The organism is Spongiactinospora sp. TRM90649 (assembly GCF_029382225.1).
Taxonomy (GTDB): Bacteria; Actinomycetota; Actinomycetes; order Streptosporangiales; family Streptosporangiaceae; genus Spongiactinospora.
On sequence record NZ_JARLTC010000051.1, the window covers coordinates 1 to 48,754 of the forward strand.

A 48,754-nucleotide genomic window follows, 5' to 3' on the forward strand; every position below is an offset into this window, starting at 1 on the left:
CCGCGAGACCGGCCAGCCCATCACCCGGTCACTGATCGCTTATGACCACTGACTCGGATTAGGACTTACTCGTCTAGAGGGCGGCTGAGAGGATCCCGGTGCGGTGTGACGAACCGATGGACCCTGATGTGATTCCTTCGGGTCACATGGGCACGCGCGATTACGGCGAGGATCCTCGATAAGGAGAACGAAAGCGGCCGGAGTCACACTCGGTGGGTGGGAATCTTGCTGGCGGTCTTCGTCATGGGCATGTCCGTGCACGGGTTCGTGGTCCCGAGGAGGTTCGGGCGCGACCTGAACGGCATCCCCTACCGTCCGGGCGAGTCGAATGAGACGTGGTTCGGCGTGGGCATGCGGATCGTCTACGGCTGCACGTTCGCCCTGGGGGCCGCGCTGATGATCCTGTTCATCGTGTTCCCGTAGCCCGCCGGGTCCGGAGCGCCTGGATCGCCCAGGACAGGGACGGGCACAGCGGCCGAGGGGACGGCCAGGCGTTGATGACGGCGAGGAGCTCGAAGTAGCGGTCCCGGCGGGGGTCGTTCATGAATTCCAGCCCGGCGAGCAGGTCGTCGGCGTCGGCATTCGCCAGCAGGGCCGTCGCGGTCGCGTCGGCGGCGGGTGATGCGGGGTCGATTCCGGCCGCCAGGGCGGGGGCGACCCGCTCTCGTACGGTGGCGGCCAGGTCGGGGCGTGGGGGTGTCGTACGGGTGTGCCCGCCCGCCGTGAGCCGGGCGATGGTCGTCCGCAGCCGGGTGCGGAAGCCGGGGTCCGCGGTCAGCTCGGCGAGTTCCACCCAGGCGTCCATCTGCTCGGGCTCGGGATCGTCCGGCAGGTGGGGGGTCATGGTGGTGCGGATGCCCCTGACGACGTGCTCGGGGGCGTCGAAGACGCTGTCGAGGAAGTCGTCGATCAAACTCGTGCGTTCCCGCTTCGACATCGTGGCCAGGCGGTGCGTCAAATCCATCTCCTCAGGTGTGGTGCCGCGCCGGGCGACCGTCGTCAGGACGGCTCGCCGCAGCCGCAGGATCTCGATCTGGGCCGTGAGCGCCGCCGCGTGGGACGCCGCGACCTCCGGCAAGGACGCCTCGCGGGCGACGATCTCGCGGATGACGCGGAGGTCCAGGCCGAGGTCGCGCAGGGTTCGCACCAGCTCCAGGCGGGCCAGTGCCCCGGCGTCGTACAGGCGGTGGCCGGCGGCGTTGCGGGTGGTGGGCGGCACAATCCCGCGGTCGGCGTAGAAGCGGATGGTCTTGATCGTCAGCCCGGTGCGGCGGGCCAGGTCGCCGATGGTCAGGAATCTCTCGCCGTCCATGCGGCCAGCCTGGCCACTCCCCTTGGGGGAGGCGCAAGTCAGCGGGATCGTGATTATTGTCACTCTGTGCCAAAATGAGTGGCAGTCAAAGATCGGCAATCGCTCTCTCTCGGGATTTCACCAGGTCATAAGCCTGCGGTCACCGATGTCGATCAGACTTGAAAGTGGTCCAACGGGGGGACCGCCCCCTGGAATGCAGGGCCGGGCCGATGAGTTTTGTCGGTGGTACACGTCAGTCTTGGTGTTGAGCGCAAGCCCCTGTGAGATCCCCCGGCTTGGACGCCAGCCGTGAACGCGTATGTCCGTCAACCCCAGATCGAGGTGCCGTGTCCGTTTCACAGCTCGACTCTCCTGCCAAGTCCACGACCAAAGGTTCAGGTCGTCGAACACCAACCTTGATCCGGCTGATGGTGCTCGCCACGTTCGTGGTCATTCTCAATGAGACGATCATGATCAACGCGATCCCCCGGCTGATGGAAGCGCTGCACATCACCGAGCAGACCGCGCAGTGGCTGTCGACCGCCTTCATGCTGACCATGGCGGCCGTCATTCCGATCACCGGGTGGTTCCTGCAGCGGGTCACCACCCGCGGCGCGTACGCGACCGCGATGGGATTGTTCCTGATCGGCACGGCGCTGGCCGCCGTCGCGCCGACTTTCGAGGTGTTGCTGGCCGCGCGCATCGTGCAGGCGTCCGGGACGGCCGTGATGATGCCGCTGTTGATGACCACGCTGATGCAGGTGGTGCCCGAGGGCGACCGTGGCCGGGTGATGGGCAACGTCACCCTGGCGATCTCGGTCGCGCCCGCGATGGGGCCGACGGTGTCGGGCGTGATCCTGCAGTTCGGGGACTGGCGGTGGCTGTTCGGCGTGGTGCTGCCGATCGCGGGCCTGATCACGTACGGCGGGCTGCGCCAGCTCAAGAACATCGGGGAGCCCAAGTACAGCACCATCGACTGGCTGAGCGTGGTCACCGCCGCCGCCGGGTTCGGCGGCCTGGTGTACGGGCTGAGCCGCTTCGAGGGCGGTGACGCGCGCCTGGCGGGCGCGATCGTGGCGGCCGGGCTGCTGGCGATCGCCGTCTTCGTCCTGCGCCAGCTCTCGCTGCAGAAGCGCGGCGTGCCGCTGCTCGACCTGCGCACGCTGCGGCACCGCACGTACACCGTCGCGCTGATCATGATGTCCGTGGCGTTCATGTCGATGCTCGGCTCGATGATCCTGCTGCCGCTGTACCTGCAGAACATCCGCGGGCTCGACCCCCTGCAGACCGGGCTGCTGGTGATGCCCGGCGGGCTGGCGATGGGGCTGCTCGGCCCGACCGTCGGCCGCCTGTTCGACCGGTTCGGCGGCCGGGTGCTGGTCATTCCCGGCGCGATCGGGATCTCGCTCGCCCTCATCGGTTTCACCCAGGTCACCATGACCATGCCGTTCTGGCAGCTCCTCGGCCTGCACGCGCTGCTGATGGTGAGCCTGGCCGCGACCTTCACCCCGGTGTTCACCCTCGGGCTCGGGGCGGTTCCCCCGTCGCTCTACTCCCACGGCAGCTCGATCCTGAGCACGCTGCAGCAGGTCGCGGCGGCGATCGGCACCGCGCTCGTGATCACCGTGATGAGCGCGCGGGCCGAGGTCGTCAAGGCCACGGGGGCCGCCGACGCGGTCGCCACGCTCGACGGCATGCGGATGGCCTTCATCATCGGCGCGGCGCTGTCCGCGATCGTGATCATCACCGCCCTGCTCCTCCCGGCCCGCGCCACCCAGGCCGTAGAGGGAGGCGGTCACTGAGCGCGGTCACTGAGCGCGGTCACTGAGCGCGGGCACTGACCGGCTACCGGGCCGCGCTACCGACTGGCTACCGGTCGGCCACTTGAGAAGCCATTGATACGGTCACCCGGGTCCGGGTGACCGTACTCTGGCATATAGGGATCTTGCTGGAGGACGCGTGCCTGTGGGGGGATCGAGATATGAGCGAGCCGAACCCGCACGGGGGCAGAGGCAGGGACAGGACGATCGCCGCGGCCGTCATCGGGGCGACGGCGACCCTGGTGGCGGCCGTCATCACGGTCATGTTCACGACCAGGCAGTCCGAGCCTTCGGCGCAGTCCACGCCCGACGGGGGCGCCGCCACCGTGACGGCGAGCCAGATCGCGACCGGTGACGGCGGGAACACGCCGGCCGCCGATCAGGGGCTCGCCGCGCTTGAGGGCAAACCGGTCACCTTCGTCTCGGCCAACGGCTGGGCGATGGACCTCTACGACGGCCGGACGGGTGAGGGCACGCGAATCCAGGCCGCCAAGCCCAACGAGGGGAATCGGAACCAGCACTGGATCCTGCGGCAACGCGAGGCGGGCGCGTGGAGCGTCGAGACCTTCTTCAAGGGCGGCATGGTCGCGGACGTGATCGTCGCGGAGGGCGGCGTGGTCAACGGCGGCAACGACGACTGGAAGGTGCAGCTCGCGAGCTACCAGGGCCAGGACGACCAGTTGTGGCGGTTCGAACCGGACGGCGACGGCGGCTACCGCGTCCGGGGGATGCTGAACATGAGCCGCTTCCCGGACGGCGGCTGCCTGACCGCGAAGGAGGAGAGCGGCCAGATCTTCACCGCCGACTGCACCGGAGAGCCCGGCCAGCGGTGGACCGTCGCTCCAGGCTGACACCGATCAGCCCTCCAGGGATGAGATCCGGTGGCGGAGGTGGGCGCGTTCGGGGTCGGTGCCCGCGAGGGTGAGGGCGTGGCGGTAGGCGGCGGTGGCCTCGCCGGTCCTGCCGAGACGGGACAGCAGGTCGGCGCGCGCCACGTGGTAGGGGTGGTAGGACATCAGGCGGGGGTCGTCGGCGAGGTCGTCGAGGAGGGTCAGCCCGGCCTGGGGGCCGTCGCACAGGCCGATCGCGACCGCGCGGTTCAGCGCCACGATCGGGGACGGCGTGAGCGTGAACAGCACGTCGTAGAGGGCGACGATCTGGGGCCAGTCGGTGGTGGTGAGGTCGGCGGCCTCGTCGTGCAGGGCGGCGATCGCTGCCTGCACGCCGTACGGGCCGGGCGGACCGCCCGACAGCGCGGCCGGCACGAGGGCGAGACCCTCCTCGATCATCGGCCGGTCCCAGCGGTCGCGGTCCTGGTCGGCCAGGAGCACCAGCCGTCCGCCGGGCCCGGTGCGCGCGTCGCGGCGGGCGTGGATCAGCAGCATCAGCGCGAGCAGTCCGGTGACCTCGCGTTCGGCGGGCAGCAGGCGGCACAGGATGCGCGCCAGCCGGACGGCCTCCCCGGCGAGGCCGGGACGCTGGAGGTCGGGGCCGGCGCTGGCCGCGTAGCCCTCGGTGAAGATCGAGTAGATGACCTGGAGCACACCCGCCAGCCGTTCGGGCAGCTCGTCGGGTTCCGGCACGCGGAAGGGGATGCGCGCCTCGCGGATCTTCTTCTTGGCCCGCACGATCCGTTTGGCCATCGTCGCGACCGGCACGAGAAAGGCCCGTGCCACCTCGGGCGTGGACAACCCGGCCAGGCATCGCAGGCTGAGCGCGACGCGATCCTCCGGCGGCAGGGCCGGGTGGCCGCAGGTGAAGAACAGCAGGAGCCGTTCGTCGGGCAGGCCGCTCCGGTCGCCGGTGCCCGGGGCGGGGGCGGATCGCTCCGCCTCCGCGTGCAGCAGCGCCAGCCGGGCGGCGTACGCGGTGTCGCGCCGCAGACGATCGACGGCCTTGCGGCGGGCGGTCGTGGCCAGCCATGCTCCCGGGTTCGGCGGCACGCCGTCCACGGGCCAGCGCACCAGCGCCACCTCGATGGCCTCGGCCGTGACCTCCTCGGCCAGGTCGAGGTCACCGAAGCGGCGCACCAGCGTGGCCAGGAGACGGCCGCGCTCTTCGCGGAACACCGCTTCCACCGCCGTCGCGGCCTGCCCTGACACGGGTGATCAGCCCTCGAACTCGGCCACGGGGCGCACCACGATCGATCCGCCGTCGCGTGAGCCGGGGCAGCGGGCGGCCCAGTCCAGGGCCGCGTCGAGGTCGGGGACGTCGATCACGTAGTACCCGCCGAGGATCTCACGCGTCTCGGCGAACGGGCCGTCGGTGGTGATGGCCCGGCTGCCGTCCGACGCGACGCGGACGGTCGTCGCGGTGACCAGGTCCGCGAGGGAGTGTCCCGCGACGAAGATCCCCGCGTCGCGCACCGACTTGTCGTAAGCCATCCAGTCCTCGAACGAGGCCCCACCGGTCGCGCGCTCGGGGTCACTGTTGATCAGAAGCATGTACTTCATGCCGGGTCCGTTCTCTTGGTGTTCTCGCACATACGGCGTTGTTCAGCAGCACTACGGATGGGACAGGGCCGTATGGACACGATCCCGGAAGTTTCTTCACGCGATCCGGGAGACACCGTAAATGTCGTCAGGAGGGCGACTGCTCCAGGAGGCGGACGATCGCGGCGTGGGCGGTGTGCAGGAAGCGTTCGGAGCGGAGGGAGCCGTCGGGGGCGCGGGTCTCGACGGTGATCACGTTGGGCTCGTGGCGGACGGTGATGGAGGAGCCGGCGGGGGCCGCCGCCTCGGCGTCGTGGCGCAGGTCGGCGGCGAGGTCGCGGCCGGCGAGGGTGCGGGCCAGGTCGATCGGGGCGCGGCCCGCGTCGTCGGTGCGGTGCGGGTCCGCGCCGTGGGTGAGGAGGAGCCGCACGATCTCGGCGGTGCCGCGTTCGGCGGCGTGGGACAACGCGGTACGGCCCCGGCCGTCGGCGACGTCGGGGTCCGCGCCACGGGTGAGGAGGGCGGTCACGACGCCGGGGTGGACTCCGGAGGCGGCCCAGTGCAGCGCCGCCATCGCGCTGCGCCCGGCGTCCTCGCGCAGGTCGGGGTCGGCCCCCGCGCTGAGCAGGGCCTCCACCGTCTCGGTGTGCCCCCAGGACGCGGCGGCGCACAGCGGCAGGCCCTCATCATCGGCGCCGCTCTCCTGGTCGGGGTCGGCCCCTGCGCCGAGCAGGGCGCGGACGGACTGGGCGTCACCGCGCACGGAGGCCAGGTAGAGCGGCGTCGAGCCGGACGGCCCGGTTTCGTAGAGGTTCGTGGCTTCAGTGCCCATACGCACCAGTCTGCGTGGACGGCCGCGTCAGCCTCTACCGGTTATCAAGGTGGGGGACTCATGGGGATGGTCGTGGGTTTGCCCGGGGAACGCCCCGGAGGCGGATATTCGCAGTCGAGCTGGCTCACGTCGATGTCCCTGCCCGCTCCCCAGCCGACGCCCTCCGTGGAGGTATAGACGAACGTGCACACACGTCCGTGGTTGTCGGTGATGTTGGAGACGTAGATCTGCTCGTCAACGGCGCAGCCCGTGACGAGGAGGACTCCCGCGGCCAGGCCGACCGGCCACCAGCGTGCCAAGCGATCACCTCTCTTCCCAGCGCATAGTAAAGCGGCGGCGGGATCGTGTCGCCTGTCGTGCGCGACTTGGTCAGGTGCGCCAGATCAGGACCAGCGCGCAGTCGTCGCGCTTGCCGGCGAGGTTCTTGACGAGGTTGCCCGCCTCCTTGTAGCCCTTGGTGACGAGGATCTCGGCCTCGCCGAGCAGACGGTCGACTCCGCTGTCGGCGCCGAGGCGGGGGTCCCACATGCCGTCGGTGAAGAGCATGAGCGCGTCGCCCTTGGCCAGGGAGCCCTGTTCGGGGCCCCATTCGGCGTTCGGGACGACGCCGAGGGCGATGCCCCGGGCGTCGCTGAGACGCCAGGTGCCGCTGCCGGGGGCCAGCCGGGCGGCGGGAGGGTGTCCGGCGCACCGGATCGTGTAGCGGCCGCTTCCGAGGTCGAGGCTGAGGTGGACGGCGGTGACGATGCCCTCCAGCTCGGGCTGGTCGAGCAGGTAGCCGTTGCAGGCGGCGAGGAACCGGTCGGCGGGCACGGTGCCGAGCAGGCCGCCGAAGGCGCCCGCGATCATCAGGGCGCGGCTCGCGGCGTCGGTGCCCTTGCCGGAGACGTCGACCAGGGCGACCTCCAGGCGGTCGTCCACCTGATGGGAGAGGGTCAGGTCGGCGGAGAACAGCGAGCCGGGGGCCTGGCGGGCGACGGCCTTGCCGCCCCATCCCTTCGGCAGCGGGGTGAGACGGTTGATCGTCTTGAGGCGGTCGCGCAGGTCGGCGAGGAGCCGTCCGCCGCGCAGGCCCCGGATGCCGACGTTGTCGCGGTAGCTGGCCAGCCGGACGGCGAGCAGCGCCACCGCCGCGAGCACCAGCAGCGTGATCACGTGGAGGCCGCCCGCGGCGGTGCCGTAGACGACGGAGATCACGCTCGCGATCAGGAGGACCACCAGGCCGGGCGGGCGGAGCCGCAGCCCACCGAAGAGGATGACCGGGGCGAGCAACACCAGAGGGGCCCACATATCGCCGAAGGTGGCGGAGAGCGGCCCTATGCTCAGCGCTCCAACGACCAGGGCAATAAGGAGAAAGCGCTCACTAGCCGACCCGGGCCGCCAAATGGTGAAATGTCCGGAGCCGTTGATGCCTTCACCAGAATCGACGTAGAACGCCCTCTCGGGTGGCGTCCACACGCTCCGCAGGTGCTCGCTGACGGGCATCGGTCGTGATGTCCTTGCTGCCGTGGGGCTGCGCTCGGCCGGGGCCGCGGCCGAGCGGATGACTCGGCTCGGCGGCTCAGCCAGGTCGGCGCTTCGCGCTGGGCTGTGGCTCTGTGCGTCGAGTCTAGCCGTCCCGCCCGTACGTCACCCGGCACCGGACCGCGCCGACATCACGCCGGGCCCACGGCGGCGTCACACCGGGATCGAGGTCACCTTCGCGCAGGCGTCGAGGAGGCGGCGGATCTGAGGGGTGGGCGGACCTGGCGGAACGGCCAGGTAGGTGGTGACCCACACCCCGTCGAGCGGACGGTACGCCACGCTCTTCGCCGGAGGCGGGTCGCCCGTCGGGTAGAAGGCCGTCCACGACGGCGTGTTCACCGCGATGCACAGCAACGTGTCCGGCAGGTTGGTGAACGGCGGCCCCTCGGGCGGGGCGATGCCCGCCTTGCGGCAGGCGTCCTTGACGAAGTCGTGGAGGGCCGCGTCGTCCTCCCGGGTGGGCAGGCGCAGCGGCAGGTCCGCGAGCTTCGCCAGGCGCAGCACGGGCTCGGCGGCGAGGGGGTGGCCCCCGGGCAGCGCGGCGAGCATCGGTTCCGACCACAGCGGGATCAGTTCGAGTCCTTCCGCCGAGTCGATGATCTGCACGGTGGCGGCGTCGAGCTCGCCCGTGCGCACCCCGCGCAACCGCTCCTGCGGGCCGATCTTGGACAGCTTGACGCGCACCCCGGGCGCGGCGACGGCCAGTTCCTCCAGCATCGGGTAGAGCCGGTCGCCCGGTACGCGGCTGGTGCCCAGCCGAAGCGTGATCGCGGCCTCGTCGGCCACCGTCCGGGCCACCCTGCGGACCCGCTCCGCCGCCGCGAGCACGGCGCGGGCCTCGCCGAGCAGCCGTTCGCCCGCCTCGGTGAGCCGCACGTGCCGGGTCGAGCGGTCGAACAGGCGCACGCCGAGCTCGCGCTCCAGGCGGGCCACCTGCTGGCTGACGGCGGGCTGGACGATGCCGAGGCTCTCCGCCGCCCGCCCGAAGCCGCCAGTGTCGGCCACCATGACGAAATACGTGAGCTGGCGAATCTCCACGCATTCCCCCCGTTTCATCACCTCTTGTTATGACTCTACGTGCGATCTGCGTCTGGTTCGTGCCCCTTTCCGGGTGATCGGCTGAGCCGCATGACAACCATCGAGACCCATGGCCCGGTCCTACTACCGGGCCAGGACGGATATGTGGCGCACCTCGGCCGCGAGGACGGGCCCGCCGTGATCGAGCTGCGGCGGCCGTCGAGCTGAAGGGCGAATACGATCCGGGTCACCTGTTCCGGGTGAACCACAACATCCCCCCGGAAAATTGGAGTGCCACCGGAAACGACGGCAGGTAGCCTCCGCAGCGGGAACACCAGGCGCCGATGAAGGGATCAGCCGTGTCGCACGTCGAGGTCGGGCACCTCACATACGTCCTGCCCGACGGGCGCCCGCTGCTCGACGACGTCTCGTTCCGGGTGGGCGAGGGCGTCAAGGCCGCGCTGGTCGGGCCCAACGGCGCGGGCAAGACCACGCTGGTCCGGCTGATCGCCGGTGACCTGCAGCCGATCGAGGGGAGTGTGGCCTCCTCGGGCGGGCTGGGCGTGATGCGCCAGTTCATCGGCGGCATCCGCGATGACCGCACCGTCCACGACCTGCTGCTCGGCGTCGCGCCGCCCGGCGTAAGGCGGGCCGCCGAGCTGCTCGCCCAGGCCGAGCTGGCGATGATGGAGCGCGACGACGAGAAGACCCAGCTCCGGTACGCCCAGGCGATCACCGACTACACCGACGCGGGCGGCTACGACATCGAGGTGCTGTGGGACACCTGCACGGTCGCGGCGCTCGGCGTGCCGTACGACCGGGTGAAGTACCGCGAGGTGAACACGCTGTCCGGCGGAGAGCAGAAGCGCCTGGTCCTGGAGGCCCTGCTGCGCGGCCCCGACCAGGTGCTGCTGCTCGACGAGCCGGACAACTACCTCGACGTCCCCGGCAAGATCTGGCTCGAACAGGCGCTGCGCGAGACCCCGAAGACCGTCCTGCTGGTCAGCCACGACCGGCAGCTCCTGGCCGACGCGGTCGACCGGATCGTCACCGTCGAGTCGGGCAACGTCTGGATCCACGGCGGCGGGTTCGCCGGATACTCGGAGGCCCGCAGGGAGCGCAACGAGCGGCTTGAGGAACTGCGCAGGCGGTGGGACGAGGAGCACGCCAAGCTGCGGCGCCTGGTCGTGATGCTCAAGCAGAAGGCCACCTACAACGACGGCATGGCGGCGGCGTACCACGCCGCGCAGACCCGGCTGCGCAGGTTCGAGGAGGCGGGTCCGCCGGAGGTCCCGCCGAAGGACCAGCTCATCAGCATGCGCCTGCGCGGCGGCCGGACCGGCAAGCGCGCGGTCGTGTGCGAGGGCCTGGAGCTGACCGGCCTGATGCGGCCCTTCGACCAGGAGATCTGGTACGGCGAGCGGGTCGCGGTGCTCGGCTCCAACGGCTCGGGCAAGTCCCACTTCCTGCGCCTGCTGGGGGGCGAGCCGATCGCCCACACCGGGGTGGCGAAGCTGGGCGCGCGGGTCGTGCCCGGCCACTTCGCGCAGACCCACGCGCGTCCCGAGCTGACCGGCCGCACCCCGTGCGAGATCGTGATGGCCGAGCACGCCAGGCCGCGGAACGAGGCGATGAAGGCGCTGTCCCGCTACGAGCTGGCGGGCACGATCGGCGACCAGCGCTTCGAGACGCTGTCCGGCGGCCAGCAGGCCCGGTTGCAGATCCTGCTGCTGGAGCTGTCGGGGGCGACCCTGCTGCTGCTCGACGAGCCGACCGACAACCTCGACCTGGCCAGCGCCGAGGCGTTGCAGGCCGGGCTCGACGCCTTCGACGGCACGGTGCTGGCGGTCACCCACGACCGCTGGTTCGCCGCCGACTTCGACCGTTTCCTGATCTTCGGCGCCGACGGCCAGGTGTACGAGGCCCCCGAGCCGGTCTGGGACGAAGGCCGGGTCGTACGCCCGCGTTAAGGGGTCGTACGCCCGCGCCAGGGCTCGTACGCCCGCGCTAAGGGCCGCGCAAAGCTTTCGTAGCACCGCCGCGCGCCCGGGGGAACGCATCCGGGCGCGCGGATTATGACGGCACTGTGACGCAGCGTAGTCGTGTTTTCCGTGCCATGGCCCTCACCGGTCTGCTCGGCCTGGCCTCGACGGCCTCGCTGGCCGCCTGCGCGGCCGAGGAGAAGAAGGAGCGCCCGCTTCGGCCGCTCGCGGTGAAGGAGCAGGCGTCGTCCATCGTCAAGAGCGCCGACGGCTACATCGTGAACTGGGCGGCGGTGCTCGCCAACCAGAACCCGTGGCACTTCGGCGAGCAGGTCGTGGCCACGATCGTGGCCAGGGACGCCAAGGGCGCCGAGGTGGTCCGGATGGAGCAGCCGCTGGACGCGGTGCCGCCCGCGGGCACCCTGGCCTTCAGCGGGCAGGCCATCGCCGCGCAGCAGCCGGTCAAGGTGGACCTCTCCTACAAGCCCGCGCAGTGGAAGCCCGCCGGGCGCATCACCTCCGCCTTCCGGGCGTTCCCGGTCACCGACATCTTCGAGCGGCGGCAGAAGAACGGTGGCTACCTGGTGACCGGGCGGGTGGGCAACCCGTACCGGCTCGCCGCGAGCAGCCTCGTGGTGACCGCGCTGCTGCGTGACAAGGAGGGCAAGCTGCTGGGCGGGACCAGCACCTTCGTGGACGACGTGCGCGCGGACAACAAGCCGCGGTTCATCCTCACGGTGGACAAGCCCCCGGCGGGAGTGTCCAGGGCCGAGGTGGTGGCGCGGACGTGGGGGACGACGAGCCGTCCGTACGAGGACCTGGCGGCGGGCGGGGCGCTGCCGGTGCACACCACCAAGCCGAGCACGCCGCCGTTCCCGAAGGACCGGGGACGCCAGGAGACGCCGGGCACCGCCGCCGGGCAGTGAGCCGGGGCGCGGACGGCCTTGACGAACGGCCTTGACCAAACGCCGCAACAAGTGGTTACGAGGCGTTTACCATCCGTCACATGAGCGAACGCATCCTGGTGGAAGCACTGCGCGCCCGGGATCCGGGCGCGCTCGCGATGCTTTATGACACGTATGCCGAAGACATCTACCAGTTCTGTCACTTCGTCCTGGCGAGTTCCGACGGCGCGGAGGTCGCGCTGCGTGACACGCTGATCGCCGCCGAGGCCAACGTGCACGTGCTCGGCGATCCGGAGCGGCTGCGGCTGTGGCTGTTCGCGCTGGCGCGGGTGGAATGCGAACGGCGGGCGCGACCGGCCGAGCGCTCCGCGGCCGAGGGGCCGCCCGCCGTGCCGGGGCCGGTGAGCGGGCCGGGCGCGGTGGCCTGGCACGCCGCCCGGAGCCTGCCCGCGGGCGACCGGGGGCTGCTCGACCTGGCCGCCAGGCGCGGCCTCGGCCCCGACGAGATCGCCCTGGTCACCGGGGTCGCCGCGGGGGCCGCCCAGGAGGCGCACGACGCCGCCCGCGACCGGCTGCGCGACGCGGTGACGGCCGAGTTCCTGACCAGGGACGCCGCCGCCGACTGCCGGGGCCGGGCGCGCATCCTGGCCGGGCGCGCCGGCGAGCTTGGCGACACCGCGCGTGAGCGGCTGATCCGCCACATCCGCCGGTGCCGGACGTGCGGGCCGCACCGCGCCGGGCACATCTCCACGGCCAAGGTGTTCGACCTGCTGCCGGTCCTTCCGCTGCCCGCCACGCTGCGGGTCGGCGTGTTGAGCTGTTTCACCGATCCCGAACTGCTGCCCTACCGGCGTCACGTCGCGGGCCGGGTGGGGCTGCTGGACGCCCGGGGGTTTCCGGCGGGAGCCGTCAAAGGGGATCGGCGGCGTCCTGCGGCGGCTGCCGGGGCGGTTGCGGCGGTGGCCGCGCTGATCGGGGCGTTCTACGCGTCGGGGCTCGCGGCGCAGGCCCCCGGCGCGGACGTGGCGGCCACCACGCCCAACACCCCCGAGGCGGTCGAGCCGCCGGTGCCCCGGCCGTCGCCTCCGGCGGCCGGGGCACCGGCGGCCCATGAGGGGCGGGCGGGCCGGCCGTCCAGGGAGGGGCGGTCGCGCGCCTCGCTCCGGCCGCTCGCCGACACCCCGAGTCCCTTCCCACCGCCGCGCCGGTTCTTCACGCATCGGGCCGCGCCGCCGGACCGGCCCCGGTGGCGGGAACGCGTCCTGCCCGACCCCGTGCGCGACTCGCCGACGCCCATCGACGTCTCCCCGCGCCCGTCCAGGCGGGCCGAGCCGAGCCCGCGGCCGAGCCCCTGCCCGCCGTCTCGGCGTCCTATGCCGCCGCCCTCAGAGTCCGAGCCCACCCCGGACCCCGGGCCGAACGACGATTCGGGCCCACTGCCGGAAACGCCGCAGTTCACCGCGCCCAGCGGCGCTGAGCCAACACCCTCTGTGACATAGGTGTGCAGAGAGTTACAACGGGGAAGTCTGTGCATGTTGTTGTCCCTGGTGAGAGGGGGAGCCATGCATTCGGCCCCCGCCACGCCGTCCCGGCGTGCCCGCACGACCCGCGCCCTGGCGGCGCTGGTCCCCCTGCTGGCCGCCTCGATGGCGCTTCCGGCCGCCGCCGACCCGGGCCCGTCGGCCGACGAAGTCGCCGAGGCGCGGCGTGCCGTACGCGAGCGTGCCGGACGGCTCGGCACCGTCACCGCCGAACTGGCCACCGCCAGAGCCCGGCTCAAGTCGCTCGACGCCGACGCCGAACGCCTGGTGGAGGCGTACAACGGCGAGGTCGTACGGCTGGCCTCGGCCGAGCGTGACAGCTTGGCCGCCGCCGAGCGGCTGCGGGCCGCCGACGCGCGGTTCGCCGAGTCCAGGGCCGCGGTCGCCGCGCTGGCCGCGCAGAGCTACGGCGGGGTCGATCTGACCCGCCCGATGGCCGCCGTGATCGGCGCGGGCGGCGGGGGAGGGCTGCCCGGCTACCTGCACCAGGCGAGCGTTCTGCAGCATCTGAGCGGCGCGCAGGCCGAGGTCCTCGACCGGATGCGCGACGCGCAGGAGGTCGCCGCGATCATGCGCGGCCAGGCCGCGCAGGCGTACGACGAGCGGCAGCGGGCCGCCGGCCGGGCCGAGGCCGCCAAGGCCACGGCGCAGGCCGCGCTCACGCGGCAGCAGGAGGAGACCGAGGGCCTGCGGCAGCGGGTGGACGTCATCCAGACCCGGCTCGACGAGGCCAGGTCGGAGGCCGACCGGATGGCCCGCGCCCGCGCCGCCGCCCGTGAGCGGGCCGCGTTGCAGGCCGCCCAGGCCGCGGTCACCGGCACGGCGACCGTGAAGGCGGCGCGGGGAGGGGCGTCGGCCGAACGCGGCGACATCGCCGCGAACTGGGCGCTCACCCAGCTCGGCAAGCCGTACGTGTGGGCCGCGGACGGGCCCGACACCTACGACTGCTCGGGGCTCACCATGCGGGCCTGGGAGCGGGCGGGGGTACGGCTCGACCACTGGACCGGCACCCAGTGGACCTCCGGGCCGCACGTCCCGCTCGACTCGCTGCGGCGGGGCGACCTGCTGTTCTTCGGCCGCGTCACCGCCAACCCCGGCGACATCCACCACGTCGGCATGTACATCGGCAACGAGATGATGATCCACGCGCCGCAGACCGGCGACGTGGTGCGTGTGGCCCCGATGTGGCGCGACGACCTGGTCGGGGCCACCCGGCCCGCGTGAGCGGCTAGTGCACGCCGCCCTGCTCGGCCGCCCGCCGGATGGAGTTCTGGATCTCGGCCTCGGCCTCGACGCGCCCCACCCAGTTGGCGCCCTCGACCGACTTGCCGGGCTCCAGGTCCTTGTAGACCTCGAAGAAGTGCTGGATCTCCAGGCGGTCGAACTCCGCCACGTGGTGGATGTCCCTGATGTGCTCCATCCGGGGGTCGGTGGATGGCACGCACAGGACCTTGTCGTCGCCGCCCTTCTCGTCGGTCATCCGGAACATCCCGACGGCCCGGCAACTGATCAGGCACCCTGGGAAGGTCGGCTCCTGGAGCAGGACCAGCGCGTCGAGCGGGTCGCCGTCCTCGCCGAGGGTGTTCTCGATGAAGCCGTAGTCGGCGGGGTACTGGGTGGCGGTGAACAGCAGCCGGTCGAGCCGGATCCGCCCGGTCTTGTGATCGACCTCATACTTGTTCCGTTGTCCCTTTGGAATCTCAACGACAACGTCGAAGTCCACCGCGGTTCCTCCGCTCAAGCCCCCGGGGCACCCCGGACGGGCGTTAATGTCTCGTAGGCGTAACTGGTACTCGTAGGCGTAACTGGTAGGAGAGAGGACGGCGGCGTGATACGGCGTGAGCGATGGACGACCGTGGTCACTCTCGGCCTGCTCCAGGTTTTCGTGATCGTCGCCGGCGTCCATGTGGTCACCAATGACGTCAACCTGGGTGCGCTGACGAGCCCGCCACGTCCGGCGCCGCCGGCCGAGCCTCCGTTCGTTCCCGTTAAGACCGCGGGCCCGGTGCTGGCCGCGGGAGGGAACGGACCTCTCCCCGTCAAGGGTACTTTGGCAGGCAGGCTCACGGACGCGCTGGGTGACCCCGCGCTCGGCGACAGCGTCGGCGCCGTGGTGGTCGACGCCTCCACCGGAGCGGTGCTCTACGGCTCCCGCGCCGACATCGGCATCACCCCCGCCTCCACCACCAAGCTGGTCACCTCCGTCTCCGCGCTGGCCTCGCTCGGCCCCGACGAGCGCCTGGCGACCAAGGTCGTCGGCGGCCCGGCGAAGAACGCGATCGTGCTGGTCGGCGGCGGCGACCCGACGCTGCTCGGGCCGAAGGCGCCGAAGAGCCCGCCGTACCCGCGGCAGGCGTCGCTGGCGCAGCTCGCCCAGCGCACCGCCAAGGAGCTGAAGGCGGCGGGCGTCGCGAAGGTGAGCCTGGGCTACGACGACTCCCTGTTCACCGGCCCGCGCACCGCCCCCGGGTGGAAGCCCGGCTACATCCCGGAAGGCAGCGTCGCCCCGGTGACCGCGCTGGCCATTGACGAGGGCCGCAGCGCCCCCGAGAGCCGGGCGCGGGTCGCCGACCCGCCCCGTACGGCCGCGCTGGCCTTCGCCCGGCTGCTCAAGCGGTACGGCGTGACCGCCTCCCCGTCCGTCAAGCGGGTCAAGGCGTCCAAGGAGGCCCGCGAGCTGGCCAGGGTCGAGTCGGCGCCGGTCTACGCGCTGGTCGAGCGCGCGCTCACCACCAGCGACAACGACCTCTCCGAGGCGCTGGCCCGGCACGTGGCCATCAAGGAGGGGCGTCCGGCGTCGTTCGCCGGGGTGGCGCAGGCCGTCCCGGCCGTGCTGGCCCGGCTCAAGGCCGCCAAGGGCGTCAGCGTCCACGACGGCAGCGGCCTGTCCACCAAGAACCGCATCAGCCCGGCGGGCCTGGCCCGCCTGCTCGGCGTGGCCGCCTCCCCGGACAACCCGCACCTGCACGGGGTGGTCAGCGGCATGCCGGTCGCCGGGTTCTCCGGCACCCTGGGCGGGCGGTTCGCCAAGAAGGACAGCGAGCCGGGCGTGGGGCTCGTCCGGGCCAAGACCGGCACCCTCAACGGGGTGAACACCCTGGCCGGGCTGGTCACCACCACCGACGGCAGGCTCGTCGCCTTCGCCTTCATGGCCGACGACGTACCGGCCGGGTGGGGCAAGGCCGAGGCGGCGCTCGACCGCCTGGCCGCGATCGTCTCCCGGTGCGGCTGCTGACACTCTCGCCAGGCCCGGCGGGGGAGACTTGCGCGGTGACGTGAACGACCACGTACGGTGGACGTTATGCAGGTGATCGACTGGGATCTCGCCGTCTCCACCGGAACGCGCCTGGTGCGCCCTGGCCCGCAGGTGACCCGTGAGGAGGCCCGGCAGGCCGTGGCCGACCTGCGCAGGGCGTCCCGCGAGGCCGAGGGCCACGTGCGCGAGTTCACCCGGATCGACGGGGGAGCCGCGCCACAGGCGGCGACCATCGTCGACCGTCCCGGGTGGATCAAGGCCAACGTCGCGGGCTTCCGCGTCGTCCTCGAACCTCTCACGCGTCGCATGTCCGAGTCCGCGAACGGCCGTCCTCCCGCGATCGTGGCGGCGGTCGGCTCACGCGTCACCGGGGTGGAGGTCGGCGCCGTCCTGGCGTTCCTTGCCTCCCGGGTGCTCGGGCAGTACGAGCTGTTCCTGCCGCCCGACCCGTCGGGCAAGGCGCCCACCGGGCGGCTGACCCTCGTCGCCCCCAACATCGTCAACGCCGAGCGCGAGCTGGGCGTCGTGCCCGGCGACTTCCGGCTGTGGGTCTGCCTGCACGAGGAGACCCACCGGGTGCAGTTCACCGGCGTGCCCTGGCTGCGGGAGTACGTCCGGTCGCAGATGACCGAGTTCCTGCTCGCCGCCGACCTCGACCTGACCACCCTGCTCGACCGGCTGCGCTCCGCCGCCGACGCGGTGGCCGACGCCGTGCGCGGCGGCGAGGGCAACCTGATCGACGCCATCCAGACCCCCGAGCAGAAGCAGATCCTGGAGCGCCTGACCGCCGTGATGACCCTCGTCGAGGGCCACGGCGACTATGTGATGGACTCCGTGGGCCCGTCGGTGGTGCCCACCGTGGCCGACATCCGCGCCAAGTTCCAGCACCGCAGGGAGGGCGGCTCGCGGCTCGACCGCACGCTGCGCCGCCTGCTCGGCATCGACCTGAAGATGAAGCAGTACGCCGAAGGCGCGGCGTTCGTCCGCACCGTGGTCGCGCAGGTCGGGATGGACGGCTTCAACAAGGTCTGGGGCAGCCCCGAGACCCTGCCCACGCAGCAGGAGATCGCCGACCCCGCGCGCTGGATCGCCCGGGTGGCGACCACCCCGGCGCTCGGCTCGGAGGGCGGCAACGGCCACGTCAACGGCGCCGGGCGGGAGATCGACCCCTCTCCGCCCGCGGAGTAGGGGCCCGTTGGGGCCGCGTCCCGCCGTCGCCGACGTCCGCCGCGCGGTCCGCGCGGCGCTCGCGGACCTGCCGGCGGGATCCCTGGCGCTGGTCGCGGCCAGCGGAGGCGCCGACTCCCTGGCCCTGGCCGCCGCCACCGGCTTCGAGGCCCCGCGCGCCGGGCTGCGCGCGGGGCTGGTGACCGTCGACCACGGCCTCCAGGACGGCTCGGCGGCCCGCGCCGCCACCGTCGTGGAGCTGGCCGCCGGGCTGGGGCTCGATCCGGCCGAGGCGATCCGCGTAGAGGTGGGCCGGGCGGGCGGTCCGGAGGCCGCCGCGCGCCAGGCGCGCTACGCGGCGCTGGAAGGGGCCGCGAAGCGCCTGGGGGCCGCCGCCGTCCTGCTCGGGCACACCCTGGACGATCAGGCCGAGACGGTGCTGCTGGGGCTCGCGCGCGGCAGCGGGGTCCGGTCGCTGTCGGGGATGGCGGCCCGGTCGGGGCTGTACCTGCGCCCGCTGCTCGGCCTTTCCCGGAGCACCACGCGCGCGGCCTGCGCAGCCCTGGACCTGACGCCGTGGGACGACCCGCACAACGAGGACGCCAGGTTCACCCGGGTGCGCGTCCGCGGGCGGGTGCTGCCGGTGCTGGAGTCCGAACTGGGGCCGGGGATCGCCGACGCGCTCGCCCGTACGGCGGTGCTGTGCCGGGAGGACGCTGACGCGCTCGACGCCTGGGCCGGATCGGCCTACGCGAACGCCCGGGTGGATTTCGCTTGTAGCGATATCGCCGAGGGCCCTTCCGCCGCCCGGGAGGGCGGCGAGGGCGTGGCATTGGCCGTATCCGAGGTCGAGGGGCTGCCCGCCGCCGTGCGGCGGCGGGTTCTGCGGCGCGCGGCGATCGAGGCCGGGTCGCCGCCCGGTACGCTGTCGGCCGCCCACGTGCTGGAGATCGACAAACTGGTCGCCGGGTGGCGCGGGCAGCGCGGGATCGACCTACCCGGGGGCGTCGCCGCCGTTCGCCGGTGTGGCACCCTGATACTCGCCAGGAAGCCCGGCTGAGCCGGGCGAGCGCGCGACGCGAAGGAAACACCCCAGGTGGACGCAGCCGACATGGGCCGTGACCTGGAGCGGGTCCTCATCACCGAGGACGAGCTCCGGACGAAGATCAAGGAAATCGCCGGCAAGATCGACGCGGACTACGCGGGCAGGGACCTCCTCATCGTCGGAGTCCTCAAGGGCGCGGTCATGGTCATGGCCGACCTGGCCAGGGCGCTGCGCGTCCCGGTGGAGATGGACTGGATGGCCGTCTCCTCCTACGGGGCGGGCACCAAGACCTCCGGGGTGGTCCGGGTCCTGAAGGACCTCGACACCGACATCGCCGGGCGCGACGTGCTGGTGGTGGAGGACATCATCGACTCCGGCCTGACGCTGTCGTGGCTGGTCCGCAACCTGCGCTCGCGCAACCCCGCCTCGGTGGAGATCTGCGCGGCGGTCCGCAAGCCGGATGCCATCAAGGTGCCGATCGATGTGAAATATGTGGGTTTCGACATCCCCAACGAGTTCGTGATCGGCTACGGCCTCGACTATGCCGAGCGGTACCGAAACCTGCCCTTCATCGGCACCCTCGCACCCCACGTGTACGGCGGAGACGGAAAAACCACTGAAAAGCGGTAATCCGAAACCACCGTTAATACGCTCTGGGCGAAGTGAAGCCCGGCAAACCCTGACATTGGTGGCGGTCGCCGGGAACACTGCCACGCCTGACGTACGTTGGTAGGGCAGACGGTGAAGCCTGGGCAGTGTCCCTGCCCGGCGCACCGGTGTACCTTCTGACTGCCCGAAGGTGACGCGCCGTCCCCGGCGGGTAGTCAGTTGGAGCGGTTAGGGATGCCGCGACCTCGGTGCGACTTGCCGGGGTGCCAGGCCTTGGTCAGGAAGGGACGGGCCCGCCGGGGTTCCGCATCGGATGGATCTCAAGCGATTTACACGTGGGCCACTCCTGTGGATCCTGGGCATCGTCGTGCTGCTCCTGCTCGTCACCACCATGTGGAGCAGTGACGGCAATTTCGAGCGCACCGACACCTCGAAGGTCGTGAGCTGGATCAACGAGGGCAAGGTCAAGACGGCCAAGATCATCGACAAGGACCAGCGCATCGAGGTCACGCTGACCGACGGCAAGCGCTACTACTCCTCGTGGGTGTCCGGCCAGGGTGTGCAGCTCGCGACCCAGCTCCAGCAGGCGAGTGACGCCAAGAGGCTGCAGAACGGCTACACCGTCGAGGTGCCGAGGGAGAACTTCCTGCTCGGCCTGCTGGTGAGCCTGCTGCCGCTGGTCATCGTGGTGCTGATCTTCCTGTTCATCATGAACCAGATGCAGGGCGGCGGCAGCCGGGTGATGAACTTCGGCAAGTCCAAGGCCAAGCTCATCACCAAGGACACCCCCAAGACCACGTTCGCCGACGTCGCGGGCGCCGACGAGGCCATCGAGGAGCTCCAGGAGATCAAGGAGTTCCTTCAGGCCCCGGCCAAGTTCCAGGCGATCGGCGCGAAGATCCCCAAGGGCGTGCTGCTGTACGGCCCGCCCGGCACCGGTAAGACCCTGCTCGCCAGGGCCGTCGCCGGCGAGGCCGGGGTGCCGTTCTACTCGATCTCGGGTTCCGACTTCGTGGAGATGTTCGTCGGTGTCGGCGCCTCCCGGGTCCGCGACCTGTTCGAGCAGGCCAAGGCCAACGCTCCGGCGATCATCTTCATCGACGAGATCGACGCGGTGGGCCGGCACCGCGGCGCGGGTCTCGGCGGCGGGCACGACGAGCGCGAGCAGACGCTGAACCAGCTCCTCGTGGAGATGGACGGCTTCGACGTCAAGGGCGGCGTGATCCTGATCGCGGCGACCAACCGGCCCGACATCCTCGACCCGGCGCTGCTGCGCCCGGGGCGTTTCGACCGGCAGGTCACGGTCGACCGTCCCGACCTGGAGGGCCGCAAGGGCATCCTGCGGGTGCACGGCCGGGGCAAGCCGTTCGCCGACGACGTCGACCTCGACGTCATCGCGCGCCGCACCCCGGGGTTCACCGGCGCCGACCTCGCCAACGTGATCAACGAGGCCGCGCTGCTCACCGCGCGCGCCGACCAGAAGCTCATCACGATGGACGTCCTTGAGGAGTCCATCGACCGCGTCATGGCCGGGCCCGAGCGCAAGTCCCGCGTGATGTCGGACAAGGAAAAGAAGATGATCGCCTACCACGAGGGCGGTCACGCGCTGGTGGCGCACGCGCTGCCCAACTCCGACCCGGTGCACAAGATCACGATCTTGTCCCGGGGCCGGGCGCTGGGCTACACGATGACGCTGCCCATGGAGGACAAGTTCCTCGCCACCCGGTCGGAGATGATGGACCAGCTCGCCATGCTGCTCGGCGGGCGCGCGGCCGAGGAACTGGTCTTCCACGAGCCGACCACCGGCGCTTCCAACGACATCGAGAAGGCCACCGCGGTGGCCCGGCGGATGGTCACCGAGTACGGCATGAGCGAACAGCTCGGCGCCCGCAAGTTCGGCACCGGCAACGCCGAGGTGTTCCTGGGTCGTGAGATGGGTCACGAGCGCGACTACTCCGAGAAGATCGCCTCGTCGATCGACGAAGAGGTCCGCCGGATGATCGAATCGGCGCACGACCAGGCGTGGGAGATCCTGGTCGAGTACCGCGACGTGCTCGACAACCTGGTGCTGGAGCTGATGGAGAAGGAGACCCTCTCGCGCGAGATGGTCCTGTCCATCTTCGCCCCGGTCGTGGTCAAGGAACACCGGCCGTCCTACGCCGGGTACGGCAAGCGCCTGCCGTCCGACCGCCCGCCCGTGCTGACCCGCAAGGAGCAGAGCGGCAACGGCGCGCTCACCCCCGGCCCCGGCATGGAGCCGAAGGACGCCATCCCCCGAGACGGGGTCTGAGCGTGTCCGACGCTTACGAAGAGGAACCCCTGAAGGTCGATTCGGCCCGGATCGAGAAGGCGATTCGCGAGATCCTCATCGCGATCGGCGAAGATCCGGACCGGGACGGCCTTCAGGAGACCCCGGCCCGGGTCGCCCGCGCCTACGCGGAGCAGTTCGCCGGGCTGGGCCAGAAGCCGCGAGACGTGCTGACCACCATCTTCGACGCCGACCACGACGAGATGGTGCTGGTCCGCGACATCGAGGTCTACTCCACCTGTGAGCACCACCTGGTGCCCTTCCACGGGGTGGCGCACGTGGGCTACATCCCCAACGTCAAGGGGCAGATCACCGGGCTGTCCAAGCTGGCCCGGCTGATCGACGTCTACGCCCGCCGTCCCCAGGTCCAGGAGCGGATGACCTCCCAGATCGCCGACGCGCTGACGGAGGTCCTGGAGCCGCGCGGGGTCATCGTGGTGGTCGAATGCGAACACCTGTGCATGACCATGCGCGGAGTGCGTAAACCGGGCGCCAAGACGATCACCTCGGCCGTCCGCGGCAGCTTCCGCGACAGCGACAAGACCAGGGCCGAGGCCATGTCGCTGATCATCGGCCGCTGAACGCCCGCCACGACCCCGGGGGCGCGCGCCCCGAGGCGATTCGTTATCCACAACGTGGACCCACGGGGTCGATGGGCGGCGGCGACGACCTAGGCTTGTCCGCATGACCACATGGAGCGTCCCCGCAATGCCCGTCGAGGAGCGGTGCCTGGTCATGGGCGTGGTCAACGTCACGCCCGACTCCTTCTCCGACGGCGGGCAGTGGTTCGACGAGAGGGCGGCGATCCGGCACGGCCACGAGCTGGTGCGTCAGGGCGCCGACATCGTCGACGTGGGCGGTGAGTCCACCCGCCCGGGAGCGGCCCGGGTGTCCCTTGAGGAGGAACTGGCCAGAGTGGTGCCCGTGATCCGTGAGCTGGCCGCGGCCGGCGTCACGGTCAGCGTCGACACCATGCGCGCCGAGGTCGCCCAGGCGGCCGTGGAGGTCGGGGCCAGGCTCGTCAACGACGTCAGCGGAGGGCTGGCCGACCCGGCCATGCCGCGCGTGGTGGCCGCCGCGGGCGTGCCCTACGTCGTGATGCACTGGCGTGGCCACAGCCACGACATGGACAACCGCGCGATCTACGCCGACGTGGTGACCGAGGTCCGCGAAGAACTCGCCAAGCGCGTCGATCTGGTGCTCGCCGAAGGCGTCGCCGAAGAGCAGATCGTGCTCGACCCGGGTCTCGGGTTCGCCAAGCACGCCGAGCACAACTGGAGCCTGATGGCCGGTCTCGATCGCTTGGCCGAGCTGGGATACCCCCTGCTCATCGGAGCCTCGCGGAAACGCTTCCTCGGGCGCCTGCTGGCGGCCCCCGACGGCACCCCCCGCCCGTTCGACGGCAGCGACGCCGCCACGGCCGCGGTCACCGCGCTGGCGGCGCGGGCCGGCGCCTGGTGCGTGCGGGTGCACCAGGTGGCGGCCAACGCCGACGCCGTGCGCGTGGCCGCGGCATGGAACCGTGGAGGAGGCAGATGAGCGTCGACACGGCGGCCGTCGAGACGGCCAACCAGGAGTTCTACTCCGCCATCGAGGAGGCCGACCTCGACCGGATGACCGACATCTGGGCCCAGGACGCCGAAGGGCTGCGGGTGAGCTGCGTGCACCCCGGCTGGCCGATGCTGAGCGGGCGCGGCGAGGTGCTCCGCTCCTGGGCGCTGATCATGGCCAACACGCCCTACATCCAGTTCGTCCTGACCGACGTCAGCACCACCATCTTCGGCGACGTCGCGGTGCTGACCTGCGCCGAGAACATCCTGACGGCCGGCGACGAGGGCGAGTCCAGCTTCGCCGCGGGCAAGGTCGTCGCCAGCAACACGTTCGTCAAGACCTCCGAGGGCTGGCGGCTGTGGATGCACCACGGCTCACCGGTGCTGCACGGCGACGACGACGACGAGGAGGACGAGGAGGAGACCGCGTGACCCTTGAGGCCGACGACACCATCACGCTCACCGGCCTGCGCGCCCGGGGGTTCCACGGCGTGCTGCCCGAGGAGCGGCGGCTCGGCCAGGAGTTCGTGGTCGACGTCACGCTGTTCCTCGACACCGCCCCCGCCGCCGCGGGCGACGACCTGGCCAAGACGGCCGACTACGGCGAGCTTGCCGTCCGGCTGGCGGCGGTCGTGGCGGGCGAGCCGGTCGATCTGATCGAGACCCTCGCGGCCCGCCTGGCCGACGTGTGCTTCCAGATCTCGCCGCTGGTGGAGGCGGCGCGGGTGAGCGTGCACAAGCCCGCCGCCCCGATCCCGGTGCCCTTCGACGACGTCGTCGTCACGATCACCAGGAGCCGTCCGTGAGAGTCGCGCTGGCCCTGGGCAGCAACCTGGGCAACCGCTTCGACACCCTGCAGGGGGCGGTGGACGCCCTGTTCGACGCCCCCGGCCTGACCTTCGTGGCGATCTCCCCGGTCTACGAGACCGATCCGGTGGGCGGCCCTGAGCAGGGCCCCTACCTGAACGCCGTCGTGATCGCCGAGACCACCCTCGAACCCCGGGCGCTGCTGGAGCGCGCGCAGAGCGTGGAAGACTCCTTCGGACGCCGCCGCGCCGAGCGCTGGGGCCCCCGCACGCTCGACATCGACCTGATCGCCGCCGGCGACCACGTGCTCGACGACCCCCGGCTCACCCTGCCCCACCCCCGCGCCCACGAGCGCGCGTTCGTGCTGGTGCCGTGGGCGGACGCCGAGCCCGGCGCGGTGCTCCCCGGCCACGGCTCGGTCGCCGAACTGGCCGCCGCGTCCGACACCCGGGGCGTGCGCCGACTGACCGACCGCACCCTCCAGGTGCCGATGTGACTCACCGAGGAGGGGAATCCGGGTGAAGACCACCCGACCGGCGGTGCTGGTCGCCGTCCTCGCCGTCGTGGGGCTGCTGACCTGGCTCATCCTCCAGCGGAGCTACTCCATCCTGCCCAACGTCCCCTGGACCGCCATCCCCACGATGCTGCTGCTCGCCATCGGCGAGGTGGTCAGCGCGGTCGCCACCCGCAACCGTATCCAGCGCAAACCCGACACCAAGCCGGTGGAGCCGCTGGCCGTCGCCCGGCTCGCCGCGCTGGCCAAGGCGTCGGCCTACGCGGGCGCGGTGTTCGGCGGGGTGTTCGCCGGGTTCGTCCTGCACGTCATCGAGTTCCTCGAACAGGAGGTGCCGCAGCGCGACTTCTTCGTCGCCGGAGGGTCGCTGCTGGCCTGCGTGCTGCTGATCTGCGCCGCGCTGTTCCTGGAGTACTGCTGCCGCATCCCGGAGGACGACCGCGACGACCAACCCAGATGACGGCTGACTACTTGTCGATGTCGCCGACCACGAAGAACATCGAGCCCAGGATCGCCACCATGTCGGCGACCAGGTGGCCGGGCAGCATCTCGCGCAGCACCTGCACGTTGTTGTACGACGCCGAGCGCAGCTTCAGCCGCCACGGCGTCTTCTCGCCGCGCGAGACCAGGTAGTAGCCGTTGATGCCGAGCGGGTTCTCCGTCCAGGCGTAGGTGTGCCCCTCGGGGACCTTCAGCACCTTCGGCAGCCGCTGGTTGATCGGGCCGGGCGGCAGCTCGCGCAGCCGCGCCAGGCACGCGTCGGCGAGGTCGAGCGACACCCGGAGCTGGTCGAAGAGCACCTCGAAGCGGGCGTGGCAGTCGCCCGCCGTGCGGGTGACGACCCGGACGGGCAGCTCGCCGTAGGCGAGGTACGGCTCGTCGCGCCGCAGGTCGATGTCGACGCCGGAGGCGCGGGCGATCGGGCCGCTCACGCCGTACTGCATGATCGTGTCGCGGTCGAGGACGCCCACGCCGCGTGTCCTGGCCAGGAAGATGTCATTGCCGAGCAGCAGGTTCTCGATGTCGGGCAGCCGCCTGCGCACGTCGGCGACGGCCTGCCCGACCCGGGTCAGCCAGCCCTCCGGCAGTTCCTCCTTCAGCCCGCCGACCCGGTTGAACATGTAGTGCATCCGGCCGCCGGAGATCTCCTCCATCACCGCCTGGAGGGTCTCGCGCTCGCGGAACGCGTAGAAGACCGGGGTGATCGCGCCCAGCTCCAGCGGGTAGGAGCCGAGGAACATCAGGTGGTTCAGCGCGCGGTTCAGCTCGGCCAGCAGGGTGCGCGCCCACACCGCCCGGACCGGTACCTCCATGCCGAGCATCCGCTCCGCGGCGAGCACCACGCCCAGCTCGTTGGCGAAGGCCGACAGCCAGTCGTGGCGGTTGGCCAGCATGATGATCTGCCGGTAGTCGCGCACCTCGAACAGCTTCTCGGCGCCCCGGTGCATGTAGCCGATGATCGGCTCGGCCGAGCCGATCCGCTCGCCGTCGAGGGTCAGCCGCAGCCGCAGCACGCCGTGGGTGGACGGGTGCTGGGGGCCGATGTTGAGGATCATGTCCTCGGTGGCCAGCTCCTTGGCGCCCGCTCCGATTCCCACCACGCGTTCGGTCATGGGATTCATGCTGCCACGTCAGCGCCCGGTGGCAAGATCCCGCAGGGCCCGGATGAGACGGTCCACGTGTTCGGTGGTGGTGCCCAGGCCGATGGAGGCGCGTACGGCGCCCGCCGTGCCGTCGGCGCAGTCGCCCTCGGCGCCGTCCAGCAGGTGCGCGACCAGCGGGTGCGCGCAGAACCGGCCGTCGCGGACGCCGATGCCGTACTCGGCCGACAGCGCCTCGGCGACCTCGCGTGGGCGCAGGCCGTCCACCACGAAGGACACGATCCCGACCCGGGGGTGCTCAGGGCCCCACAGGGACAGCTCGCGCACCCCGGGGATGCCGGCCAGGCCGGCGCGCAGGCGGGCCAGCAGCCGCTCCTCCTCGCGTACCAGCGGCAGCCAGCCGGTGGCCGACAGCGCGTCGCAGGCGGCGGCCAGCGCGATCGCGCCAAGCACGTTCGGCGTGCCCGCCTCGTGCCGCTGCTCGGCGTCGTCGCTCCACTGGGCGCCCGTGCCGTCCACCGACCGGGACGCGCCGCCGCCGCGCAGGTACGGCTCGGCGTCGGCCGGCCAGTCCGCGCGGCCCACCAGCGCGCCCGCGCCGAACGGCGCGTACAGCTTGTGCCCGGAGAACGCCACGTAGTCCAGGCCGAGAGCGGTCAGGTTGAGCCTGCGGTGCGGCACGAGCTGCGCGGCGTCCACCAGGATCCGCGCCCCGTGCCGGTGCGCGATGTGCGCCAGTGCCGCGATCGGCCACAGCTCGCCGGTCACGTTGGAGGCGGCGGTGACGGCCAGCAGCTTCGGCCCGTCGATCGCGGCCAGCGCCTCGTCGGCGGCCCGCACGGCCGCGCCGGGGAACTCCGGCGCGGGCAGGCGGACGGCGTTCGGCCACGGCAGCAGCGACGCGTGGTGCTCGGTGTCGAACACGACCACCGTGGCGCCCTCCGGCAGGCAGCGGGCCAGCAGGTTCGTGGCGTCGGTGGTGTTGCGGGTGAACACCACCGCGTCGCCGGGCCGCGCGCCGACGAACCCGCGCACGGTGTGCCTGGCCTGCTCGTAGCGGGCGGTGGTGAGCTGTGAGGCGTAGCCCGCGCCCCGGTGCACGCTGGAGTAGGCGGGCAGGGCCGCGGCCACCGCGTCGTTGACCGGGGCCAGACAGGGCGCGCTGGCCGCGTAGTCCAGGTTCGCGTACGGCGCCAGCAGCCCGCCCTTGATCGGTACTTCCAGGTCGGCGCCGAGCACCTCGGGCAGCGGCCGGTCGGCGGCGGAGACGGCGTCCACCGGCTCGCGGGGCAGGGTCGTCTGGGGGGCGAAGGTGGAGAGCGTCTGAACGGTCACGCCGGTACTCCTCGGGTCATCGGACCCCCTGCGCCCCGGTGAGGACGGCGGCGAGCCCGCGCTTGCCCGGCGCACCGCGCGCCGGACCAGGTCTTCACCCGGGGCACCCCGCCGCGGACGCGAGGGTTGCCGGCCAGCGAGCCGGGGCTTGGCGCTGGCGCTCATGACCTACGCGGGGAACTATAACCGAACGTCCGGTCCTGATCGCAACTCGGTAACGGCTCGCTGTGAAGCGATCACCATCCCGAACTTTTCCGTGCGCCCGTCCGTTGTGGCCAGCGCAAAACCCCGCCGTGGCGATGTGCGAAACCGAGCGTTGGAGGATCGATGGATTGGGTTTCCGACCCGAACATCTGGATCGGGTTCCTGACCCTGGTCAGCCTGGAGATCGTGCTGGGCATCGACAACATCATCTTCATCTCGATCCTGGCCGGGAAACTGCCTCCCGAACAGCGCGACCGGGCCAGGGTGCTCGGCCTGGCCGCCGCGCTGATCAGCCGCCTGGCACTGCTCTTCGCACTGTCGTGGGTGGTGGGCCTGACGGCCCCGCTCTTCGACGTGATGGGCCACGAGATCTCCGGCCGTGACCTGATCCTCATCTTGGGCGGGCTGTTCCTGCTCGCCAAGAGCACCTTCGAGATCGGCGACAGCCTGGAGGGCAAGTCCGGTCACGCCGGGGGCAAGGTGAGCGCGTCGTTCACCTCGGTGATCCTGCAGATCATGGTGCTCGACATCGTCTTCTCGCTCGACTCGGTGATCACCGCCGTCGGCATGGTGGACAACCTGGGCGTCATGGTGGCCGCGGTGGTCGTCTCGGTGATCGTGATGCTGGTGGCGTCCGGCCCGATCGCCCGCTTCGTGGACGCCCACCCCAGCATCAAGATGCTGGCCCTGGCGTTCCTGATCCTGATCGGCGTGGTGCTCGTCGCCGAGGGCTTCGAGCAGCACATCCAGAAGGGCTACATCTACTTCGCGATGGCCTTCTCGCTGTGCGTAGAGCTGCTCAACATCCGGGCGCGCACCAAGGCGGGCCGCCGCGAGCCGGTCCACCTGCACGAGCGGTATGCCGAGGCCGCCCCCGCCGGCGATGATGATCCAAAGGGCCGCGACGCCGCCTAGCATGGCGGGTGTGCGATACGACCCGTGGAATCCGGAATTCGTCGCCCATCCCTATGACGCCTACGCGGAGCTGCGCGCGACCGCTCCGGTGAGTCACTTCGAGCCGACCGGGCAGTGGCTCGTCGCCCGGCACGCCGACGTGTCCGCGCTGCTGCGCGACCGACGGCTGGGCCGTACCTACCTGCACGTCGGCGACCACGAGGACTTCGGCAGGCCGCCGGACCCCGAGCACCTCGACCCGTTCTGGCGGCTCATCAGGGCGGGCATGCTCGACCTCGAACCGCCCGTGCACACGCGGCTGCGCCGTCTGGTGTCCACGGCGTTCACCCCGCGCACGGCCGAGGGGATGCGCGGCCGGGTCCGGCGCATCGCCCGCGACCTGGCCGCCGGGTTCGCCGAACGCGGCGGCGGCGACCTGCTGGCCGAGGTCGCCGAGCCGCTGCCGGTCACGGTGATCGCCGACCTGCTCGGCGTCCCGGAGTCCGACCGCCGCCTGCTGCGGCCCTGGTCGGCGGACATCTGCGGGATGTTCGAGCTGAACCCCTCGGCGGAGGCGCAGCACGCCGCCGTCCGCGCGGCCGAAGAGTTCTCCGCCTACATGGCCGAACTGGCCCGCGACCGGCGCCGCCACCCCCGCGAGGACCTGATCACCGCCCTCACCCAGGTCGCCGACGACGGCGACCGCCTCACCGAGGACGAACTGGTCGGCACCTGCGTGCTGCTGCTCAACGCCGGGCACGAAGCCACCGTCAACATGACGGGAAACGGCTGGTGGGCGCTCTTCCGCAACCCCGGGGAACTCGATCGGCTGCGGGCCGACCGCTCCCTGCTCCCCACCGCGGTCGAGGAGCTGATGCGCTGGGACACCCCGGCGCAGATGTTCGAGCGCTGGGTCCTTGAGGACATCACCGTGGCGGGCGTGGACATCCCCAGGGGCGCCGAGGTCGCCCTGCTGTTCGGCTCGGCCAACCGCGACGAGGCCGTCTTCGCCGACCCCGACCGCCTCGACCTGGGCCGCGCGGACAACCCGCACGTCACCTTCGGCGCGGGCGTCCACTACTGCCTGGGCGCGCCGCTGGCGCGCATCGAGCTGGCCGAGTCCTTCGACGCGCTCCTCGACGCCGCGCCGAAGCTCGCCCCGTCGGAGACCCCCACCTGGAAGCCCGGCTACATCATGCGCGGCCTGTCCGCGCTGAAGGTCACCACCGGCTGAGGACGGCAGGGGCCCGCTAGGCGCGTTTGGCGATGGACGTGATGAGCGGCTGCAGGAGCCGCGCGGCGAGCGGGCCGAAGGCGGCCAGGATGAGCACGTAGGCGGCGGCCAGGGGGCCGAGGTCGGGATGGGCCCCCGCGCCGACCGCCAGGCCGGCGATGACGATGTTGAACTCGCCCCGGGGGATCATCGCGATGCCGGCGCGGGCCTGGCCCGCCTTGGCGATGCCCGCCCGGCGGGCCGCGTACGCACCGGTGAGCAGCTTGGTGATCATGCTGACCACGGCGAGGGCGGCGGCCAGACCGGCCACGGGCAGGATCGCGGCGGGGTCGGTCTGCAGGCCGAAGAAGACGAAGAAGACCGCGGCGAACAGGTCGCGGATCGGGCTGAGCAGCGCCCTGGCGTCCTCGGCCAGCTCGCCGGACAGCGCGATGCCGACCAGGAAGGCGCCGACCGCCGCCGAGACCTGGAGCTGCTGGGCGATGCCCGCCACGAGCAGGGCGAGGCCGACCACCTTGAGCAGCAGCACCTCGGAGTTCGGGCTGGCCACGAATGCCTCGATGAGGCGGCCGTAGCGGAGGGCGACCAGCAGCACGACGGTGACGGTGGCGAGCGCGATGGCGACCGTCACCGCGCCGCCGATCAGGCTCACCCCGGCCAGGATGGCGGTGAGGATCGGCAGGTAGAGGGCCATGGTGAGGTCTTCGAACACCAGCAGGGAGAGCACCACGGGGGTTTCCCTGTTACCGATCCAGCCGAGGTCGGACAGCACCTTGGCGGTGATGCCGGAGGAGGTGGCGTAGGTGACGCCGGCCATGGCGACCGCCGCCACCGGGCCCCAGCCGAGCAGCAGCGCCGCTATCGCGCCCGGGGCGGCGTTGAGCACCAGGTCCACGATGCCGCCCCTGGCGTTGCTGCGCAGGCTGCTGACGAGCTCGTCGGCGTTGTACTCCAGCCCCAGGGTGAGCAGCAGCAGGATGACGCCGAGTTCCGCGCCGACCGCGATGAACTCCTCGCTGGTGGCGAGGGGGAGGAAGCCGCCTTGGCCGAACGCCAGGCCGGCCAGGAGGTAGAGGGGGATGGGGGAGATCCCGGCTCGCAGCGCGAGGGCGCCGAGCACGCCGAGACCGAGGATGACACCGCCGAGTTCGAGGAAGAGTATCGCTGTGTGCACGGCCTACCCGTTGGCCAGTATGTCGGCGACGGCGGACGTGCTGTCCGGGCTGCCGACGACCACCACCACGTCGTCGGACTCCATGGTGAAGTCCGGGGTAGGGCTGGCGATCACCCGCCCGCCCCTGACGATGGCCACGATCGACGCTCCGGTGCGGGTGCGGACCCGCGCGTCTCCCATCGGCCGCCCGGCGTACGGCGAGCCGCCGAGGATCGGTAGCTGGAGGCTGACCAGCCCTTCGACCTGGCGGTGCAGGTCGTTGAGCCGCTGCACGATGCGGGGCGCTCCGAGCAGCTCGACCAGGGCGTCGGCCTCCTCGTCGTTGAGCTTGACCGTCTCGCACGCCTGGTCGGGGTCCGAGGTGTCGTAGATGATGAGGTCGCGGCGCCCGGTGCGGTGACTGACCACGCCGACTCTGCGCCCCGACCTGGTGGTGAACTCGTGTTTCAGCCCGATCCCTGGCAACGCGGTCTGCTCGATCTCCACCTGCCGGCCCTTCCATCCCGTCACGTTGCGTACCGCCGTTCACACTATCGCTACGAATTCAGCCGATGTCCTGGCATAGCCACCCAAAACCACCTAGACCGTTAGGGTCGATCAGCTCGGCCTCCTCTGAGGCCCTGGCCAGGGCTCGCAGGTACTCGCGTGGGGATGTGCGGGCCAGGTCGATGCCCGGGGGCCTGCCGTCGAACCCGAGGGCGCGCAGGGCCTCCCGCTGGGTGGTCAGCCGCGTCGCCGTGGCCGTGGCCGTGGGCGTCGCCGTCGCGCAGGAGTCGAGGGCGACGTGCGCGGTGATGTCGCAGGAGCCGTCGGGGACGGGCGCGACCACCGAGCCCTCGCGATATCCGCAGAGCGTGCCGCAGGGCGGGCGGTCGTCCACAGGGTGTGCATAGTCGATCGCGATCGCGCGCCCGCGCTCGATCCGGCCGAGCACCGACGCCCACGCCTCGTCCCTGGTCCTGCCGATCTCCGCGCGGCGTCCCGGCCGGAGCGGCCACCAGCGCGCCAGCCAGGCGAGGTCGTCCGGGCAGGGCGCCGGGCCCAGGCGCTCCTCGCCGGTGGCCGGATCGACCAGGACGGTGCGCGGGCCGTCGGGCGTGCCCTCCACGACGTCGAGCGGCACGTTGTCGAGCCACTCGTTGCAGATCACCAGCCCCACGACGCCCTCGGGGCAGGAGTCGCGCCAGCCGATCTCGGCGGGCAGTGCCAGGGGGCGCGCGGCCAGCTCCACGCCGGTCACGCGCAGGCGGGCGGCGAGCTCCGCGTGGGCCGGATCGCCCCGGACGAGCGAGAGCGTGCGCGCGGCCAGGGTGCCCTCCCCGGCGCCGACGTCGACGAGGTCGAGGCGAGGCGGACGGCCCAGCCGCGCGTCGAGGTCGGCGAGGATCCGCGCCACGGCCTCGGCGAACACCGGGGACGCGCTGACCGAGGTGCGGAAATGCCGGGAAGGGCGCTCGCGCAGGTAGAAACCGTCGCTGCCGTAAAGCGCCCGCTCCATTGCGTCACGCCAGGTGAGCCACACGTCAGGAGACGTTATATCCCCCGGAGGGCCATGGCATTCACGTGCGGGTCGCATGATCGCGACGTTTTGGTGACACGCTGAGTGATGCGTTTACTACACGCTGTCGTCGCTTTGCGCTAGCCTTGCTCTGTAAGTCGTGAGGCGATGGCCGTCCCGGCCCGGTCCCCCATCGGGCGCGGTCCGGCCGCCCGGCTACGACCATTCCGTCTGGCGAAGGCGCCACGCGAGACGGCAACGAAGGCTACGAGACAAAGGGGAGCCAGAGTGCTCAAGAAGGTGCTCATGCAGGTCGGTGTCGCCGCCGGCATCGCGGGTGTGGTGTTCATGGCTTCGCCCGCGCACGCCACCATCGACCACGGTGACAAGACCAGTGGCGACGCCAGCATCCTGGGCGGCAACCAGATCAAGGTGCCGATCACCGCGCCGATCAACGTCTGCGGCAACCAGGTCAACGTGATCGCGGTTCCGGTCCTCAACCCGACCTCGGGTGTCTGCACGGCCGGGGCCAAGGTCCGCAGCTGAGCGGTCCTTCCCACGTGAAGGGCGGCCGGTCAGTCGGCGGATGGCCGGCCGTAGCGACCTCTCACTGAGGTGACGCCAGGTCCCGCAGCCACGCTGCGGGCCACATGAAGGCCCGCGTTCCATGCGGGCCACCCGGATCCGGGCGCACGCCAACGGATCCACTCGGGCCAGCGTTGTCGCCGGTCCATCCAGGACCGGCGGTCATGTTGGTCCACCGCGGACCCGTCTGTCGCGGGTCCGGCCCGGGAGCGGCGTTCTCCGCCCTCCCGAAGCCAGAAGCCCGGAGCCGCGTCACCGCGGGTCCGGCCGCGCCCCGCCCGCACGGCAGGGTGCGCGCGGCCCGCCTCTCCGGCGGGCCGGATCCCGGACCACCGCACGCGTGTCGGTCCGGATCGCGGATCGCCCTCGACGGCCCGGATCGTGACCCGTCACCATGCGGGTTCATTTCGCGGACCGTTTCCGACGGTGATCCGCGCCACGGACGGCCGCGTTCGGCCAGGTCCGGTTTCACGGACCGTCTCCCATCGGAGGCGGATCCGACCGCGAGGCCCGCCCCAAACGGGCGGGCCCGCCTGCGGCCCGCCTGCCACGCGGGCCCGACAACGCATCGGTCCGCCGTCCAGGCGGGTCAAGGACGGGCGCCGGGTCCCATCAGGGGCTCGGCGCCCGTCTCTCTGCGATGAGTCGATCGTTAATCGCCTCCTCATCTGCGGGGCGCCCAACAGGAGGGCTTGTCCAACTTCGCCTGCCCTTTCCGATTTATCGGAATCCCCGGTTTCGGTAAAACCTGACTTGCGTGCCGCTCGAAGTCCATGAGGCTCCTTTCGTTACCCTTGGACACGGGCAGAGGCGTCCGGACTCGCAGGCGTCCGGCATGGTCAACAGGACGGGACGACATGGACGCAGGTGATCGCCCGGCACGACTGGCAGTCGGGGTTCTCGGCGCAGGGCGGGTCGGATCGGTACTCGGCGCGGCGCTGGCGGTGGCGGGTCACCGGGTGGTGGCCGCGAGCGGAGTGTCCGACGCCTCGCAACGGCGGGCGGCCGAACGCCTCGGCGTCATCCCGGCGGCACCCGAAGACGTGGTCCGCGCGGCCGAGCTGGTCCTGTTGACCGTCCCGGACGACGTGCTTCCCGGCCTGGTCAACGGGCTCGCGGCGACCGGCGCCGACCTGCACGGCAAGCTCATCGCGCACACCAGCGGCGCCTACGGTCTCAGCGTGCTCGAACCCGCCGCGCGGGCGGGCGCGCTGCCGCTCGCGCTGCACCCGGTGATGACGTTCACCGGCCGCGACGACGACCTGCGCCGCCTGGTCGGCTGCTCGTTCGGCGTCACCGCGCCGCCCACGCTGCGCCCGGTCGCCGAGGCGCTCGTCATCGAGATGGGCGGCGAGCCGGTGTGGATCGACGACGCCGACCGCGCGCTCTACCACGCGGCCCTCGCCGGAGCGGCGAACCACATGGTCACGCTCATCGCCGAGTCGCAGGAACTGCTCGGCAGGATCGGGGTGGAGCACCCCGGGCGGATGCTCGGCCCGCTGCTCGGCGCCGCGCTGGACAACGTGCTGCGGCTCGGCATCACCGGGCTGACCGGGCCGGTGGTGCGCGGCGACGCCGGTACCGTGCGCAAACACGTGGACGCCCTGATCCTGGCCGCCCCCGAGGCGGCCGACGCCTACATCGCGCTGGCCCGGCTGACCGCCGACCGCGCGCTGGCGGCGGGCCTGTTGAAACCCGAGGCCGCCGAGCGTCTGCTGGACGCTCTGGGAGGCAACATATGGACCTGACCTGAATCTGATGGGGACGTGACATGGACGTGATCGTCGCGGACGACCGCGCGGCGCTGGACGCGGCGCGGGGCGAACTGGGCGGCGGACGGCTGGCGCTGGTGCCGACAATGGGAGCGCTGCACGAAGGGCATCGGTCGCTGATCCGGCTCGCGCGGGAGCACGCCGATCATGTAGTGGTTAGCATTTTCGTAAATCCACTGCAATTTGCCCCAAACGAGGATTTTTCGCGTTATCCCCGTACATTTGACGCGGACCTCGACGCGTGCGCGGCCGAGGGCGTGAGCGTCGTGTTCGCCCCCGCCGCCGAGGACATGTACCTCCCCGACCGGCAGGTCACCATCTCGGCCGGGACCATGGGCGCCATCGTCGAAGGCGCGTTCCGCCCCGGCCACTTCGACGGGGTCCTCACCGTGGTGAACAAGCTGTTCAACCTGGTACGGCCCGACGTCGCCGCGTTCGGGCGCAAGGACGCCCAGCAGCTCGCTGTCATCCGCCGGATGGTCCTCGACCTCAACCTGCCGATCGAGATCCTGGGCGGGGAGACCGTCCGCGAGCCGGACGGGCTGGCGCTGTCCAGCCGCAACCGCTACCTGTCGGCCGGCGACCGTGTCGCCGCGCTGACGTTGTCCCGCGCGTTGCGGGAGGGGGCCGCGCGGCGGAACGCGGCGGACATCCGGCGGGCGGCGCTGGCCGTCCTGGAGGGCGCCGCGCACGCCGACCCGCCCCTGGCGCTCGACTACCTGGCCCTGGTCGACCCGCTGACCTTCGCCGAGGTCCCGGACGACCATGCGGGCCCGGCCGTCCTCGCGGTCGCCGCCAGAGTCGGCGACACCCGGCTGATCGACAACATCGACGACATCGTGGTCGGCACCGTGGTCGGCGCGGGGGGATCAGGGGTGGCGTAGTCGGCGGCGGAAAGTAGCCTGATGACCGGCGCACACGCCGAGGTGGCGGTGCGACCGAGCGAAGGGTGGAAGTAACGCATGCTCAGGACCATGCTCACGGCCAAGATCCACAGGGCCACGGTGACCCAGGCGGACCTGCACTATGTCGGCTCGCTGACCATCGACGAGGATCTGATGGACGCGGCCGGGCTGCTCCCCGGCGAGCAGGTGCACGTGGTGGACATCGACAACGGCGCCCGGCTGGTCACCTACGCCATCACGGGCCCGCGCGGCTCGGGCGTCATCGGCGTCAACGGCGCGGCGGCCCGGCTGGTCCAGGCGGGCGACCTGGTCATCATCATCGCCTACGGCCAGATGGAGGACGCCGAGGCGCGCGCTTTCCGGCCGTGCGTCGTCCACGTCGACCGGAGCAACCGGGTCATCGAACTGGCCGACGACCCGGCGGCGGCCCTGCCCGGCGGAGCGGAACACACCCTCCGCGGCGACCAACTCCACGCCACCGTCCCCGCCCTCTGACCCCAGCCCCCGCCTGCGACAGCAGGCAACACCACGCGACAGCGTGCAACACCAAGGCGGGACGGCCCGCTGCCCTCCCGCCCTCCCCCTCCGTCGGTCGCCTTTGCCGTGCCCCGGGTGGGAGACCCGGGAATGAAAGGCGGGCCGGGTGGGGTTATCGTCATGCTGACGAGATTCGCCACTTAACACCAAATTTGGCGAGATTTAACACGTGTCCAGCGGAAACGCGCTGGGCCGGGGAGAGGTGGCCCGTGAGCTTCCCAGCCATCCCGATGCGGCTGACCGCACCCGAACCCGGATGGACGGTCACCGCCGACGTGGTCGTCGTGGGGTCGGGCATCGCGGGCCTGAGCGTGGCCCTGGGGTACACGGAGCGGGATCCCGGCGCCTCCGTCCTGGTGGTCACCAAGGACGTCCTGTCGGCCGGTTCGACGCGCTGGGCGCAGGGCGGGATCGCCGCCGTGCTCGATCCAGCGGACACGGCGGAGGAGCATCTCGCCGACACGCTCACGGCGGGGGTCGGCCTGTGCGACGAGCCCGCCGTCCGTGCCCTGGTGACCGAGGGGCCGGGGGCGCTGCGGCGGTTGATGGAGCGGGGCGCGCGGTTCGACCGCGACGGGCAGGGGGAGTTGCGCCTCACCCGTGAGGGCGGGCACCGCCGGCGGCGGATCGTGCACGCGGGCGGTGACGCGACCGGCGCCGAGGTGCAGCGCGCCCTGGTCGCCGCGATCCGGGACGCGCGGATCGACGTCATCGAGCACGCGCTGGTCCTGGACCTGATGACGGACGCGGCCGGGCGGGCCTGCGGGATCACCCTGCACGTGATGGGCGAGGGGGCGCGCGACGGCGTCGGGGCCGTCAGGGCCAACGCGGTGGTGCTCGCCACCGGCGGCATGGGCCAGGTCTACGCGGCCACCACGAACCCGGCGGTCTCCACCGGTGACGGCGTGGCGCTCGCGCTGCGCGCCGGCGCCGTGGTCAGGGACATGGAGTTCGTGCAGTTCCACCCGACCGTGCTGTGGCTGGGGCAGGACTCCACGGGCCAGCAGCCGCTGGTCTCCGAGGCGGTCAGAGGCGAGGGCGCGTTCCTGGTGGACGCCGAGGGCACCAGGTTCATGCGCGACGTGCACGAGCTGGCCGACCTCGCCCCGCGCGACGTGGTGGCCAAGGCCATCATGCGGCGGATGCGGGAGACCGGGGCCGACCACGTCTACCTGGACGGACGTCACTTCGGTGACGAGAAGTGGCGCACCCGCTTCCCGACGATCCGCGCGGTCTGCCTGGAGCACGGGATCGACCCGGCGACCGACCTGGTCCCGGTGGCGCCCGCCGCGCACTACGCGAGCGGCGGCGTCCGCACCGATCTGTACGGCCGGACCAGCGTCCCGGGGCTGTACGCGTGCGGCGAGGTGGCCTGCACCGGCGTCCACGGCGCCAACCGGCTCGCGTCCAACTCGCTCCTGGAGGGCCTCGTGTTCGCCGAGCGCATCGCGGCCGACATCCACGGGCGCGTCGCGGGCGACGGCCACGCCAGACAGGCCCTTCCCGGCCCTCCTGAGCCCCGTGACGCCGTCGCGGGCGGTTTGGTGGACCCGAGGGCCCGGGCGAGGATCCAGGGCCACATGAGCCGCGGCGCGAGCGTGCTGCGCGGCCGTGACAGCCTCGCCGAGGTGGCACGCGCCCTGCTGGACGCCCGCTGGACCCCGGTGGCCGTGGAGCCGTGCACCGAGTCGTGGGAGGCCACCAACCTGCTTACGGTGGCGTCGGTGCTGGTCGCCGCCGCCGTCCAGCGGGCCGAGACCCGGGGCTCGCACTGGCGCGAGGACCATCCGGAACGCGACGACGCCCGGTGGTGGGGACATCTCGACGCCACACTGTCCGAGGAAGGGATCACCATGACCTACAGTGCCCGCACGAACCTGCCCCACCAGGTGGAGACCGGCCTGGCCGAGGCCGGGCTCGATCCGGCCGAGGTGGTCGCCCTCTACGACAAGGCGCTGTCGGAGGACCTGTCCGCCGTGGGCGACGTGACCAGCCTGGCGACCATCCCGGCCGACCAGCGCGCCACCGCCGACGTCGTGGCCCGCGCGGACGGCGTGGTGTGCGGCCTGGTGGTCGCCGACGGCCTGTTCACCTACGCGTCGGACGGCCGGCTGTCGGCCGAACAGCGCGTCAAGGACGGCGAGCGGGTGCGCCGCGGCGACGTCCTGATGACGGTGACCGGCCCGGCCCGCGACCTGCTCACCGCCGAGCGCACCGCGCTCAACATCCTCACCCACCTGTCCGGGATCGCGACCGTCACCGCCCGCTGGGTGACCGCGGTCGAGGGCACCGCCGCGCGGATCAGGGACAGCCGCAAGACGCTCCCCGGCCTGCGCTCGCTGGAGAAATACGCGGTCCGCAGCGGCGGCGGGGTCAATCATCGGATGTCGCTTTCGCAGGCGGCGTTGATCAAGGACAATCACGTGGTGGCCGCGGGCGGCGTGGCCGAGGCGTTCCGCGCGGTGCGCCGGGCCTACCCCGGTCTGCCGATCGAGGTCGAGGTCGATCGCATCGACCAGATCGAGCCGGTCCTCGCCGAGGGCGCCGAGGAGATCCTGCTCGACAACTTCACCGTCGAGGAGACCGCAGCCGCGGTGGCGTTGGTGAAGAGTCGGGCACGGTTGGAGGCGAGTGGCGGATTGACCTTGGAATCGGCCCGTGATGTAGCGGAGACTGGCGTGGATTACCTTTCGGTGGGGGCGCTTACCCATTCGGCGCCCGCGCTCGACATCGCATTGGATCTGCGGGGGGCTTGATGCTGCTCACGATCGACGTCGGCAACAGTCACACGGTCCTCGGCCTGTTCGAGGGCGATGACGTCATCGAGCACTGGCGGATCGCCACGGACGCCCGCCGTACCGCCGACGAGATCGCCGTGGTCCTGCAGGGGCTGCTCGGGCAGTCGCCGCTGCTCACCAACGCCGACATCAGCGGGATCGCGATCTGTTCCACGGTGCCCTCGGTGCTGAACGAGATGCGCGAGATGTGCCGCCGCTACTACGGCGACGTCACCAACGTCGTCGTGGAGCCGGGAGTGCGCACCGGCGTGCCGGTCCGCATGGACAACCCGAAGGAGGTCGGCAGCGACCGCATCGTGAACGCGCTTGCCGCCATCACCCTGTACGGCGGGCCGTGCGTGATCGTCGACTTCGGCACCGCGACCTCCTTCGACGCCGTCTCGGCGAAGGGCGAGTACATCGGCGCGGTGACCGCCCCCGGGATCGAGATCTCGGTCGACGCCCTGGCCGCCGCGGGGGCTCAGTTGCACAAGGTGGAGCTGGTCCGCCCGCGCTCGGTGATCGCCAAGAACACGGTCGAGGCGCTGCAGTCCGGCATCATCTACGGTTTCGCCGGGCAGGTGGACGGCATCGTGGAGCGGATGGCCGCCGAGCTGGCCGACGATCCCGACGACGTCACGGTGGTCGCGACCGGCGGACACGCCCAGCTCGTGGCGGGGGAGGCGCGTTCGGTGGACGTGCACGAGCCGTGGCTGACGCTGATCGGGCTGCGGCTCATCTACCAGCGCAACGCCTCGTAGCGGGGGCGGCGGGCCGTACGATCTCGGTAATCTTTGTCTGTGACCGATGACGTGACCCCGACCCCGGACCTCCCCGAGCAGATGCGCGTCCGCAGGGAGAAGCTCGACCGCCTGCGCAGCCAGGGCGTCGATCCCTACCCGGTGAACTTCCCGCGCACCATCACCAACGCCGAGCTTCGGGAGAAATACCAGGGGCTGGAAGCCGACGTCGCGACCGGCGACCGGGTGGCCGTCGCGGGGCGCGTCATGCTCAGCCGGGTCGGCGGGAAGCTCTGCTTCGCCACCCTGCGCGACGGCGGCGGCGACCTCCAGGTCATGATCTCGCTCGACAAGGTCGGCGAGGAGTCCCTGGCGGCCTGGAAGCGCGACGTCGACCTCGGCGACCACGTGGGCGTGGAGGGCGAGGTGATCACCTCGCGGCGCGGCGAGCTGTCCGTGCTGGCCGAGAGCTGGCAGATCACCTCCAAGTGCCTGCGCCCGCTGCCCGAGAAGCACCTCGGGCTCACCGACCCCGAGTCGCGGGTACGGCAGCGCTACGTCGACCTGATCGTCAACGACGAGGCCCGCCGGATGGCGCGCCTGCGCAGCGACACGGTGCGCGCCGTCCGCGAGTTCTGGCACGACGAGGGCTACCTAGAGGTCGAGACGCCGATGCTGCAGCCGATCCACGGCGGCGCGACGGCCCGGCCGTTCGTCACGCACATCAACGCCTACGACATGGACCTCTACCTGCGCATCGCGATCGAGCTGTATCTGAAGCGGCTGGTCGTGGGAGGCATCGAGAAGGTCTTCGAGATCAACCGGAACTTCCGCAACGAGGGCGCCGACGCCACGCACAACCCCGAGTTCACCATGCTCGAGGCGTACGGCACCTACCTCGACTACAACGACATGGCCGACCTCACCCAGCGCATGTACCAGCGGGCGGTCGTGGCGGCGCTGGGCACCTCGGTCGTGACGCACAGCGGGCACGAGATCGACCTCGGCGGCGAGCGCTGGCCGCGGATCACCCTGTACGGCGCGGTGAGCGAGGCGCTGGGCGAGGAGGTCGTCCCGGAGACGCCGCTCGACCAGGTGCGCAAGCACGCCGACCGCCGGGAGATCCACTGGGACGCCAAGTGGGGGCAGGGCAAGCTGGTCCAGGAGATCTTCGAAGAGCTGGTCGAGCACACGCTCGTGCAGCCCACCTTCGTCATGGACTACCCGCTGGAGACCTCCCCACTGACCCGCCAGCACCGCGAGAACCCGTTGCTGACCGAGAAGTGGGACCTCATCGGGTTCGGCACGGAGCTGGGCACCGCCTACTCCGAGCTGATCGACCCGGTCGAGCAGCGGCGCCGGCTCGTGGAGCAGTCGCTGCTGGCGGCCGGCGGCGACCCCGAGGCGATGCAGCTTGACGAAGACTTCTTGATCTCGCTGGAATATGCAATGCCGCCGACCGGTGGGGTCGGGGTGGGCATCGACCGCATGATCATGGCGTTCACCGGCAGGAACATCCGGGAGACCATCCTGTTCCCGCTGGTCAAGCCCACATCGTAAGCCTGCTGCCGCGGCGGTTCTTCAGGCCCATTTGCTGGGCGGGAAGAACCGCCGCAGTGCTTCGGCGAACAGTTCGGGCGGCGTGGACGACGGGTCCAGCCGCCTTTGCAGTAGCAGCCCTTCCAGCAGGGCGATGATGAGCGCCGCGTCCTCGTCGGCGCGCTGGACCGGCACCGACCGCCGTCCCGCCATGAACCGGCCGACCGTCGCGCGCCCGGCCGAGCGGCGTTGGGCAAGACGCGTCATGAGCTCAGGTCGTGTCATTGCGTGACGGCGAAACTCCGATTCGAGTGCCCATCTTCCAGAGTCGTTGTCCGCGAGCGTGGCCAGATAGTCACCCAATGCGCTGAAGCTCGGGTCTCCGGTGCATTGACGGATGATTTCCTCGATGTCGCGAAGATGACCTGCAGCGTGAAGGTCGAACAACGTGAGGAAAAGTTCATCCTTTCCGGAAAAATGTGAGTAGAGCGCACCGATCGTGTAACCGGCCTGGGCTGCGATCTCGTCTACCGAAGCCCCGGCATAGCCGTGCTCTGCGAAGACCTGCGCGGCGGCGGCCAGGAGCAGCTCACGGGTGCGAGCCTTGGCCGCTGATCGGGTCAACCGTAAAGGCGGAGCCATATCGTGAGTACTCCACATAGCGAGCGCTATGTCAATAGCGTGGGCTACGCATATGGGCGCCGTGGCTTGACGACCTTTCTCAATGCCGTTTACCGTTCACGACGACGACGAGAGACAGACCACACTCACGCCGGGCATCGTCGAGTTCCGTGGTTGGCTGAAGGGGGCTCCGATGGCTTATCCAAGAGTGGATTTCCTTCACGACGACGACACTACGGAGGTGCATGGGATCGGACTCAGTGACGACGACCTCCTGCTGCTCGCCGAGCTCGCCAAGGGCGTCACGGTCGACCGGGTCGGCCGCCGCCTCGATGTGAGCGGCCGAACGGTGCGGCGCCGTCTGCGCGGCATCTGCGACCGTATCGGAGTGGCCACCGCCATTGAGGCGGTCGCCTGGGCGGCCCGCCGTCAGCTCATCTGAGCGGTTCGTCTGAGCAGGCATCTGACCTGGCGGAAGCCGCGCCGGCACCGCACACCGGCACCGCACACCGGCACTCCGCCAGTTCGGCCGACCGGGTGACCGCACCGCCCACCGGCCCAGACCCTAGGTCACTCCCGGCGCACACCCTCACCCGCGCCCCCTGGCCGGCCGCGGGTCACCGGGCTGCCCGACACCCGGGTTCCGCGAGGAGTATGTCAGTCGGCGATGCGCACGGCTCCGGCGAACGGCCGGTTGCCGATCGGCGCGATGTGGACGACGTCTCCCGTCTGGGGGGCGTGGACCATCATCCCGCCACCGATGTAGATGCCCACGTGATGCAGGTCTCGGTAGAAGAAGACCAGGTCGCCGGGGCGCATCTCCTCGCGGGATATGTGGGTGCCGGCCGTCCACTGGTCGCCGGTGTAGTGCGGCAGGCTGATGCCGACCTTCTGGTAGGCCCACATGACCAGGCCGGAGCAGTCGAAGCCGCGCGGGCCCTCGGCGCCCCAGATGTACGGCTTGAGCTGCTGGGTGAGCGCGTAGCGGGTCGCCTGCGCGGCCTTGCCCGAGCCGACGATCGGCACGTCGATCCGGACACGGCGACCGGCTGAGGCGCCCGAACGGCGCATGGCCTCGCGGAACAGGTCGCTCTCCGTGCGCTCGACCAGCTTGCTGATCTTGTCGCGCTTGGCGCCGATCTCCGCCACCAGCCTGGTGACCTCGGTGCTGCGGGCCTTGGCGCTCGCCCTGGCCCGCTCGGCCGTCCGCATGGCACGGGTGACCTGCGCGACCTCCTCGCCCTGGCGCTGCTCAAGGGCGTAGGTGGTGGCGGCGCGGTCGAGGTAGGCGTCGGGGTCGGGCGAGCCGGTGAAGGCCAGCGCGGAGCCCAGGCCGCCGGTCATGTAGGCGTTCTGGGCGAGCAGGCCGGCCTTGTGACGCTTGGCCGCGAGGTCGGACTCGCTGGTGGACAGCGTCTTCTGGGCGAGGTCGGCGGCGCGCTTGGCCTGGGTGAGGCGCACCCGCTCGCCGTTGTACTGCTCGGCCAGCGTGCCGATCTGCTCGTGCAGCTTCTCGACCTGGGAGGACAGCTCCTTGAGCGAGGGCTTGGGGTCGGCGGTCGCCGACATTAGCGGGGTGGCGACGCTGAGGGCCAGGAACGCGGCGCCGATGACGGCGAGACGTGCGACCGGGCCGCCCGTGTGCTTGCCCACACGGCCGCGCGAGCGCGTCACCAACCAGACTCCTCTCATCGACGCCTACCGGGTTAGCTGACGGGTTCGGGCCGGAGCAGCCCTACCGGGCGGATGGCCCGGATTCACCCCGGATACGCGGTGGGTCCCCGGTTCCCACGAGGGATTCGGCGGTCAGCGGACGGCTGACATCGAGGCTGGACATTAGTGCACACCGGGTTCACGCTCAACCAGAACTACAAATTCTGTTGAGCTTTCACAACCGATGGATCACGGCGGGATCACGGCGAACCATGATCACATTTGCGTCAATGTCCGAATCTGTGGGAGTTTGGGCAGCTCCGTGGCGTCAGCGGGCCTGCGGGGTGCCGTGGCGAATCATGTCAAACAAGTCTGAATCCAATCGTGATCGACATGTCACTCATAGTCAGTCGTTACGATCGGGTCCTGAGTTACGGGGGAGCCGTAAATGGAAGGGGGGAGCACGTACGCTGGACCTTCATGGAGCAGGTGACAGAAGATCCAGGAGGATCGCTCGCGCGCGGTGAGGGCCGCGCCGAGGTGGTCGTACGGCGAGCCAGGACGCCTGACGTCCGGGCGATACGCCGCCTGGTGGACATCTACTCCGGCGCCGGCCTGCGTCTGCTGAAGAAGGCCACGGTGACCCTGTACGAAGACGTGCAGGAGTTCTGGGTGGCCGAGCTCGACGGCAAGGTCGTCGGGTGCGGAGCGCTGCACGTGCTGTGGGAGGACCTGGCCGAGATCCGCACCGTCGCGGTGGACCCGGACTACCTCGGATACGGCATCGGTCACCGGATAGTCGCCGCGCTCCTCGCCACCGCGGGAGACCTCGGCCTCGGCCGCGTCTTTTGCCTGACCTTCGAAGTGGACTTCTTCGCCAGACACGGATTTCGTGCCATCAAGGGCACGCCCGTGGCCCCCGAGGTCTACGCCGAACTGCTGGCCTCCTACGACGAAGGCGTCGCGGAGTTCCTCGATCTTGAACATGTCAAGCCCAACACTCTGGGCAACACGCGAATGCTCCTGCACCTAGAGGCGGATCCGAGGGGCTAGGCGTGGCGGGAAAGGTGACTGTTGATCCCTATATCGATACGTTGTGCAGCAGCCAGAGCATGTGTGCGTGACGTACGCCGCATGCCCACTCGAAGCGAGGTGAATCGGTGAGCACGGGACAGCCGCCATACCCACAGGACGACCCCGAGCGTAACCAGGCGGCGCGATCCGACTACGGACAGAGCCTCGGCTCGCCGTCCGATCCCGACGCGACCATGGTGAGCTACCGGACGGACCCCGGCTCCAACCCGGCCCAGCCGTACGGTCAGCAGCAGTACGGTCAGCAGCAGGGCTACGGCCAGCAGCAGCAGTACGGTCAGCCCCAGCAGCAGGGCTACGGCCAGCAGGCCGGTTACGACCAGGGCCACGGCCAGCAGTACGGCCAGCAGCAACCGGGCTACGGCCAGCAGCAGGGCTATGGCCAGGAGCAGCAGCAGTACGGCTACGGCCAGGAACAGCAGTACGGGCAGCCCCAGCAACAGCAGCAGGGTTACGGCCAGCAGCAGGGTTACGGCCAGGAGCAGCAGCAGTACGGCTACGGCCAAGAGCAGCAGTACGGGCAGCAGCAGAGCTACGGTCAGCAGCAGGGCTATGGCCAGGAGCAGCAGTACGGTCAGCCCCAGCAGCAGGGCTACGGCCAGCAGGCCGGTTACGACCAGGGCCACGGCCAGCAGTACGGCCAGCAGCAACAGGGCTACGGTCAGCAGCAGCCTCAGTACCAGGAACAGCAGTACGGGCAGCAGCAACAACAGGCCTATGGTCAGCAGCAGGGTTACGGCCAGCAGCAGCAGTACGGGCAGCCCCAGCAGCAGCAGGGCTACGGCCAGCAGGCCTACGGCTCGCCCGGCTACGCCTACACCCCCGGTCAGTCGCCCTCCGGCGCCCCCGCCCCGCTTGCCGAGTGGTGGCAGCGGCTGGTGGCGCGGATCATCGACGGTGCGATCTTCGGTGTGGTCGTGGCGCTGCTGACCATGATCACCGCATTCATCTTCCCGCCGTACGACCTCGTGACGGGCACGGGCGGCGGCGGCGCCGTCACGGCCGCGATCATCGTCGCGGTCGTGGGCGCGATCCTGTTCGTCGCCTACGAGACGATCATGCTCCGGATGAACGGCCAGACCGTCGGCAAGATCGCGATGGGCATCCGCGTCGTCCCCGTGGGCGGCAGCATGGCCCCCGGCGGTCTCGACACGATGACCGCGGCCAAGCGGGCGGGCGTGCTTTGGGGCCCTTATGTGCTGAACGGCCTCCCTGTGCCGTTCCTCAGCTTCCTGGTGGGCGCCGGCGTGCTGGTGAACGTGCTGTGGCAGTTCTTCGACAAGCCGCTCCAGCAGACCCTGCACGACAAGGTCGCCTCGACCGTCGTGGTGAAGACCCGGTAGCGCGACGTTCCGGCCGGTCACGACCGGCGGGAACCCCTATAGGGCCGGTGGATCGACCACCGGCCCTATTTCATGTCTGGATGTAGTGGACTCGAACCGCGAAATTCGGGCAGAAACGTGTCAGGGCCCGTCGTCGTGCGGCGTGCGCGCGTGCGGCCTTCGCGAACAAGCCGATCCGGATTGGGATCGCGGACAGGTGACCATATGCGTGGCGGCAGGGGGCCGTGCGAGTGAGCGCGGACAGAAGCGCGGACAGAAGCGCGGACAACGGGACGGACATGACGACAAGGGCGTCCGTGGCCGACTCCGCCCTCGACGCTTCCGCCGCTTCGACGGGTTCCTCTGCTTCCACCGCTTCCCCCGAACATGATCCAAAGGTGGTTCCCGCCGAATGGTGGGAGCGGATGGCGGCCCGCATCATCGACGCCGTCCCGTTCGTCGTGCTCTATTACATTCTCTTCACGGTGTTCTGGGCGCTCTTCGGCCCCGCGCACCCGATGTCGCCGGCCGTCGAAGGCGCCGCCGCGCATAGCCCGCTTCCCCGCTTGATCGCGTGGCTGATCGTCGGGACCGCGTTTGCGCTCTATGACGTTGTCCTGCATTCCCGCTACGGGCGCACTCTGGGCAAGCACGTGTTGCGCATCCGCCTGATCCCGGCTGATGGGGGCGTTCTGACAACGGCTTCCGTGGTGAAACGCGCCGCGATGCTGCCCTGGCCGATGGCCGTGATGGGCATTGCCGTGCTCAATCTGCTCGCCGGGATGTTCCTCTTCGCGGTGGGACTGTTCATCCTGGTCGACAAGCCCCGTCAGCAGGGCCTGCACGACAAGGTCGCCCGAACGATGGTGGCCAGAAGCCCGCGCTGAGCGGGGTTTCCGGCGATCTGGTGATCATCTCGGCGGGAAGACCTGACTTTTCACAGGGTTTTTACAGACTCCATCCGGTAAGCGGGCTGGAGAGACAGCCATTAAGCTGTCGTTCGAAGCTGGACGGGGTTGTCGGCCCCGCGGCGCACGCCGGAGCTCGATCACGCTATGGTCATGCTCGGGCGCCGTCTTGGGGCCCCCGGCCCGCCGGTCGCGAGGCGACCCCGACACGCCTGAGAGAAAAGCGGGTGTGCCGAATCAGACGAGACCCCCGTGGTGAGGACGAATGATGGATGTATTGTCCGCCTTGTTGCCCCCGGCCGTCGTGGGCGGGGCCTTCATCTACGGCGTCGTGAAGCTGGTGCGTTCCGAAGCGGCAGCAAGGCGCGCAAACCAGCGCGATCAGGTCCGCAAGCCTAACTGATCCTCTCACGCCTGGCCTCTGCGGGAAACCCTCTATCGCGTCGAATTGTGTCCGCGATCGGACGGGTATATGTTTGGCATCGAATGAAACAATGCCCCAGCGAAAGGAAAGCCTAGATGGCCAAGCAGATCCAGGAGATTCTCATCGACGACCTCGACGGGGGGGAGGCCAATGAGACGGTCGCCTTCGCGATTGACGGCACGTCGTATGAGATTGACCTCAGCGACCTGAACGCCAAGAAGCTGAGGGACGCTCTGTCGCCTTTCGTGCAGAGTGCGCGCCGGCCCACCGCGGTCGCCGGTCGCCGCCGGGGCGGTAGGGGCAGCCAGCGCGCGATGACGCGCGAGAAGAGCTCGGAGATCCGGGCCTGGGCGAAGGCGCACGGCCTGCCGGTGAGCGAGCGTGGCCGTATCGCCTCGTCAGTGGTGGAGCAGTACGAGGCTGCTCACTAGAGATCGAATTGCCACGGCGAGTGTTCGCCGTCGGCGGACGGATCCGATCTCAGTCGGAGCGTGCGCTTATGACGGTCGCCTAAGGACCCCGGCGGCCGCCATAAGCGCATGATCATCGAAGTCGCCCGAAACGGTCGTTCGCTTGCGGCGTATCGGGAACACGTCACCCCTGCCTAGTAGTTGGATAGAGGGTGAACGCCCTGCTCTCGGGGAACGTCTTCCCTAGGGCACCTCTTCGGCAACAGGGCGAGGTTCGCCGAGCCAGGGCTACCATGCGGGATGACGCGCCCGGATATCCCGGGCACGCCTGACCGCTCTGTGAGGAGCGACGAGATGTTCGAGAGGTTCACCGACCGCGCGAGGCGGGTTGTCGTGCTGGCCCAAGAAGAGGCCAGGATGCTCAACCACAACTACATCGGCACTGAGCACATTCTTCTTGGCTTGATCCATGAGGGCGAGGGTGTTGCCGCCAAGGCTCTTGAGAGCCTGGGCATCAGCCTTGAAGGTGTGCGCCAGCAGGTCGAGGAGATCATCGGCCAGGGCCAGTCGGCGCCGTCGGGGCACATTCCGTTCACCCCGCGCGCCAAGAAGGTCCTTGAGCTGTCGCTCCGCGAGGCTTTGCAGCTGGGCCACAACTACATCGGCACCGAGCACATCCTGCTCGGGCTGATCCGCGAGGGCGAGGGTGTCGCCGCGCAGGTGCTGGTCAAGCTGGGTGCCGACCTCAACAGAGTGCGACAGCAGGTCATCCAGCTGTTGCACGGTTACCAGGGCAAGGAGCCGGCCGCCGCGGGCGGCCCGCAGGAGGCCGCACCCTCGACCTCTCTTGTCCTCGATCAGTTCGGGCGCAACCTGACCCAGGCGGCCAGGGAGGGCAAGCTCGACCCGGTCATCGGCCGGGAGAAGGA

48 protein-coding genes and 2 riboswitches are annotated in these 48,754 nt (G+C 70.8%); of the genes, 33 read left to right on the forward strand and 15 right to left on the reverse strand.

What is annotated here, in order from left to right:
- Positions 1–216: 216 nt before the first annotated feature.
- The gene (locus P3X83_RS40430) at positions 217–423 is read left to right on the forward strand and encodes a hypothetical protein (RefSeq protein WP_277310718.1); all 207 of its coding nucleotides are present in this window, start codon (positions 217–219) and stop codon (positions 421–423) included.
- Here the strand turns inward: P3X83_RS40430 and P3X83_RS40435 are convergent.
- Positions 407–1,312: a MerR family transcriptional regulator gene (locus tag P3X83_RS40435; protein ID WP_277310719.1), complete on the reverse strand. Its 906-nt coding sequence runs from the start codon at positions 1,310–1,312 to the stop codon at positions 407–409. The genes P3X83_RS40430 and P3X83_RS40435 overlap by 17 nt on opposite strands.
- 407 nt (positions 1,313–1,719) lie before the next feature.
- Here P3X83_RS40435 and P3X83_RS40440 point away from each other — a divergent pair, with 407 nt between their 5' ends.
- Together P3X83_RS40440 and P3X83_RS40445 are read left to right on the forward strand one after the other, a co-directional pair.
- Positions 1,720–3,093, forward strand: a complete 1,374-nt coding sequence (locus P3X83_RS40440; protein ID WP_277310720.1) for an MDR family MFS transporter — start codon at positions 1,720–1,722, stop codon at positions 3,091–3,093.
- 179 nt (positions 3,094–3,272) lie between these two features.
- The gene (locus P3X83_RS40445; protein WP_277310721.1) at positions 3,273–3,962 is read left to right on the forward strand and encodes an RICIN domain-containing protein; all 690 of its coding nucleotides are present in this window, start codon (positions 3,273–3,275) and stop codon (positions 3,960–3,962) included.
- Between the two features lie 6 nt (positions 3,963–3,968).
- Here the strand turns inward: P3X83_RS40445 and P3X83_RS40450 are convergent, their stop codons facing one another.
- The 6 genes from P3X83_RS40450 to P3X83_RS40475 form a co-directional block, all read right to left on the reverse strand.
- The gene (locus P3X83_RS40450; RefSeq protein ID WP_277310722.1) at positions 3,969–5,213 is read right to left on the reverse strand and encodes an RNA polymerase sigma factor; all 1,245 of its coding nucleotides are present in this window, start codon (positions 5,211–5,213) and stop codon (positions 3,969–3,971) included.
- 6 nt (positions 5,214–5,219) lie between these two features.
- Positions 5,220–5,564: a YciI family protein gene (locus P3X83_RS40455; RefSeq protein ID WP_277310723.1), complete on the reverse strand. Its 345-nt coding sequence runs from the start codon at positions 5,562–5,564 to the stop codon at positions 5,220–5,222.
- A gap of 127 nt (positions 5,565–5,691) precedes the next feature.
- The gene (locus P3X83_RS40460) at positions 5,692–6,375 is read right to left on the reverse strand and encodes an ankyrin repeat domain-containing protein (RefSeq protein WP_277310724.1); all 684 of its coding nucleotides are present in this window, start codon (positions 6,373–6,375) and stop codon (positions 5,692–5,694) included.
- 44 nt (positions 6,376–6,419) lie between these two features.
- Entirely contained in the window at positions 6,420–6,674 is a 255-nt protein-coding gene (locus P3X83_RS40465) for a hypothetical protein (RefSeq protein ID WP_277310725.1), read from the reverse strand.
- Between the two features lie 70 nt (positions 6,675–6,744).
- Entirely contained in the window at positions 6,745–7,665 is a 921-nt protein-coding gene (locus P3X83_RS40470; protein WP_277310726.1) for a PP2C family protein-serine/threonine phosphatase, read from the reverse strand.
- 387 nt (positions 7,666–8,052) lie between these two features.
- Positions 8,053–8,955 carry a LysR family transcriptional regulator gene (locus P3X83_RS40475; RefSeq protein ID WP_277310727.1) on the reverse strand — a complete coding sequence of 301 codons (903 nt, stop codon included), beginning with the start codon at positions 8,953–8,955 and terminating at the stop codon, positions 8,053–8,055.
- A gap of 320 nt (positions 8,956–9,275) precedes the next feature.
- On the opposite strand from P3X83_RS40475, the gene P3X83_RS40480 reads away from it, so the two are divergent.
- The 4 genes from P3X83_RS40480 to P3X83_RS40495 all read left to right on the forward strand — a co-directional run bounded on the left by P3X83_RS40480 (position 9,276) and on the right by P3X83_RS40495 (position 14,568).
- Positions 9,276–10,886 (forward strand): ATP-binding cassette domain-containing protein, encoded by a 1,611-nt coding sequence (locus P3X83_RS40480; RefSeq protein WP_277310728.1) that lies wholly within the window; start codon positions 9,276–9,278, stop codon positions 10,884–10,886.
- Between the two features lie 146 nt (positions 10,887–11,032).
- Positions 11,033–11,824 carry a hypothetical protein gene (locus P3X83_RS40485; RefSeq protein WP_277310729.1) on the forward strand — a complete coding sequence of 264 codons (792 nt, stop codon included), beginning with the start codon at positions 11,033–11,035 and terminating at the stop codon, positions 11,822–11,824.
- Between the two features lie 80 nt (positions 11,825–11,904).
- Positions 11,905–13,302, forward strand: a complete 1,398-nt coding sequence (locus P3X83_RS40490; RefSeq protein ID WP_277310730.1) for a hypothetical protein — start codon at positions 11,905–11,907, stop codon at positions 13,300–13,302.
- A 63-nt stretch (positions 13,303–13,365) separates the two neighbouring features.
- Entirely contained in the window at positions 13,366–14,568 is a 1,203-nt protein-coding gene (locus P3X83_RS40495) for a C40 family peptidase (protein ID WP_277310731.1), read from the forward strand.
- A gap of 4 nt (positions 14,569–14,572) precedes the next feature.
- Here the strand turns inward: P3X83_RS40495 and P3X83_RS40500 are convergent, their stop codons facing one another.
- Positions 14,573–15,067, reverse strand: coding sequence for an inorganic diphosphatase (locus P3X83_RS40500; RefSeq protein WP_277310732.1), 495 nt, complete (start codon positions 15,065–15,067; stop codon positions 14,573–14,575).
- A 105-nt stretch (positions 15,068–15,172) separates the two neighbouring features.
- Between P3X83_RS40500 and dacB the strand changes: the two genes are divergently transcribed.
- From dacB to P3X83_RS40555, 11 genes are all read left to right on the forward strand, one after another.
- Entirely contained in the window at positions 15,173–16,579 is a 1,407-nt protein-coding gene (gene dacB, locus P3X83_RS40505; protein WP_277310733.1) for a D-alanyl-D-alanine carboxypeptidase/D-alanyl-D-alanine-endopeptidase, read from the forward strand.
- A 66-nt stretch (positions 16,580–16,645) separates the two neighbouring features.
- The gene (locus P3X83_RS40510; RefSeq protein WP_277310734.1) at positions 16,646–17,788 is read left to right on the forward strand and encodes a zinc-dependent metalloprotease; all 1,143 of its coding nucleotides are present in this window, start codon (positions 16,646–16,648) and stop codon (positions 17,786–17,788) included.
- 7 nt (positions 17,789–17,795) lie between these two features.
- Positions 17,796–18,827, forward strand: a complete 1,032-nt coding sequence (tilS, locus tag P3X83_RS40515; protein ID WP_277310735.1) for a tRNA lysidine(34) synthetase TilS — start codon at positions 17,796–17,798, stop codon at positions 18,825–18,827.
- Positions 18,828–18,863: 36 nt separating this feature from the next.
- On the forward strand, positions 18,864–19,442 hold the full coding sequence (gene hpt / locus P3X83_RS40520; RefSeq protein ID WP_277310736.1) for a hypoxanthine phosphoribosyltransferase: 579 nt from the start codon (positions 18,864–18,866) through the stop codon (positions 19,440–19,442).
- Positions 19,443–19,734: 292 nt separating this feature from the next.
- On the forward strand, positions 19,735–21,711 hold the full coding sequence (gene ftsH / locus P3X83_RS40525; RefSeq protein WP_277310737.1) for an ATP-dependent zinc metalloprotease FtsH: 1,977 nt from the start codon (positions 19,735–19,737) through the stop codon (positions 21,709–21,711).
- A gap of 2 nt (positions 21,712–21,713) precedes the next feature.
- The gene (gene folE, locus P3X83_RS40530) at positions 21,714–22,310 is read left to right on the forward strand and encodes a GTP cyclohydrolase I FolE (RefSeq protein WP_277310738.1); all 597 of its coding nucleotides are present in this window, start codon (positions 21,714–21,716) and stop codon (positions 22,308–22,310) included.
- Positions 22,311–22,413: 103 nt separating this feature from the next.
- The gene (gene folP / locus P3X83_RS40535; RefSeq protein ID WP_277310740.1) at positions 22,414–23,268 is read left to right on the forward strand and encodes a dihydropteroate synthase; all 855 of its coding nucleotides are present in this window, start codon (positions 22,414–22,416) and stop codon (positions 23,266–23,268) included.
- Positions 23,265–23,711, forward strand: a complete 447-nt coding sequence (locus P3X83_RS40540) for a nuclear transport factor 2 family protein (protein WP_277310741.1) — start codon at positions 23,265–23,267, stop codon at positions 23,709–23,711. The genes folP and P3X83_RS40540 overlap by 4 nt, the downstream gene beginning before the upstream one ends.
- Positions 23,708–24,085, forward strand: a complete 378-nt coding sequence (gene folB, locus P3X83_RS40545; protein ID WP_277310742.1) for a dihydroneopterin aldolase — start codon at positions 23,708–23,710, stop codon at positions 24,083–24,085. The genes P3X83_RS40540 and folB overlap by 4 nt, the downstream gene beginning before the upstream one ends.
- Positions 24,082–24,582, forward strand: coding sequence for a 2-amino-4-hydroxy-6-hydroxymethyldihydropteridine diphosphokinase (gene folK / locus P3X83_RS40550; RefSeq protein ID WP_277310743.1), 501 nt, complete (start codon positions 24,082–24,084; stop codon positions 24,580–24,582). Before folB ends, folK begins: the two co-directional genes overlap by 4 nt.
- A 22-nt stretch (positions 24,583–24,604) precedes the next feature.
- The gene (locus P3X83_RS40555; RefSeq protein ID WP_277310744.1) at positions 24,605–25,060 is read left to right on the forward strand and encodes a DUF3180 domain-containing protein; all 456 of its coding nucleotides are present in this window, start codon (positions 24,605–24,607) and stop codon (positions 25,058–25,060) included.
- 7 nt (positions 25,061–25,067) lie between these two features.
- Here the strand turns inward: P3X83_RS40555 and P3X83_RS40560 are convergent, their stop codons facing one another.
- Complete coding sequence (locus tag P3X83_RS40560) at positions 25,068–26,213, reverse strand: NADH-quinone oxidoreductase subunit D (protein WP_277310745.1); 1,146 nt, start codon at positions 26,211–26,213, stop codon at positions 25,068–25,070.
- A gap of 18 nt (positions 26,214–26,231) precedes the next feature.
- Positions 26,232–27,449 (reverse strand): aminotransferase class V-fold PLP-dependent enzyme, encoded by a 1,218-nt coding sequence (locus P3X83_RS40565; protein ID WP_277310763.1) that lies wholly within the window; start codon positions 27,447–27,449, stop codon positions 26,232–26,234.
- Between the two features lie 140 nt (positions 27,450–27,589).
- A riboswitch (SAM riboswitch) is annotated at positions 27,590–27,705 on the reverse strand.
- 158 nt (positions 27,706–27,863) lie between these two features.
- Between P3X83_RS40565 and P3X83_RS40570 the strand changes: the two genes are divergently transcribed.
- Together P3X83_RS40570 and P3X83_RS40575 are read left to right on the forward strand one after the other, a co-directional pair.
- Positions 27,864–28,655 (forward strand): TerC family protein, encoded by a 792-nt coding sequence (locus P3X83_RS40570; protein ID WP_277310746.1) that lies wholly within the window; start codon positions 27,864–27,866, stop codon positions 28,653–28,655.
- A gap of 10 nt (positions 28,656–28,665) precedes the next feature.
- The gene (locus P3X83_RS40575) at positions 28,666–29,868 is read left to right on the forward strand and encodes a cytochrome P450 (RefSeq protein WP_277310747.1); all 1,203 of its coding nucleotides are present in this window, start codon (positions 28,666–28,668) and stop codon (positions 29,866–29,868) included.
- A 16-nt stretch (positions 29,869–29,884) separates the two neighbouring features.
- On the opposite strand, the gene P3X83_RS40580 is transcribed toward P3X83_RS40575, so the two are convergent.
- Genes P3X83_RS40580 through P3X83_RS40590 form a run of 3 tightly spaced genes read right to left on the reverse strand, consistent with a single transcriptional unit; the run spans position 29,885 to position 32,540 of the window.
- Complete coding sequence (locus P3X83_RS40580; RefSeq protein WP_277310748.1) at positions 29,885–31,042, reverse strand: cation:proton antiporter; 1,158 nt, start codon at positions 31,040–31,042, stop codon at positions 29,885–29,887.
- A 3-nt stretch (positions 31,043–31,045) separates the two neighbouring features.
- On the reverse strand, positions 31,046–31,552 hold the full coding sequence (locus P3X83_RS40585) for a cation:proton antiporter regulatory subunit (RefSeq protein ID WP_346742790.1): 507 nt from the start codon (positions 31,550–31,552) through the stop codon (positions 31,046–31,048).
- A 34-nt stretch (positions 31,553–31,586) separates the two neighbouring features.
- The gene (locus tag P3X83_RS40590; RefSeq protein ID WP_277310749.1) at positions 31,587–32,540 is read right to left on the reverse strand and encodes an SAM-dependent methyltransferase; all 954 of its coding nucleotides are present in this window, start codon (positions 32,538–32,540) and stop codon (positions 31,587–31,589) included.
- A 288-nt stretch (positions 32,541–32,828) separates the two neighbouring features.
- Here P3X83_RS40590 and P3X83_RS40595 point away from each other — a divergent pair, with 288 nt between their 5' ends.
- From P3X83_RS40595 to lysX, 7 genes are all read left to right on the forward strand, one after another.
- The gene (locus tag P3X83_RS40595; protein ID WP_277310750.1) at positions 32,829–33,086 is read left to right on the forward strand and encodes a chaplin; all 258 of its coding nucleotides are present in this window, start codon (positions 32,829–32,831) and stop codon (positions 33,084–33,086) included.
- A gap of 896 nt (positions 33,087–33,982) precedes the next feature.
- Complete coding sequence (locus P3X83_RS40600) at positions 33,983–34,873, forward strand: DUF2520 domain-containing protein (protein ID WP_277310751.1); 891 nt, start codon at positions 33,983–33,985, stop codon at positions 34,871–34,873.
- A gap of 23 nt (positions 34,874–34,896) precedes the next feature.
- The gene (gene panC, locus P3X83_RS40605; RefSeq protein ID WP_277310752.1) at positions 34,897–35,781 is read left to right on the forward strand and encodes a pantoate--beta-alanine ligase; all 885 of its coding nucleotides are present in this window, start codon (positions 34,897–34,899) and stop codon (positions 35,779–35,781) included.
- Between the two features lie 78 nt (positions 35,782–35,859).
- Positions 35,860–36,297, forward strand: coding sequence for an aspartate 1-decarboxylase (gene panD / locus P3X83_RS40610; protein WP_277310753.1), 438 nt, complete (start codon positions 35,860–35,862; stop codon positions 36,295–36,297).
- Positions 36,298–36,569: 272 nt separating this feature from the next.
- The gene (locus tag P3X83_RS40615) at positions 36,570–39,095 is read left to right on the forward strand and encodes an L-aspartate oxidase (RefSeq protein WP_277310765.1); all 2,526 of its coding nucleotides are present in this window, start codon (positions 36,570–36,572) and stop codon (positions 39,093–39,095) included.
- The gene (locus P3X83_RS40620; RefSeq protein WP_277310754.1) at positions 39,095–39,877 is read left to right on the forward strand and encodes a type III pantothenate kinase; all 783 of its coding nucleotides are present in this window, start codon (positions 39,095–39,097) and stop codon (positions 39,875–39,877) included. Before P3X83_RS40615 ends, P3X83_RS40620 begins: the two co-directional genes overlap by 1 nt.
- A gap of 39 nt (positions 39,878–39,916) precedes the next feature.
- On the forward strand, positions 39,917–41,416 hold the full coding sequence (lysX, locus tag P3X83_RS40625) for a bifunctional lysylphosphatidylglycerol synthetase/lysine--tRNA ligase LysX (protein ID WP_277310755.1): 1,500 nt from the start codon (positions 39,917–39,919) through the stop codon (positions 41,414–41,416).
- 21 nt (positions 41,417–41,437) lie between these two features.
- On the opposite strand, the gene P3X83_RS40630 is transcribed toward lysX, so the two are convergent.
- Positions 41,438–42,019 carry a TetR/AcrR family transcriptional regulator gene (locus P3X83_RS40630; RefSeq protein ID WP_277310756.1) on the reverse strand — a complete coding sequence of 194 codons (582 nt, stop codon included), beginning with the start codon at positions 42,017–42,019 and terminating at the stop codon, positions 41,438–41,440.
- A 100-nt stretch (positions 42,020–42,119) separates the two neighbouring features.
- Here P3X83_RS40630 and P3X83_RS40635 point away from each other — a divergent pair, with 100 nt between their 5' ends.
- A complete protein-coding gene (locus P3X83_RS40635) occupies positions 42,120–42,458 on the forward strand; it encodes a LuxR family transcriptional regulator (protein WP_346742791.1) in 339 nt (112 codons plus the stop codon).
- Positions 42,459–42,673: 215 nt separating this feature from the next.
- Here P3X83_RS40635 and P3X83_RS40640 read toward each other — a convergent pair whose 3' ends face one another.
- Positions 42,674–43,690: an NlpC/P60 family protein gene (locus P3X83_RS40640; protein WP_277310757.1), complete on the reverse strand. Its 1,017-nt coding sequence runs from the start codon at positions 43,688–43,690 to the stop codon at positions 42,674–42,676.
- 6 nt (positions 43,691–43,696) lie between these two features.
- A riboswitch (cyclic di-AMP (ydaO/yuaA leader) is annotated at positions 43,697–43,831 on the reverse strand.
- Between the two features lie 318 nt (positions 43,832–44,149).
- Between P3X83_RS40640 and P3X83_RS40645 the strand changes: the two genes are divergently transcribed.
- From P3X83_RS40645 to P3X83_RS40665, 5 genes are all read left to right on the forward strand, one after another.
- Positions 44,150–44,722 carry an amino-acid N-acetyltransferase gene (locus tag P3X83_RS40645; protein WP_277310758.1) on the forward strand — a complete coding sequence of 191 codons (573 nt, stop codon included), beginning with the start codon at positions 44,150–44,152 and terminating at the stop codon, positions 44,720–44,722.
- A gap of 107 nt (positions 44,723–44,829) precedes the next feature.
- Positions 44,830–46,104 (forward strand): RDD family protein, encoded by a 1,275-nt coding sequence (locus P3X83_RS40650; RefSeq protein ID WP_277310759.1) that lies wholly within the window; start codon positions 44,830–44,832, stop codon positions 46,102–46,104.
- A 296-nt stretch (positions 46,105–46,400) separates the two neighbouring features.
- Entirely contained in the window at positions 46,401–46,970 is a 570-nt protein-coding gene (locus P3X83_RS40655) for an RDD family protein (RefSeq protein WP_277310760.1), read from the forward strand.
- 540 nt (positions 46,971–47,510) lie between these two features.
- A complete protein-coding gene (locus tag P3X83_RS40660) occupies positions 47,511–47,846 on the forward strand; it encodes an Lsr2 family protein (protein ID WP_277310761.1) in 336 nt (111 codons plus the stop codon).
- A gap of 333 nt (positions 47,847–48,179) precedes the next feature.
- Positions 48,180–48,754: Clp protease N-terminal domain-containing protein (locus P3X83_RS40665; protein ID WP_277310762.1), on the forward strand; the 575-nt coding region annotated here is incomplete at its 3' end.

Bases quoted from the DNA above. Each gene is read 5' to 3' on its own strand.
- P3X83_RS40435 (WP_277310719.1), bottom strand. From the start codon at position 1,312: ATGGACGGCGAGAGATTCCTGACCATCGGCGACCTGGCCCGCCGCACC.
- P3X83_RS40440 (WP_277310720.1), top strand. From the start codon at position 1,720: ATGGTGCTCGCCACGTTCGTGGTCATTCTCAATGAGACGATCATGATC.
- P3X83_RS40445 (WP_277310721.1), top strand. From the start codon at position 3,273: ATGAGCGAGCCGAACCCGCACGGGGGCAGAGGCAGGGACAGGACGATC.
- P3X83_RS40455 (WP_277310723.1), bottom strand. From the start codon at position 5,564: ATGAAGTACATGCTTCTGATCAACAGTGACCCCGAGCGCGCGACCGGT.
- P3X83_RS40460 (WP_277310724.1), bottom strand. From the start codon at position 6,375: ATGGGCACTGAAGCCACGAACCTCTACGAAACCGGGCCGTCCGGCTCG.
- P3X83_RS40470 (WP_277310726.1), bottom strand. From the start codon at position 7,665: ATGTGGGCCCCTCTGGTGTTGCTCGCCCCGGTCATCCTCTTCGGTGGG.
- P3X83_RS40475 (WP_277310727.1), bottom strand. From the start codon at position 8,955: ATGAAACGGGGGGAATGCGTGGAGATTCGCCAGCTCACGTATTTCGTC.
- P3X83_RS40485 (WP_277310729.1), top strand. From the start codon at position 11,033: ATGGCCCTCACCGGTCTGCTCGGCCTGGCCTCGACGGCCTCGCTGGCC.
- P3X83_RS40490 (WP_277310730.1), top strand. From the start codon at position 11,905: ATGAGCGAACGCATCCTGGTGGAAGCACTGCGCGCCCGGGATCCGGGC.
- P3X83_RS40495 (WP_277310731.1), top strand. From the start codon at position 13,366: ATGCATTCGGCCCCCGCCACGCCGTCCCGGCGTGCCCGCACGACCCGC.
- P3X83_RS40510 (WP_277310734.1), top strand. From the start codon at position 16,646: ATGCAGGTGATCGACTGGGATCTCGCCGTCTCCACCGGAACGCGCCTG.
- ftsH (WP_277310737.1), top strand. From the start codon at position 19,735: ATGGATCTCAAGCGATTTACACGTGGGCCACTCCTGTGGATCCTGGGC.
- folP (WP_277310740.1), top strand. From the start codon at position 22,414: ATGACCACATGGAGCGTCCCCGCAATGCCCGTCGAGGAGCGGTGCCTG.
- P3X83_RS40540 (WP_277310741.1), top strand. From the start codon at position 23,265: ATGAGCGTCGACACGGCGGCCGTCGAGACGGCCAACCAGGAGTTCTAC.
- P3X83_RS40560 (WP_277310745.1), bottom strand. From the start codon at position 26,213: ATGACCGAACGCGTGGTGGGAATCGGAGCGGGCGCCAAGGAGCTGGCC.
- P3X83_RS40570 (WP_277310746.1), top strand. From the start codon at position 27,864: ATGGATTGGGTTTCCGACCCGAACATCTGGATCGGGTTCCTGACCCTG.
- P3X83_RS40590 (WP_277310749.1), bottom strand. From the start codon at position 32,540: ATGGAGCGGGCGCTTTACGGCAGCGACGGTTTCTACCTGCGCGAGCGC.
- P3X83_RS40600 (WP_277310751.1), top strand. From the start codon at position 33,983: ATGGACGCAGGTGATCGCCCGGCACGACTGGCAGTCGGGGTTCTCGGC.
- panC (WP_277310752.1), top strand. From the start codon at position 34,897: ATGGACGTGATCGTCGCGGACGACCGCGCGGCGCTGGACGCGGCGCGG.
- panD (WP_277310753.1), top strand. From the start codon at position 35,860: ATGCTCAGGACCATGCTCACGGCCAAGATCCACAGGGCCACGGTGACC.
- P3X83_RS40615 (WP_277310765.1), top strand. From the start codon at position 36,570: ATGCGGCTGACCGCACCCGAACCCGGATGGACGGTCACCGCCGACGTG.
- P3X83_RS40620 (WP_277310754.1), top strand. From the start codon at position 39,095: ATGCTGCTCACGATCGACGTCGGCAACAGTCACACGGTCCTCGGCCTG.
- P3X83_RS40635 (WP_346742791.1), top strand. From the start codon at position 42,120: ATGCCGTTTACCGTTCACGACGACGACGAGAGACAGACCACACTCACG.
- P3X83_RS40645 (WP_277310758.1), top strand. From the start codon at position 44,150: ATGGAGCAGGTGACAGAAGATCCAGGAGGATCGCTCGCGCGCGGTGAG.
- P3X83_RS40660 (WP_277310761.1), top strand. From the start codon at position 47,511: ATGGCCAAGCAGATCCAGGAGATTCTCATCGACGACCTCGACGGGGGG.